The following is a 57671-nucleotide window of genomic DNA, read 5'->3' as shown; positions in this document are numbered from 1 at the left end:
ACTGGTTTCGATATGAAAAAGATTAATATCTGTAAGCATATTAATCTTTTTTTCAAGATAATAGCGGGAAAGATTATAAGAAATGGTTTGTATCAGGGCAATGGGCAAAATAGATAAAATCACGAACATGATCAATAACTTTACCCTTAGGCTATATCTTCGAAAATTTGCCGCTTCACGCACTTTGCGCCATATCATGCTACTTCTCCCCACATATAAAGATTCTGAATTTATTGTATCATAACAACCCCATTCCTCATCCAGAAGCAAGCGGTAATATTTCTCCTAATCCCATTTTGCTGGATATAACAAAGAAAGGCTTTATTCATGCTCATATAACCCCAGAGGTGTTCCGGATTACCGAGTGAATAAGCCTTCTTAATTTAAAAATACATTACAGCGCCGCTTTGTCCTTGAGAAAAACAGGGATGCTTGACAAAGGGGCGTCACAGTCTATCCATTGTCCGCCATCATATACAACGCCGGAATTATAATCCGTCCAAGCAGCTCCCTCCGGCAGATATACTTTTCTTTGCCGAACAGCTGCCTGCAAAACAGGCGCCACCAGAACATCCGGACCAAACATATATTGGTCATCAATATTCCAACACTCTTCATCAGCAGGAAAATCATAAAAAAGAGGCCGCATCACCGGAGTTCCCTTTTCATGAGCCGCTTTCATCAACTCTGAAATATACGGCCGCATATGTTCCCGCAAAAACATATACTTTTTGAATATTTCATAGGCTTCTTCGCCATAGCTCCATACTTCATTGCCCGCACCGCTATTACACAGGCCGCCGCCTTTTGTACCCAACGGCTCGGAATGCGGTTCCCGATCCCCGTGCAGACGAAAAACAGGACAAAAGGCGCCATACTGGAACCACCGGACAATGCATTCTCTAAAGCTTGGATCATTCGGATCGCCGCCATGGAAGCCCCCTATGTCGGTCGTCCACCACGGAATACCTGCCAAGCCCATATTAAGCCCGGCAATAAATTGATTCCGCAGCGATTCAAAACTGGAGTCGATATCACCGGACCATACCAGGGCCCCGTAGCGCTGACTTCCTGCCCAGGCACAGCGCAGCAAATTAATGACATTCTTCTGACCGGCCGCCGTCATCCCATCAAAAAATGTTTTGGCATGCATGACCGGATACAGATTGCCGATCTGCAGATTCGGTCCCAAATAATAGCGATACAAGTCATAGTCATATACGGAGTATTCCGGCTCGGCTTCGTCCAGCCAGAATATCCGGATCCCTTTGTCGTAATAATTCTTTTTCGCCTTCTGCCAAACAAAGTCACGTGCTCCCGGATTGGTAGGGTCATAAAATACAGTATTGCCCAAAAAATCCATCGTGGTTCGAATCCCCCGGTCGACCCTCACTAAATAGCCCTTTTGCAGCATTTCCTGATAATTTTCACTGCATTTGTCCACTGTCGGCCAAATGGAAACCATCAACTCGATTCCCATTTCTTTTAGCTCCGCAACCATTCCTTCCGGGTCCGGCCAATAATCCAAATCGAATTTCCATTCTCCTTGCAAAGGCCAATGGAAAAAGTCGGCCACAATGACTGAAATGGGTAAGTCTCTGTGTTTATATTCCCGCGCTACCGCCAAAAGTTCATCCTGTGTCTGATAGCGCAGCTTGCATTGCCAAAAACCCATGGCGTATTCCGGCATCATGGGTACGGTTCCGGTGGCCTTGGCATAAGCTTCTTCTATTTCAGCCGGTGTGTCTCCCGCTGTAATCCAGAAATCCAACTGTTTTGTTGACCTTGCTGTCCATTCGGTGCAATTCTTACCGAAGGTTACCTGTCCTATGGCCGGATTATTCCACAAAAACCCATAACCTAAGCTTGACAGGGCAAAGGGCACACTGGCCTGCGAGTTGCGGTGAGCTAACTCCAGTGTACAATTTTTAATATCCAAATAAGGCTGTTGATACTGGCCCATACCGAAGATTTTTTCATTCGGATCCGACTCAAACCGCACAGTAAGTTGATAGTCCCCGCCCAAAATCGGCTTAAATTCCCGTGCATCGATATTTAACGCACTGCAAAAGGCTTTAATGTCATTGCGATTACGGACGTATTCCTCTAAAATAACCTTGTCCTTGTGATTAAAAAAAGTAATTTTGCCGGCAGCAGTAACCTCAGCCCGTATCTTACCGTTTTGAATCTCTGCTTTTGCCTCTTCAATGACAATCCTGGCGTTACTCTTTGCTTGTGGAAGCAGTGCCCAATCTTCTGCCGGCATAGCCGCCAAATGGGTTGCTCTTACGCGCAGGCTGTTGTCTCCCCATGGCTCTATCCACAAAATTTCGCTGTCATACTGACGTATAAGCCGGTTCCCGCTAATCATAAATAAACGATTCATTCAGCCGCCCCCCTGAAAACCATTTTCGCTCCAACCACCGGGTATGATTTTATTTTACCGCCTAAATTTTCAAAATTATATTCCATAATCCTAAGAAAGGTGTACAATGATGCAATCATTTTTTTCTGAACCCATACTTTAAGAAAATAACCGAACTAGAAATTGCATTACGACAACAAATTTCCGGCTTTTCCGCTGGCCATATATACGATGATCTGCGATAGCGGAAGCCTAGATAATAAAAAGAACCCCAGTTAATGAATGCAACTCATTAACTGGGGTTCTGCTGTATTATTATGCATATTTTGTGGCGACAATGTAAAAAATTTGTGAAATATGTCTGTTATGCAATACCCTGCATAGTTTAATCTATCTGAAGTCTCCATTGATTAATACTCGCCGCTAACCGCCAAGTGTTTGAAAAACAGCAGCTTTTCCGTCTTAACAACCAGACACCGGTACAGCGCGGGCAGATCTTCATGATAGTACACGGTAATCCCGTCCACTGCAGTCTCGCGGTAACTGTGCGTTTTATCAGCCCCTATCCGTCCCAGCCGTGTGGACGGCACCTGGGCGTCCCCGACGCAGCAGCTGCCGGGGCGTTTGACAATCTCAATGGTCACGGCCTTGTCCTTATTCTTTTCCATTATATAATTGCGGGCATCCGGCTCCAAAATAATATCCATTTTAAAACTCCTCCCTTTATGGGCTCTGTCCCACTTTTTCGCAGTCTTTATAACGCCTTCAAAATGGCTTCCACCGTGGCTTTGGCATCACCAAAACACATATAGGTGTTCTCCCGGAAGAACAGCGGGTTCTGCACCCCGGCGTAGCCGGTATTCATCGAACGCTTAAATACGACGACGTTCTGCGCCTTCCATACTTCCAGCACCGGCATACCGGCAATCGGGCTGGACGGGTCTTCCGCCGCCGCCGGATTGACCGTATCGTTGGCCCCAATGACCAGTACCGTGTCGGTCTCCGGAAAATCCGCGTTGATTTCATCCAGCTCCAGTACAATGTCGTAGGGTACTTTGGCCTCCGCCAGCAGCACATTCATATGACCCGGCAGACGGCCGGCCACGGGATGAATCCCGAAACGCACCTGGATTCCCCGTTCCCGCAGTTTGCGGATAATATCGGCTACCGGGTACTGGGCCTGAGCTACGGCCATGCCATAGCCGGGAGTGATAATTACGGAGCCGGAATTTTTCAGCAAATCCGCCACATCTTCCGGACTCATTTCGCGGTACTCGCCCATTTCCTCTTCCTTCGCCGCACCGCCGCCGGTACCAAATCCGCCGGCAATAACCGAAATAAAGGAACGGTTCATGGCCTTGCACATGATGTAAGAGAGAATGGCGCCGGAAGAACCGACCAAAGCGCCGGTCACAATCAGCAGATCATTGGAGAGCATAAAGCCCGCCGCAGCGGCAGCCCAGCCGGAGTAGGAGTTCAGCATCGAAATGACCACCGGCATATCGGCGCCGCCGATGGAGGCTACCAGATGCCAGCCAAATGCCAGAGCAATGACCGTCATCAGCAGGATGGCGGCGAAGGACCCGCCAATCTGAATGAAATACACCAGCAGCAGGAAAGAGATCACCGCCGCCAGCAGATTCAGTTTATGCCGCAGCGGCAGCATCAGCGGCTTGGAGCTGATCAGCCCGTGCAGTTTGCCAAACGCTACAACCGAGCCAGTAAAGGTCACCGCCCCAATAAACACCCCCAGAAAGATTTCCGTCAGGTGAATGTTCAGCAGCGCGCCGCTCAGTTGAGCAGCAACGGTATGGGTAGCCAATCGGCTAAACGCAGCCTGGCCGGATAGCGGAAAGGCCAGTTGCTGAAAATATCCCGCCGGCAATACTTCGATAAAACTGTTGTAACCGACCAGCACCGCCGCCAGACCGACGAAGCTGTGCAAAATAGCCACCAGTTCCGGCATCTGGGTCATTTCTACCTTCAATGCCAGACGGGTGCCGACCGCCCCGCCAATCGCCATCGCAATCAAAATCAAGGCGACGCCGTGGACGCCCGGCATGGCGACCGTGGCAATCAGGGCAATGGCCATGCCGGTCATGCCATACCGGTTGCCGGCTTTGGCGCTTTCCTGCCGGGACAGTCCGGCCAGGCTTAAGATAAACAAGATCGCGGCAATAATATAAGCAGCCGTAACTAAACCTTGGGACATAGCCTTTCCCCCCTAACCTTTCGTAAACATCTTCAGCATGCGCTGCGTCACGGTGAACCCGCCGATGATATTGACGGTGGCAATCATAACGGCAATAAACGCCAGAACTTTTACCGGCATGGCCGTGCTGCCAATCTGCAGCAGAGCGCCGACTACGATAATGCCGGAGATGGCATTGGTGACCGACATCAGCGGCGTATGCAGGGAATGGGTGACATTCCATACGACGTAATAACCGACAACACAGGCCAGGACAAATACGGTAAAGTGCGATAGAAACTCCGGCGGCGATACATAGCCGACCCATCCGAACAGAGCCAGACCGGCAATACCCAGCCAGTACTTGAGGGAAGATGGCTTGGGTTTCTTTTCAGTTGCCGGCGCTACCGCCGCAGTGTTTTTCTGTGGCGCAGCGCTAACGCGAATCGGCGGCGGCGGAAAGGTTACTTCGCCGTTATGCACTACGCACAGGTTGCGCAGTACCGCATCCTCAAAGTCAAGGTGAATGCTGCCGTCTTTGGCTTTACTCAGCAGTTTCGTCAGGTTCACCAGGTTGGTGGCGTACAACTGGGAAGATTGCGCCGGCAGCCGGCCCGGCAGATCCGTATAGCCAATCACCTTGACACCGGAATCCGTCACCACCATGGTATCCTGCACCGTATATTCGCAATTGCCGCCCGTGGCCGCCGCCATGTCGACAATAACGGAACCCGCTTTCATGCTGTCCACCATGGCCTTCGTGACCAGCTTCGGCGCCGGTTTGCCCGGTATCAGTGCCGTCGTGATAATAATATCCACCTCTTTGGCCTGTTCGGCGAACAAGGCCATTTCGGCCTGAATGAATTCGTCCGACATCACCTTGGCATACCCGTCGGCGGAAGAACCGTCTTCGGTTCCAAAGTCCAGCTTCAGAAATTCGCCGCCCATGGACTCGATTTGCTCCGCTACTTCCAGCCGGGTATCGAAGGCCCGCACGATCGCCCCCAGGGAGCGAGCGGTGCCAATCGCCGCCAGCCCCGCGACCCCGGCGCCGATTACCAGTACTTTGGCCGGCGGCACTTTCCCGGCGGCGGTAATTTGGCCGTTAAAGAAGCGCCCGAAGGCATGCGCCGCTTCCACAACGGCGCGATAACCGCCGATATTGGCCATGGAAGACAACGCGTCCAGCGATTGCGCCCGGGAGATTCGCGGCACCATGTCCATAGCCAGCACATTAATCTTTTTGGCGGCCAGCTTGGTTACTAAATCCGGGTTCTGGGCCGGCCACAAAAAACTAACCAGCGTGGCCCCTTCCTTGACAGCGGCCATTTCCGCATCGTTCGGAGCGTTGACTTTATAGATGATATCCGATTGCCAAACCACATCCCCGGCGGCAATCCCGGCACCGGCGGCCGTATACGCCGCATCGGTAAAGCTGGCCGCTTCCCCGGCGCCGGTTTCAATAACAACCTCGAAGCCCAGTTTTTTCAATTGCCCCACCGTGTTCGGGGTGGCGGCCACCCGTGTTTCCCCGGCCAGGCTTTCTTTGGGAATCCCGATTCGCATATTCTCTACTCCTTTCAAAGGGATATTTACAAAAAAGGACCAATACTGAATTGGTCCTTTGGTGTTTAGCCGATTGGCTTACTCAATGCGGGTAACCTCATAACCGGCATCGGCTACCGCTGCTTTCATTTTTTCAGCACCTACCTCATGGGCCAATTCCACGATGGCAAATTTACCTGCCAGATCAACCTTGGCGGATTTTACGCCGCCTACCTCTTTTAATGCGGTCTCCACATGATTTGCACAATGGCCGCAGCTCATTCCCTCGATAAAAAGTTTTTTGGTCATTGAAATCTTCCTTTCCTGAATTACTGTACTTATTTTTCCTCGGTTCATCCTTTCATTATTCCAAGGATAAACCATCACTTTTTATTTTCTACGGTACCCCGGTACCGTATATTCATATTATAAAATCTTTACTGCCGTTTCGTCAAGACCTTCAATTGCAAAAAAAGACCGCTTTGGACGGTCTTTCGGTAATAGTAATTGGATTTTGGAAAAAGAAATAACAATCCCTGGTTCCTCTATGATTCCTTTGTAACTGCCGCAATCAATTCGTCCCAGCCTGCCCGGTCCAGCGTATCCCCCAGGCGTTCTTTATCTTTTGCATATTGCCGGTAGTAGTCGAGCAATAAACGAATGACCGACGGAATGCGTTCCGCCGGCACGCCGCTGGCAATAATCCGGCCTGCCCGGGCCTGACGCCCTGAATTGCCGCCGGCAACAACCGTAAATCCCTGGGCCGTGCCGAACAGGCCGATATCTTTCACAAAGACCTCAGCACAGCAGTTGGGACAGGCGCTAATGCCGATCCGAACCTTGCCGGGAGTATTCCGGCCAAAAAATTTCCTGTCAAGCAGCAGGCCCAGGGCGGTACTATCCTGCTGCGCCCTGGGGCAGTTCGGCTTGCCGGTACAGACCGTGATTCCCCGAACCGCTTTGGCGGTAAACGATTCCGGCACACTGCCAAGCTCAGCCGCTACTGCTTCCCGGTCAGCCAAGGCAAGACCCATGAGCGTGATGCCATTGCTTGTAAATTTCAGCGTGGTGCCGTATTTTTCGGCAGCCGCAGCAATTTGCCTAAGTTGCTCCGGTGTGGTTAATCCCCCGGGAATATGCGGTGTGAAGGAAAATGTATCCCGTTGATGCATTCAGTAAAAACCTTCTTTCAGCGATTGTCGACCTTGTCCATAAAATGCAGGTCATGTTCACGCAGTCTGTGCCAGGCAAGCTCCTGATACCTGGTATCCGGCTTGCCGTAGTTGCAATACGGATCGATCGAGATGCCGCCGCGGGGAAGGAATTTTCCCCACACTTCAATATAGCGGGGCTGCATGACTTTGATAAGATCCTTCATGATGATATTGACTACGTCTTCATGAAAATCCCCGTGATTACGAAAACTGAGCAAATACAATTTCAACGATTTGCTCTCGACCATCCTGATCTCGGGAATATAGCTGATATAAATCGTGGCAAAGTCCGGCTGGCCCGTAATCGGGCAAAGACTGGTAAATTCCGGGCAATTGAATTTCACCCAATAGTCATTATCCGGATGCTTATTGTCGAAGGTTTCCAGAACCTCCGGCGCATAGGAATAATTGTACTGCGTATTTTGATTGCCCAAAAGAGTAATTCCCGTTAATTCATCCTGGTTTCGCGGCATTTCCATTCTCCTTGTCCAACTTAGAATTCATAAATCATAATAGCATTTTATACCGAAAAATGCCAGCGCCTGTAAACAACAAGCTGCTGGCATTCAAGCAAAATAGGATTTATTCTAATGACCAAACAGCTTCATAATGTTGCCTAAAATTATGCCAACCACACCGAAATCGGCATCTCCAAACGTGGTACCGGCAAAACCCAGATTTCCCAGCACCGGCAGCAAGAGAGCGGGCAAAAAGCTGATCAGTAAGCCATTAGCGAAGGCTCCCAGTATAGCTCCCCGGCGGCCTCCCGTGGCGTTGCCAAAAACCCCGGCTGTTGCCCCGCAGAAGAAGTGCGGCACTAAACCGGGTACGATGACTTTCAGCCCCAGCGCCGGCAGGAAAAACATGGAGACAATCCCGGCCAGGAAACTGGAAAAGAAACCAATGATGACCGCATTCGGCGCAAAGGGAAATACGGACGGGCAGTCCAGGGCCGGCTTGGCATCGGGAACCACTTTATCGGCAATGCCCTGAAAGGCCGGCACAATCTCGGCAAGTAACATCCGCACCCCGGCTAATACGATATAAACCCCGGCGGCAAAAGTAATTGCCTGCATCAAGGAAAAAACGAGGAAATTCGTGCCGCCGCTCAACTTTTCAACAAAAGCGGGACCGGCGCATAAAGCTACCACAAAATATAATATCGTCATCGTCAAAGCCATGGCCACCGAGCTGTCCCGTAAAAACGCCAAACTCTGGGGAACATGGATATCTTCCGTGCTTTTGCTCCGGTCGCCGAATGTCTTGCCGACAAGGGCAGCCGTTAAATAGGCAATGGTGCCGAAGTGCCCCACCGCAAAATCGTCGGAATCCGTAATCTGCCGGGTAAATGGCTGCAACAAGGCCGGCATTACGACCATCAAAGTACCGAGAATGAGTGCGCCAACCGTAATTAAGGCTGCGCCGCTAACGCCGCCCGCCGACAGAATCGCGGCAATCATACAGGCCATAAACATCGTGTGATGGCCCGTAAGAAAAATATATTTTAGCGGGGTAATCCTGGCCAGGATAATGTTGAGCACCATGCCAAACACCATGATCATCGCCGTCTCCGCCCCGAAGGTTTTCTGGGCCAGCGCTACGATTGCCTCATTATTGGGGATAACCCCCTTGATCACAAACGCCGCTTCGAACATTTTGCCGAAGGAGTCCAGGGCGCCCACTAAAATGCCGGCGCCGCCGCCTAAAATGATAAAACCCATAATCGTTTTTAACGTGCCGGAAATGATATCGGTCAGTTTTTTCCGCTGCAATATAAGTCCGATAAAAGCAAACAGCCCAACCAGAAAGGCCGGTGACCCCAGGATGTCTTTCATAATCAAATCAAACATGCTATTCCCCCCTCAAATGATCCACTAAGGCTTGCCGCAATTCATCCTTATTTAATAAATTTCTCATACCCACCACGTTTCGTTTTCCATCCGCAAGATTGACCATCAGCTCATGGGATCCGATATATAAATCGGCCTTTTCCGTCTTGCTGGTAGCAAGGTCCGTATGGGATACTTCCGCCTCGATTCCCAGTTCTTTGAGAATTTTCTTGGCGGCAATTTCAACCATAAAGCTGCTGCCCAATCCATTGCCGCATACGATTAATACTTTTTTCACCGTTTTCACCTCCCTCTCAGTTAGAATACCGGGCGATTAAATCGACGATTTCCCCGACATCTGCCGCCTGGACCAGCTTGTCGACATTCTCTTCCTCCATCAGCAAACCGGACAATTGGGCCAACGCTTTCAAATGAGTCTCATTGTCGATGGCCGCCAAAATGATGAGGATCTGCACTCTTTCCTCGCCGGCCGCCGAAAAAGCAACGCCTTCTTTTAAAATCAGCAAGCTCATGCTCACCTGATTCACGCCGTCGTCCGGGCGCGCGTGCGGAATCGCCACCCGGGGGCTCATGACTACATAAGGGCCCAGTTTCTTGATATTATCAATCATGGCTTTTATGTACGCTTCCTTAATATAGCCGCATTGGAGCAACGGTCTGGCGGCTGTGGCAATGGCGTCTTCCCAATCCTTCACTTTATCCAGCATTTGTATCTTATCTTTGGTGATTAAATCGCTTAGCATCGGTCTAGTATCCCCCTGTGGTCTCAAGTCCGGTTTATAAAGATATTCCTTTAGTTCCTGCATTAGCTGATCCGGTTCCCGGATTACGGCATGGCGGCCGATAATTTCCAGCAAGCCATTTACCGATACCGCCTGCTTTTGGGGCAAGCGGAATAAGGCATTCACTTTTTTCAGCAGATTTTCCGTCTCCGTATCGCTTAAAATCGGGCTGACAACAAAAACCGGTTTCTTGCTGCCGCTTAACGGCAGCGTGGAAACAATAAAATCCGCTTCCTCTTCATATTGAAGAAATTCCCTCACACTCACGGTCCGCAAAATATCCACATTGGAAAATAATCCTTCCAACTGGCTTTGCAGGATCGAAGAAGTCCCTACCCCATTGGCGCAAACCAGCAGAACTTTTTTCCTGGCCGCCGGCCGGATCCCTTCCCGCCGCATCCAGGCACCAAAATGCATCGCCACGTAAGCCGCTTCATCGTCATTGACCGGCTGGCCGGCGCTTTCTTCCAGGTAATGAATCACTTTCTTAGTTAGAAGGAAAATGTCCCCGTATTTTTTGCAAATCGGCTCCTTTAACGGATTTTCCAGACATAATCCGTATTTGATCCGGTAGTAAGCCGGCTTCAAATGCATCAGCAGACTGTTTTCCAGACCCGCCCAGTCATAAAACTGAACACAGGCGTACCGCTGAAAATCATCAATCATCCTGCGGATAATATCCCGCCAGTGAGGGATTTCCTCTTGAAAAAGGTCTACATTGATGTAGTTCACCTTGGCGCTTAGAACATAAGTCGTTAGGTAGTCGACCTCTTCGGAAGGAATCTCGCTTTGAAAAACTTCCGTCAGTCTGGCGCAAATCTCTTCCGCCGCCCGGTGCTCCCGGGTCCGGCGCAGCATCATCTGTTCCGCCGGGGCAATCCGGACGCGCCCCCCTAATTGCAGACGTCGAAGGAACAGGATGATCTGTAAGTTGAATTGTTGTAATACCTCATCGGTAAACTGTACCCCCAAGCGGTCCTCGCAGCTAACAATCGCCTTTTTTATCTCCGCCAGATTCTGCTGGCTAAATAAGCTGACTTCCCCCTCATCGCTTCTTTCCACCTGAGCCATCCGGTCGATAAAATACTGCCAACCCTTGCCTTCAATTACCTGCGACATGTAAACATTCAGGGCTTTGCGCCGGTCCGTTTCGCTGCCCGCCATAATGTAGCCGGTCCGCTTGGAATAGGCCGTGTTTAGCTGGAATCGCCGCGTTACCTCTTCCCGCAGCCCTTTTAAGTCATTCATTGCCGTGTTGCGGCTGACCCGGATGGCATCGATTAAATCCTGCAGCGAAACATTGCGGCTGCGGGTCAGGATATGAATGGCCAGCCAGGCCTTCCGCTCCTTCGCAGAATATTCGTATTGCCACGGATTCACTTGCTGAAACAGTTTCGGCAGTTCCCGTTTCGTATTTTCCTCCAGATATAACCCGGCCGATTGAATATGGCGGATACCGGTCAGCTTGTGGTATTTCAGCCAGCCATTAATTCGTTTGATGTCGTAGTATAGGCTCCGTTTGGAAATGTTAAGTTTTTCCGCGATTTCTTCCGTAGGTACATAAGAAGCAGCATTCACGATATGCTGAAGAATGGCATTACTTCTTTTGTCCAGCATTGCCGCATAACCCCCACTAACTGCAGACAATTTTCATTTAGATTCCTGTTCTTCTGCTTTTTTAAGTATAGTACATGACCCTTGCTAAAAATAGTCCAAATGCTGTACACCCCGGAATGCAAAAACTGCACTCAAGACCCCTAGTGGTCTGTAAATCCTAATTCTATAGTGTTCTTACGAGCGGTTTTCCGCCTAGAGTTTACAGACCACTGGAAGAAGATTAGAATTTGGTTAAAAATGATAGATACCGGTTTTCAACAGTGAGAAAAAATGCTTTTATATAATTGGCAGCTTGTTATTGGTTGCAGCGGGATCTGTGGTGGCATAATGTGTTAATTTTGTTAGTTAGCTGTAACAAAACTGAAAAAATTAAAGGATACAATAAAGAAGCGAAAAAATAACGCCAATTTAAAAGCAGGTAGGTAGAATCACATGAACGAGAAAAAAAGGATTTTTTTATGGATTAGTTTCTTGATTATGCTAATTCAGTCGGGAATTTGTTTCGCGGCACAAGCGCCTTATGGGACTTTACAGGCCGGTGCAGGTGAGACGCTGATTCAAATTCCGCCGGAATTTTTCCCGGCGCAAGGTTTTGACGGAATACATGATCCGTTATACGTGAAGACATTATTGCTGGATAATGGAGTTAATAAAACGGCCGTTGTGTCCATTGATATGACATCTCTTGGCAACGTTAATCAACTGAAAAGTATCATACAAAAAACCGCCGGGATTCAGCCTGATAATATTTTCATTTATGCGGCGCATAACTTTTCCAGCCCCCATGTTTTTCCGGGAATGACGGAGAATGCGGCAGAGAATAAGAAAACAGCAATGTTTGCATCGGCTCTTGCTAAAGCGGTTGAAGCTGCCACCCAAAAGGCAGTAACCGGTATGCAACCGGCAAGCATTGGCTATGGAACAGGTATTTCCAATGTTAATATCAATCGGGATGAACTTACAGCCGGTGGCTGGTGGCACGGAAGCAATGAAACGGGATACTCTGATAAAGAACTTAGTGTAATGAAAATTGACAGTTTATCCGGAAAGCCATTGGCAATATTTATGAACTATAGTGTACAGTCTTCTATTATGGATGAATCTGTTTCCAATCAGGGAAAGAAACTGATTTCTACAGATCTTGCCGGCGCGGCAACGAAATACGTAGAGGATCAATATAAAGAGGATGGCACGGTAGCTTTCTTTGGAGTCGGCGCCGCCGGCGATCAGGCACCTATCTTTATGGCAAACCGTTATATGACAGATAACAAGGGTGTATCGATACGCACGGATATTCATGATGATGGTTACATATTGCTCGGCCTGATAGGGGAACGGCTGGGATATGACGCGATTAAGGTAAGCCGTAAAATTATAGACAAACAGACAAGCGTTGATTTAAGTGTCATCCATGACAGCGTGGTTTGTAAATCACAGAAAATGCCTATGTCCAAAACGGCTGATATGAAGCCGGTTAAACAATATACTTATCAAATCGACGGAGAGGTCAAAGTGCCTATTGATATTATGAAAATTGGTAATATCGCCCTTGTTGGTATTCAACCGGAATTGGCTTCGAAAATTGGCGCAGACATCAAGAAAGGATCACCTGTAAAAAACACTATGGTTTTGACAATGGTAAATGGTGCGGCTAAATATATGGCGGATAAGGACAGTTATGACAAGTTCACGTATGAAGCAAGAAATTCAAAGTATGCTAAAGGATCCGCAGAACTTGTAGAAAATAAAATCATATCCATGCTTACTCAATTAAATAGCCGGAGCAAAGCTAGTGAATAACAACTTTTGGTACCTGAGTGAATTGAAAGGTTGTGTGTAAAAATGGAAAAAATATCATCGGCATTTGTAATAGTAATGCTTATACTGGGAACAAGCTTGCCGGTATATGCCGCTGACGGTTTACAGAAAGAAGCTTCGCCGGATGCGAATAATAAGCATGTAAAGAGCGTTACAGCAATCACGGAAGTATTTGGGGATGGACAAAAAATAAGTGCTGTGGCCCTGGAATATGACCGTGCTATTAATACATCCAAACTAAAAACTTCCGATTTCACGGTAGAGGATAAAACCATCACCAAAATATATGCCAATACAATAGCGGCTAAGGCTTCTAAGGGGCTAAACGGGAACTATGTCATTCTTGAGCTTGCAACGCCTATGATATCGGCGGGGAATGGACAGGAACATCCTGGTAATGATGCTGCCCAAAAAGATCAGCAAATTATAAATTCCCAAAAGATGAGTGGCCCAACCTTAGGATCAAGGCCGGACAAACAACCGGACAGCCCTCCCCTGGTTGCAAAAGTGACCCAGGTTGGCAATATTACAACAATAGCCGGCGAAACTTACCGTGCAAATTCGAGTGTGATAACCAGCAGTAAAACGGTCAACTTGGTAGTCGACGATTTCAAGCAGTTTGTTTACACCGATCCGAACTATAATAATGAGAAGCTGATGTACAATTTGTATGTGCCGAAAAACTACGATCCCTCCAAGAAATATCCGTTGGTCTTGTTCATGCATGATGCCGGTGTTGTCGGTGATAATCCCACATTAACACTCACTCAAGGGTTAGGCGCAGTCATTTGGGCCACCGCAAAAAATGAATGCTTTGTACTTGCGCCGCAGTATACTACTGTGATTGCCGATGATAATTCAAAAACCACCGAACAAATGGATATCACCGTTGATCTGGTTAAGGAGTTGGAGAAGCGCTATAGTATTGATTCAAACCGGCTCTATAATACGGGACAGTCTATGGGCGGCATGACGTCGATTGCGATGGATATCAAGTATCCGGATATGTTTGCAGCCTCGTTGCTGGTTGCATGTCAGTGGGATGCCGCGAAGGCAGCCCCAATGGCAAAGAAAAATCTATGGATTGTTGTCTCAGAGGGAGATAACAAGGCTTATCCGGGAATGAATGCAATTACCAAAGTGTTAGAAACTCAAGGTGCAACGGTTAGTAAAGCAATTTGGTCTGCAGAAGCTAGTCCGCTGGAATTAGCAAAGAATGTGAAGGATATGCTTGAGAAGGGTTGTAACGTCAACTATACAGTATTCAAGAATGGCAATCACAGATATACCTGGCAATATGCCTATACAATTGACGGGATCCGGGATTGGCTATTTGCCCAGGTGAAAACACCAAAACCGTAATGAGAAAGAAGCCGGAAATACCTTTTAGTTCCAGGTATTTTCCGGCTTCTTTATTGCTTTCCTTAACTAATACTATAGCTTATAACATGGGATGGAATCTTCAGTAAAACGCAACATTGAAAAAAATTTAAACATTGGTTGCACAAAATCAGGAATAACCCAGCAAGGTAACCTGGAAGCCAAACAGGTACCGCTCCGGTTTCACACGGTACTCTGCGTGAACATTTTTTGTCCAGCCCGTATCGCCGCCCAGACCGGCATGAATACAATCCACGTTTACAAAAATCTCGTCGCGGGGAATTAAGCCGAAGGAATGGCTGGCTTGCTCATAGTCACTCACACTGTTTTTATGCACGTCAACATGCAAAGGGTTAAACCCCCGGACTTGGATGCCGCAGCCGGATTCATCCGTTAAACTAAACCATTTCACATCTTCCCTGCCGCCGCATTCCACCGGTACAATATAGGGAAAGTGCTGCTCCTCCACCGTACTGGCGTAGCGTCCAATATGGGCGCTATGTTTTCTGTCGGCGTAATTTTCATGCGGTCCGCGTCCATACCATTGGAAAATATGGCAGGCTTCCGTTACCCGGAAAGTCAGCCCGACGCGGGGGAGAACCGGCAGATCCGGACTGGCGTCCACATCATTATACACTTCCATCGTCCCATTCCCGTAGATAACGTAGCGCAGCTTGCTATGAAAGCCGGATTCCCTGCCTGGGGCAGCAAGAAATACATCCACCTCGATGTGAACACAATCGGCAGCTTGTCTAAATATCTTCACGTTTTTCACCTGCCGGGCCAGTTTGTTCAATCCGGCGTGATACCACTCAGCGGCAAAACCGCAATCGCCTGCTTCCACATCTAGGCTTTGCGCCCGGTCAATGCCGGTAGGCGCCCGGAAATAATTCTCCTGCATGCCCAAGTTTAGGATCTTCCGCCCGCCGCATTCGTAAGAAACCAGCAGGCCCTGCTCTTTGCAAAATAATACTCTGACGTTCTCGCCGCAGATTTCAACCTGCGTACCGGTTTCCTTCAGTTGAACCGGCGGCAGCGCTTCAGGTTGGCTAACTTGCAGTTGCGGCGCTCTCACCGGCAAAACAAACTGCTCGCTGTATACCGGATGCCCCTGTTCGGCCCAGGGTGTGTCCTGGTTGAGAATAAAAGAAATCGTTACGGCATATTCAGCGCCACCCTTGACGGGACCAACGCGATAAGGAATGGTAAATTCACCGTCCCGCCCCGCCGCGGCTTCCGGCGGCTTCCTTTGTCCGGCCTGAATGACAACTCCCTCTTCGATGAATTCCCAGGCGACCGTCAAATGCGAGAGATCGTTAACCAAATATTTATTATAAACAACAAATTGGCCCTTAGCTAAATCTTTTGCCGTTACCCGGAGCGGCGCCTGTATCTTTTTTATTTCCCACGCTCCCGGCTTGGGAGTAAGATCCGGCAGCATAACCCCATTAAGGCACATATCGGGTACCCTGTCTACCACCGGCTCGGCGAAATCGCCGCCGTAGGCCCAGTATATCTTATGATCATCAGTACGCTTGGTTATTGCCTTATCGCACCAATCCCAGACAAAACCTCCCTGAAAGCGCGGATATTTATCAACATATTCCCAATACTTATGGAAATTTCCCAGACTGTTGCTTTTGGAATAGGCGTATTCACACATAATAAAGGGCCGTTTATCGTTATAATCCGCCATCGCCGCGTCGATCCACGCTAACCCCGGATACATAGGACAGCGGATATCCGTAATATCCGCCCCCGGATCACCGCTTTCATACTGGACAAGCCGGTACGGGTCATAAGAGCGGACCCACGCCGCCATGGCGGCGTGATGCATGCCGGCGCCCGATTCATTGCCCAGCGACCAAAACAGAATGCTGGGATGATTCTTATCCCGCATGACCATACGGATTACGCGGTCCAGATAGGCTAAACTCCAGGTGGGGTCTTTCGATAATAAAGCCTGAACTCCATGGGTTTCCAAGTTCGTCTCATCCACCAGATATAGGCCCAGTTCATCACACAAGTCGTACCAGCGGGGATCGTTGGGATAGTGGCTGGTGCGGACGGCGTTGAAATTGAGCTTCTTCATGGCCGTTATCTCTTCGCGCATCCGGCGTTCCGTCAGCGTCCGCCCTGTCTCCGGGTGATGCTCATGCCGGTTTACGCCCCGGATGACCAGCCGCTTGCCATTTAGCGTTACTACTCCTGCCGCATTGATTTCAATCCGTCTAAATCCGACCCGGACGCTTTCAAAATCGGTTTCCTTCCCTTGCGGATCAACCAGCGTCATGACCAGGGTATATAAATAGGGATTTTCATCACTCCACTTCGCCGGGCTTTTTACCTTGGCCCGCAGTAATGCCGCCCCCGCCTCCAGTATAAAATCCGTTCTAAGATACATGGGGGTCCGGATGCAAATATCCCCCTTCATTTCCTCGATAAACGGCCGCCCGTCCTGGTCAAATAAGTTCGCCCTGACTTGATAACCGGCATAGCCATTCTTTTTATTCACATAGCAATAGACAATCAATTCCGCGTCCTGATATTGATCATCCAGCAGGGCGAGTACCTTAAAGTCTCTGATATGAACCGGCGGTTTGCTGTATAACACGACGGAACGCTGTATCCCCGATAAATGCCAATAATCCTGATCCTCCAGATAGGTTCCGTCACACCACCGCATAACCTGAAGGGCTAACGTATTCACGCCCTTTTTAACATAAGCGCTGATATTGAATTCCGCGCTCAATTTGCTGTCTTGGGAATAACCGACTTTTTTGCCGTTCACCCACAGATAGAAACAGGATTCAACCGCCTCAAAATTGATAAAAACATCCCGCTCCCGCCAGCCATCCGGTAAAGTAAACCGGGTGATATAACAGCCGGTCGGATTATCCGCCGGCACATAGGGGGGATTCAAATCCAGGAATATCGAAGTGTCCCGTTCCGCATCCCTTCCTCCGGGATAACTCCGGTAGGAATCGCCGGGGCTGTTCATGTCGAAAGGATACTTGATATTGGTATAGATGGGATAACTATATCCCTGCATCTCCCAATTGCCCGGCACTTTAATATCGTCCCACCCGGCTGCATCAAAGTGTTCTTCGTAAAAAGGCTCGGTGACGGACAGGGGATTCGCAAATAATTTAAATTTCCATATTCCGTCCAATGACAAGACGTATGGGGAGCACTGCCGGTTGCAGGACAAGGCCTCTGCCAGCGAACTGTAGGCCCCCAGCGGAACATGCATAGGTTCCCGGTTGATTTGCAAAACGTACTGGTTTTCCCAATCGTTATTATTAAACGGGAAGTTTTCTTTCACCACTCACTTCTCCCCTCTCTACTGCAGCAATTTGAATGAGTATTTTGCAGCAGGCTCCATCAGAGAACAAACGTGTTGAACGAATAAGGCCGCAACTCCGCAGAAAACGCTCTCTGGTTCCCTTTAAAAGTAAAGGTGCGGGAATACGCAACCCCGTTATTTACGACGAGGACGATTTCACCGTTAGGATTCTCAAAGGCTAAGGAAGCGCTGTTCCAATGTCCTTTGGTAAGGAGTCTGGCAGCCCCGGGAGCGACAAAATGAGAGAAATGTTTCATCAAATAAAATTCCGGATTATAAATAACCTTTTGGGTTTCCGCGTCAATCGTAATCAATGAATTTTGCGGCCACCCCCAGGTGCTAACGCCGCCGGGCTCCAGCACCATATTCCAGTAAATATAAGCATTCGCCCCATTGACCAGATAATGCCGGATCAAATCAAAAACATAGCGTGCATATTCCCAGGAGTTTTGTCCGTCGCCGCATTCATTTTCCGTTTGAATCAGCTTCAATTCCGGAAAACTGTCATGGGTTCTTTGAATCGCATATTTCCCGGCCCACTGGTATCCTACCCCCTTTATATACTTTCGCGCCTCTGGATCGAAAAGCACGTGATCCACATACGCATCATAACTTTGCAGGGTGATGGCTCCGGTTAGCGGATTCATAGCCATCGGCGTAGGGCCGTTTAACGTGCCAAACCATATTTCAGCCGCCATATTTTCCTTTTGGAACAACGGTCCGAGATAGTCCCGGATAAATACCCGGTATTGTTCACCGGTCCATAAACAGGAAGGAAACTTCTGATCGGCGAAGGGCTCGTTTTGAATGTGAATCTGCCGGATCCGTATCCCTTCCTGCTCATAGGCCTTTACAAACTTTTTAAAATACAGCGCGTACGCCTTCAATACTTCCGGTTCCATGCGCAGCTTCCCATAGTTGTAAACCCTGGGCTCTTTCATCCAGGTTGGCGGACTCCAGGGAGAAGCATACAGCGTTAAATCCGCCCTATATTCCAAAGCCTTTTTTATATAGGGCAGCAAATACAGCTTATCCCGGTCTATAGAGAACTTCTCCATCGCATAGTCGCCGTCGGTTTCGTTACAGCTGTACCAGTCCAAAGCGTAATCATTGGCGCCAATTGGCAGACGGCAGTAATTGAATTTGCAGCCTAGCTGCGGATGAAACAAATCGCGCAAGACCCGTTCTCTTGCCGCTGGTTCTATCCGGGAAAGGGCGATCCAGCCCAGCTCGTTGAAGCAGCCGCCAAAGCCGCCGATATTCTGCCCCCGCTCGCCGGTAAGCGCAAGTGTATCTTCGGAGGATGCAGCGGCCATTACTGCGTTATCGGTCCAGGCCGCATCCGGAGCAGTGCCAATCCAGCGTATATTTTCCAATGTCATATCCTTATCATCCCTTTCTGAAACAACTGAGTCCGGTTGCCGGATCAAACACGTGCATTTTGTTCATATCAAACACCATCGTAACCCGGTCCCCCTGCCGGTACTGATTGCGGGCGGCAATCCGCGATATGATTTCCTGGCCGCCGACTGTCAGATACAATATAACTTCCGGCCCCAACTGTTCCACCACATCCACTTTCGCCTCCACCCTTGCCTGCGGAAAAGTTTGCAGCATGATCGCTTCGTCCCGGATATCCTCCGGCCGGATTCCCAGTACAACCTTTCGGCCGCAATATTCCAGAAGCGCAGCGGCTTTCCCCCCGGGAATTAATACGTTAAAGCCGTTCCCCGCCATATATAAATCATTTTCTTCTTTTTGAATAACCGCCTCTAAGAAATTCATCGCCGGATTCCCGATAAAACCGGCTACAAACGAATTAACCGGCGAACTGTATAGATTCATCGGCGTATCGACCTGCTGAATCATGCCATCCTTCATGACGACAATCCGGTCGCCCAGCGTCATCGCTTCCGTCTGATCATGGGTAACGTAAATGGTGGTTGTTTTTAACTGCCGGTGCAAGCGCGAAATTTCGGCCCGCATACTGACTCTCAGCTTTGCGTCCAGGTTAGACAATGGTTCATCCATCAAAAACACCGCCGGCTTTCTGACAATCGCCCGCCCCATTGCCACCCGCTGCCGTTGGCCTCCTGACAACGCTTTGGGTTTCCGGTCAAGCAAATGCTCGATTTGTAAAACTTGCGCCGCTTCTTTTACCTTTTTATCAATTTCGTCCTTCGGCACTTTTTTCAGCTTCAGACTAAACGCCATATTTTCATATACACTCATATGCGGATACAGCGCATAATTTTGAAAAACCATCGCAATATCGCGTTCTTTGGGGGATAGTTGATTCACCCGCTTCTCGCCGATATACAGTTCCCCCGACGAAATTTCCTCTAAGCCGGCGATCATTCGCAGCGTAGTCGACTTGCCACAGCCGGACGGTCCGACAAACACGACCATTTCCCCGTCCTGGATCAATAAATTAAAATCTTTTACTGCATCGACATGATTCTCATAGCGTTTATAAATATTTTTCAGCACGACACTAGCCATAACCCAGTTCCCCTCCCGTATGATGTTTTATTACCCTTTTACCGCCCCTGACGTAATTCCCTTAATAATGTTCTTCTGGAACAGGCTGTAGAAAATGACCACCGGAATCAAGGTTAAGACTAACGCCGCCAAAATATTAGGCCATTCCACATTGTATTTGCCAAAAAACATATTGGAAGCGAGAATCAGGGTATAATTTTTCACATTCGAGATCATGACCAGGGGCAGTAAGAAATCATTCCAGATCCAAAGAACATCCAAAATGGCTATGGTTGCCGTAATGGGTTTTAACAAAGGAAATACAATATAGAAGAACATCTGAAACTGATTGCACCCATCCACCAACGCAGCTTCTTCCAATTCTTTCGGCAGCAGTTTGGCAAACCCGTAATAGAGAAAAATCGCCATATTCACACCCAAGCCGATATAAATGAGCGGCAATCCCCAGACCGACCCATTGAGATCGAAAAACTTCGCTATTTTTACCAGGGGAATCATGATGCTTTGGAAAGGAACCAGCATGGATGCCGTAAACAGGATATATAATAAACTGCTTACCCGTCCCCGCACCCGGGCTAGTTTGTATCCCGCCAGGGAGCCTGCCAGAATAATTCCCGCCACCGAGCCAACGGTAATCACCAACGTATTGAAGGTAACCCTGACAAAATCCATTTTTATAAAGGCTTGCCGGTAGTTTTCCAGCGTGATATGGGACGGAAACGAAAGCACGGAAGAATATAGCTCGCTCTGTGTTTTGAAGGAATTGACGACCGCCATATAAACCGGAAAAACCGTATAAAGAGCGGCGATAATCAATATAGCCGTCGTGGCCATGGATACCGCATTCTGTTTTACTTTCATGCCTCCACCTCCCGCTTTTTCATGATTCGCAATTGAATCAGGGTAATGAGTAATACAATGAAAAATAAAATAATCGCCTTGGCGTCGGCATAGCCGAATCGAAAATTATTGGAAAAAGCTTCGTCATAAATATTTAAACACATCACCTGCGTTGCCCGCCCCGGCCCGCCGCCGGTTAACGCATAGACCGTATCAAATATTTTAAAAGCGGAATTCAGGGTCAGAAACAAACAAATCGTAATCGCATTCATGATCATGGGCAGCGTTACATGAAAGAACACCCGGACCTTGCCGGCGCCGTCAATAATCGCCGCTTCTTTTAATTCCTGCGGCACTCCCTGCAGCGCTGCCATATAGATTAACATCATGTAGCCGGTTCCTGTCCATAGAGATACAATTAAAATCGAATAAAACGCGAGGCCGGGATCTCCCAGCCAGGATTGGTCTAACGCCGGCATGGCCGCCAGCTTGGCAACTTCCGGGAGAACTTTGAGAAAAATAAACGTCCACATAAAGGAGCCGATGATCATACTGAGCATATTCGGCAGAAAGAAGACGGTCCGGAACAAACTCTTGGTTTTGATTTTTGATTCAATCATCAGGGCCAATGCCAAAGCAAGCCCATTTTGCAAGACCAGCACTACCGCCGCATACTTAAAGGTAAAAAGAATGGAATGGATAAAATTGTGATCCGTCCATAATGCTTCCGTATAATTCCGCAGGCCAATGAAACGAAAAGCCGGATTGAGGCCGTCCCAATTCGTAAAACTGTAAACGATCCCGCCAATCATGGGCGCCACTAAAAAGAGACCGTAGAAAAACAATGCGGGCGCCACAAATAGGGTTAATGAAAACAGCTTATGATTTTGCAAAGTAATTCACCCCATTTTATTTTGCAGCTTGCTATCTTAGATTGCTTCACTTCGTTCGCAACGAAGTGGAGCGCGGCAATCCCGATTTTTGCCGATAACCGGGAGCTATCAATAAAATTCACTTTATTGATAGCTCCCCGTAACATTACTTGTTAATACGATTAGAAACCGCCCAGGCGTTGTCCAGGGCCTGCATCACGTCGTCTTTGGTTACCTGCTTTAAATAATAACTCTGTAACTCCTTGCCGCTTTCATCCTTAACGGCTTTCGGCATCTGCGGGTCCTGGACCACCTTTCCCTGTTTCACATATTCCATTGCTTCCTCAACCCAGGGATAGGTTTTAAAAGTATGAATTTTGGCTACCGGGTTGAATTTCAACGACTGATAAAACGTGTTGGAATCCTGGTCATCCAATATATAATTTAACAGCGCCTTGGCTACTTCTTTGTGCTTGCTGTATTTAGAAATAGCCAGAGAAGTCGAAGTCGTAAGATTAATCCGGGTCGCATTGGGGTCATCATTGACCGGCAGCGGCGCAACGCCAAATTCGAAATTTTTATTTGCTTTTAGTATACTTTCGGCAAACCAGGGGCCTTGAATCCACATGGCCGTATCGCCTTTGGCAAATTCGGCGCAGCCCATATCGCCGCCCATATCCATACCCTTTTCCGTACCATTGGCATTGACCAAATCAATGATATCAAACATGCCGGCAATTTCTTTAAACGAGCCTTTCCCCTGATTCATTTTGGCTATAAAATCTTTATTGCTTGTACTCGTGTAGCCGCCAACCGTGAGCGGCAAAAATAATTGAGGAATCCAGTTTTCTTTATAGGTAATCAAAAAGGGCGTTTTACCGGCGGCCTTGATTTTCTCGACATTCTGCCGCATTTCCGTTAACGTCATGGCCGGCTTGATTCCTAATTCGGCAAACATCTTTTTATTGTATAGATAGCCCCAGGCCACACTCTCTAACGGCACCGCCACCACTTTGTTGTCAATCGTTACCATCGGCTTGATTCCGTCCAGCAGCTTGGCGACAAACGGCTGATCGCTAAGATCCTCCAAATACCCGGCTTTATAATACATCGGAATATCATTCACGGCATGGACGGAGAAAATATCCAAATCCTCCTTGGCCGCCAGTCTGGTTTTCAAAATTTGGGACGACGTATTTTCATCGGGCATTTCTAAATCATAGGTAACCTTAACATGATGTTCCTGCTCGTACTTCTGCGCGAACTGATTAAAATATTTCTCATACTGTTCTCGAAACCGCGGCTGGTTAATGAATATTTTCAGATGAACTTCCTTCTCGCCACCGCCCGCCGCGCTGCTATCGCCTGAATTGCCGCACCCGGCAATGACGGAGACGAAAAACAACAAACAGAATACCATGGATAAGAACCTTTTAATTTGCACACAACATTCCCCCGTTTCGTTTTCGGTTTTAGCCGGTGTCTCCGGATTATTGATTAAAATTATAAGACCGCAGTGTAGGATTAAAAACCAATAGAACAAACCGCAATGTTTAAAATGCAAACCAATTCAGAATAGTGAGAATATATGAAAGACCGCTTACGGCGGTCTTTCGGCTTGTGGCGCAGGGCTCAGGGCGCGGAAAACCATTTCCAAGGCTACCTCATAATAAAAACGCCCCACAGTCAATATGACCTGCAGAGCGCCAAAAAAAGGGAAATAACGATTTAATTGTAAACTAGCGATTTATAATTATAAATCGCTAGAACAAACTATACTGTTAAAAATGCAAACTACTTCTGATTTCAAGCAGCTGCGGCTATATCTTTTCGGGATACTCTCTTAAAACCGGCAGCCGGATGGTTATTTTGGTCCCCCTGCCCGGTTCGCTTTGCAAAGACAGCCCATACTCCTCGCCAAATAAGGTCGTGATGCGTCGCTTCACATTATTGATACCGATTCCGGAGTGAGAGTCCGAATCACAATGCTCCCTAATTGCCTCATACGCTTCGGCGGTCATTCCTACCCCATCGTCTTCTACTTCAATGACGAGTACCGCTTCCCGCACCCGGGCGGATACTTTAATTGTGCAATTAGTAAGGGCCGGTTCAATTCCATGGCAAATCGCGTTCTCTACGATCGGCTGCACAATCAGTTTGGGAATAAACAGCCCCTGCAGTTCTTCCGGTATATGAATCACGGCGTCAAACTTATCTCCGTATCGATACTTCTGTATGTTTAAATAGCTTCTCAACCCTTTTAACTCTTCCTGTAAAGAAATAAAGTCCTTGCCGCTGATCGTCGCCCGCATTAAATCCCCCAGCGATTTTGCCATATCGCCGACCTCATCAGCCCCTTTCATGCGGGCCATCCAGTTGATTGTTTCCAGGGTGTTATATAAAAAATGGGGATTAATCTGCATCCGCAGGGATTTTAGCTCCGCATCCCGTTTGAGCAATTGCTCATCATAAAGCACCTGCATCAGATGATGAATGTTCTCTACCATATTGTTAAAGCTGGCGCCAAGCTGCCCCACTTCATCTTTCGAGCCTACCGGACAATGAACCGTCAGATTTCCCTGGCCGAATTGCGCCATAGCCATAGACAATTTACTGATAGGGCGGGAAATGCTGCGGGCAATCAATACCGCCAAAAAAACAGCCAGTATGGTTATTAGGATAGCCACCAGCACGATGGAATTACGCAGGTTGATGATTTCCCGCTGATAATGATTGGCCGGAATCACACTCACCAGACGCCAGCCGTTTTTCAGGGGAGGGCTGCAGGATATATATTGTAATTCCCCGTTTATATACCGTTTAGAAAAGCTATAATCCGGGGCGAGTTCAATTCCGTCCAGTTCCCTCGCTATTTTCCCCAGCATGGCTTTGTCTTTGTGGCTGCAGATTCTCTTATTGCCGTCAATAATAAAAATGGAACCATTTCCAACATATTGCGTTTTCTTGAGCAGATCCGAAAAGTAGGATTCCTGCAGATACACTACCATATAGGCCAGCGGTTTTTGCGTCCGCAGGCTGTTAATCGCCCGCGCAATCGGAATAACCTGCTCCTTGGGATCAGTGCCGTACCAAATCACGCCGCCCTTGCCGGCGTAAATTTTTCCCCGGTCCGCCTGCAGTAAATCATACTGCCTTCTATCTTTATTCAGTGCAAAATCTAACCCGTCTTTGCCGGTCACAATAAAGATGGAGCTAATGCCATCGTTAAATAGCACGTACGACGCCAAAATATTTTCCACCCGGCCTCGCGTGCGGGTAATTTCATATTCGGAAAGGGTTCTGCTATGCGCGTTGAAAAGAAGTTCCTGCATTTCCTGGTTGGCGATTATATCAAACGTAATGCCCGTCACCTTATCCATCTGCGCCTGAACATTGTTGGCAGTCTGATACAGGATATCATGGCTGTAACGCGCTGTCTTTTCTTCGATTAAAGCGCTGGATATGGTAAAACTCTGATAGGCAATCACAAAAACCGGCACTAGAATCAGCAGGCAGAAGAAAAATATCAGTTTCTTCCCGATTTTCAGATCCGCAAAACGGCTATTCAAACCTGCCGGCTTCATCGTTTACCACTGCCGGCGTCATCCATTCCGGCTATCAAACAGGTCAATTCCCCATTCATGCCGCTGCCAAGCGCTTTTTTATATTCCAGCGGCGTTACGCCGTACATCTTCTTAAAAACCTGGCTAAAATACCGCTGGTCGTCAATCCCTACACTTTCACTAATTTCAAAAATCCTCATCTGCGTCGTCCGCAATTTCCGGGCGGCATCCTTCAACCGTACGGCGGTAAGAATTTCAAGGAACGTATGATTGGTCTCCTTCTTAATAAGCCGGCTTAAATAGACCGGACTAAAATGCATCGATTCCGCAAGAGTGCTAAGCGAGATGTGCTGCGAATAATTCTCCTTGATATATTTCCAGATGCGCTGCATATTTGTCAACGTCATCTGTTCATCCATAGTAAACGGATCCGCTTGTTTCAGCAGCCGTCCCGCATTCAATTCCTGCTCCAGCAGCTGCAAGCGCCGGTCTCTCTGACGCCGCTCGCCGACCGCCAAGGCGGCTCTTTTTACACTGTCCATAATTTCATCCGGGTTGGTCGGTTTCAACAAATACTCAAATACGCCGTTGCTAATCGCGGCTTTTGCATATTGAAACTCGTTATAGCCGGTCAGTAAAATCACACTGGTATAACCGTCCAAATTCTTAACGAAACGCGCCAATTCGATGCCATCCATACCCGGCATACGGATGTCGGCCAGCACGACATCCACGCTTTCATTTTGTATGATTTCCCTTGCTTTAATCCCATTGTCCACAGCCCCAATCACCTGTACGCCGATCCGGTTCCAATCCAGAGAAATAATTCCCTGCCGAATAAAAAATTCATCATCAGCAACCAAAAGCTTCGTCATTTGTTCCTCCTTTGCAGCAATCCCCGCCTATCTCTTTTGCACCGTCTAACGAAACGCATTGTCTTTCAATAACTGCTGTAAAGCGGTCATCCTCGCCGCCGGATTTTCACCGGCCATAATAGCCTGAGCGGCATTATTGAATTCAACGCCTTCCCCAAATCCAAGCCTGCGGTCCACCCAGGGGGCAATCTGTTTCGCATTCTGCCGCAGCTTGCTGATTTCCCAAAACAAAGGAGTCACCTTTGCCGTATCCAGTTTTGTCCTGGTGGCGATTAAATACTGCGCGTCATAGGCATACCTTTCCTGAATCTCCGGGTCGGAGAACATTTTTATATAAGCCGCGGCCGCCTCCGCGTTCTGGCACTTCGAACTAATGGCAAAACACTGGTCCACATCGCCGATCAACACATTGGAATGGGCCGGATCAACCGGCGGCACTACAAATACGCCAATGTTTCCAGCAACCGGAACCGAAGCGGCGGATAAGGCATTCAAATCCCAAGAGCCCATAAAATACATCGCAGCCTTCTCCTGCGCAAACAAATTCCGTCCTTCGTCGGCGGTCATGCTCAAAAAACCCTTCGGAAAAGCCCGGAGATTTACCAGTTCCGCCAGCCTGTCGCCAGCCTCAATCAACTGCGGGTCGTTCCACGGTTTTGTTTTGGCCGCAACCTGATCATATAAATCCATGCCGCCAATGCCAAGGGCCATCTGCAGCATAAACTGGCCGGCAATCCACGCATCCTTCGCCGAAGCGGCGATTGGAACAATACCGGCTTCTCTAAGCTTGCGGCAAACTTCCTTGAATTCGGTAAACGTTTTCGGAACTTCAATTCCCTGTTCTTGAAAGATCCGGGTATTATAAAACATAACCGCAATGGCTTGTCCGTGCGGAATCGCGTAAATCCTGCCGTTAAAGGTAACCGGGGCAAATACGCCGTCATTGAACCGGCCTTTCCAAGCGGCATCCTGGTTAAGTAACGTACCGATTGCAAAAACCTTGCCTTCCTCAACAAACGGTTTAAGAAACCCTCCCGGCCAGGTAAAGAAGATATCCGGCGCGGCATCGGAAGCCATAAGAGCGGAAAGCTTGGTTTTATACTGTTCATTCTCATAGGTTTCAACTTGAACTTCAACATGATAGCGGTTCGTGGCATTAAACTTTTCCGTAATTTTCCGGATGATATCAACAATCGCCTTATCATTCGCCCCCGCTACAAACATAGCCTTCAAAACCTGCTTGCTTTTTGAAGGCACCGCCGGAGGTTTCGGATTGTCCGCAAGGCCGCAGCCCGCGCAAAGAAACGTACCCAATACCATAAGCAGCAAACCGGAAAATATCTTTTTCATGGATTGCTCCCCCTTATTAATCCCGCATTTCGCAGCCCGAATTTATGGGACAATACCATAATACAATAACTTGATTTCCCGTCCAAGATTTACTTCTCTCTTTTGCGACAATTCCGACTATTTAATTCATTTTTCCAGTAATTTCATTGTAAGCTTGGAATGCTGCATTAAAAATCAGCAAAATAAACCGGAATGTTTAAAATATAAACCGGTTTACCTCGCCTTTAACAAAGTCTCAAGCCGGGCTGCCATCCGTTCCGCCCCGCCCGTTGCCTTGACCACTACCAGGACCGTATCGTTCCCTGCCACCGAACCCAGTATTTCCGGGAAATGGGCCCTATCAATCCAGCGGGCTACCGCCCTGGCCATGCCCGGCAATACGTGAATCACGAGTAAGGCACCGCTGACGACAAGCGATAAAACCGCCTTCTGTATTACCCGCTGCTCCCTGGGCGTCAGGCCGGGGTCCTGCCGTCCCGGCACCGCATAGCGGTAGCCGCCGTCCGCCGCGGCCACCTTGCTCAGTCTCAGTTCCCACAAATCCCGCGACAGCGTGGCCTGGGTCACGTCCATCCCCTCCCGTCGCAGCGCCGCCAGCAATTCCTTTTGCGTCCCGATTCGCTGCCGCGCAATAATCTGTTCAATCAGGACCTGCCGTTTCGTTTTCATTCCGTTCCCTCCCCCATAAAAGATGAACCCGTCTAGGGACTAGGCGGGTCAGACTGTAGACAAAATTACTTTATTTAAGAAGACACCGTTATGCGCGAACGGAGCGAAGCAATCCCGTCTCTTCCTGCGTTCTGTATTAATAAAACAGGTTATAAAGTCTATATCACCTTACCTTATCCATCACCATAAAATATAGTAGGAAATTATAAGGAGGTACCCTTATGAAACGAAGTTGGGATGATCCCGAATTCATGGACTGGGAATTGGATGACGATAGACAAGAACAGCCGACGCAACAGCCGACGCCGGCTTGCAACCCGGACTGCAATCCATTTTGTCCTCCCTTTTGCAATCCAAACTGCAATCCATTTTGTGCTCCCTCTTGCGCGCCTTCCTGCGCTCCCTCTGTTACGCCGCCGGCTTGCTATCCTAACTGCCGGCCACGGCCGATTTTTTGCTACCCCCGCGGCTGCCAGCCACGGCCGATTTCTTGCTTTCCTCACGGCACAAATTGCCGCCCGCGCCCCCGGTACTAAAACAAATTTCGTTAGAAAATATAGAAACCAAAGCAACAGAAAGACCGCTGACGCGGTCTTTCTGCTTGATTCGTACTCAGGGCACAATCCGGGTGCCGCTTCGTCCCTCCAACGCTTCCTTCGCCTTAGCCAACGAGGCAATCAGCGCCTGCCGTCCCGGTTTGGACGCCACAAACTGCATCGCCGCTTTCACCTTCGGCAGCATGCTGCCGGGAGCAAACTGCCCCTCCGCAATATATTTTTCCGCTTCTTCCAGACTCATCTGCGCTAAATTTTTCTGGTCCGGCTTGCCGAAATGGACCGCTACCTGTTCCACGGCGGTTAAAATCACCAGCGCGTCGGCGTCCAGATCCGCCGCCAGCCGGGCCGCGGCCAAGTCCTTATCAATGACGGCGGCAACGCCTGCCAGCCTGCCGCCCTCTTCCACCACCGGAATGCCGCCGCCGCCCACGGTGACCACCACTTCCCCCGCGTCGACTAACTCCTTGATGCTCTCCAATTCCACAATCTGCTGCGGCTCCGGCGACGCCACCACCCGCCGGTAGCCCCGGCCCGCGTCGTTCACCATCACATAGCCCTGCTCTCGTTGCAGGACTTCGGCCTCTTCCTTAGTGTAAAACGGCCCGATCGGCTTGGTGGGGTTCTGAAACCCCGCGTCGTTCCGGTCCACCACCACCTGGGTCAACAGCGTAACTACCGGCTTTTCAATCCGTCTCCGCTTCAGTTCCTCCCGCAGGGCCTGCTGCAGGTGATAGCCGATCAAGCCCTGGCTCATGGCGCCGCAGACATCCAGCGGCATCGCCGGGGTCACGCTCCGGGCGTATTCATTCTGCAAGACCAGTCGTCCCACCTGGGGTCCGTTGCCGTGGACGAGGACGAGCTGGCTGCCGCCGGCAATCAGGTCCGCCAAATAGACCACGGTCTCCTTCACCACGGCGAGCTGCGCCGCCGCGGTAGCGGGCTGGCCATTCGCCTGTAAGGCATTGCCGCCTAAGGCCACAATCAGTTTCATATACGAACTCTCCTCTTCCTCATCATTCTAACTTAAGCCACCCGTCGCCAATAGGCCCAGGGCCACTGTCCCGGCCACGGCGAACAACAGGGCAATGGCTTTCTCATAACCGGCAAAGACTTGTTGCTGGTTTTCCCGTTTCACCTGCCGGAATACGAAGATTCCCACCGCGTACAGAATCGTTACCAGCAAAATATATTTCAGCCCTGCCGCGTAGATCAGCCAGGCCGCATAGACACTGGACAGGACCGCCGTCAAGAGGTCCTTGTTCCGCTCCGCCGGATTCTCGTCATAGGTCTCCCCCGTAGCCGCCAGTTTCCAGGCGTACAGGCCGCTGAACAGATAGGGAATCAGAATGGCCGAACTGGCGATGGAATACAGGGCCTGATAGGTGCTGCTGGAAACTAAGGTGAGCACCAATGCGATCTGCACCAGGGTGTTGGTCAGAAACAGCGAGTTGACGGGCGAGCCGTTCCGGTTTTCCTTGCGGAAAATTTTTGGCAGAATGCCGTCCCGGGCCGCCACGAAGGGAATCTCCGCCGCCAGGATGGACCAGCCCAACAGCGCCCCGAACAGGGAAACAACCAAGCCCGCGTTAATGACCACGGCCCCCCAGGGACCGACTACCGCTTCCAGGACATAGGCTGTGGACGGGGTGTCCAGTTGGGCTAATTTTGCCTGTTCCATGGCCCCCAAAGACAGGACCGATACCAACACATAAATGACTAACGTACCCACTAGCCCCATGACGGTGGCCTTGCCTACGTCCCGCCGGTCTTTCGCCCGGCCGGAAATGACCACCGCCCCTTCAATACCGATAAAGACCCAGAGAGTAACCAGCATGGTACTCTTGACCTGGTCCAGCACACTGCCCAAATCCGTGTTGGCTTGTCCCCAAAGATCAAAAGTAAAGGTTTTCAGGTTAAACGCAACAACCAGGACAAGCAGAAACAGAAAGATCGGCACTAATTTCGCAATGGTGGTCAAAACATTCACCAGCGCGGCTTCTTTCACGCCCCGCAGAATCAGCGCCTGCAAGGTCCAGACCAGGATCGAGGCGCAGACAATGGATACGGCGTTATTCCCCGTACCGAAGACGGGGAAGAAATAACCCAGCGCGCCGAAAAGCATAACTGCGTAGGATACATTGCCGAGCAGCGCGCTCAGCCAGTAGCCCCAGGCGGCGTTAAAACCAATGTAGTCGCCGAAGCCTGCCTTGGCGTAGCTGTACACGCCGCCGTTGAGTTCCGGTTTGCGAACGGCTAAATTCTGATAGACCAAGGCCAGGGTAATCATGCCGACGCCGGTGATCAACCAGCCGATAAGGATGGCTCCGGCGCCCGCGCCGCGGGCCATGTCGGCGGGCAGGGAAAAGACGCCGCCGCCGATCATGGACCCGGTCACGAGACCGATTAATGCGATAAGACCCAGCTTTTTATCGTCTGCCAAAGTAAATCCTCTCCCTTTAGCGTATTCTTAGTTTCCCAGGGTGGCTACCATGACGGCCTTAATCGTGTGCAGCCGGTTTTCCGCTTCGTCAAAGACGACCGAATGGGGTCCTTCGAAGACTTCGTCCGTCACTTCCATGGCCGTGAGACCAAACTTACGGTGGATCTCCTTGCCGATTTGGGTGTTCAGATCATGAAAAGCGGGCAAACAGTGTTCAAAAATAACGTTCTGGTTGTAGGTCATAGCCAGCATGCGGCTGTTGACTTGATAAAGCTGCAATAAGTTGATCCGCTGCTCCCAGACCGCGTCCGGCTCGCCCATGGACACCCAGACGTCCGTGTAGAGCACATCGGCATTCACGACACCCGCCGCAATGTCCGGGGTGATGGTGATTTTGGCCCCGCTCCCCTCTGCAAGCTGGCGGCACTGCTCTACCAGACGGTCCGAGGGAAACAATCCTTCCGGGGCCACGATCCGGAAGTCCATACCCAGCTTGGCCGCGCCGATCATTAAAGCGTTGGCCACGTTGTTGCGTCCGTCGCCGACATAGACAAAAACCATCTGGTTATAGGGTTTATGGAGGTGTTCCTGGGCCGTCAAGAAGTCGGCCAATACCTGAGTGGGATGATCGGCGTCGGTCAGGCCATTCCAGACCGGCACGCCCGAATAAGCTGCTAAATCCTCGACCACCTTTTGGTCAAAACCCCGGTATTCGATGCCGTCATAGATCCGGCCTAACACCCGGGCGGTATCGGCGATAGACTCCTTCTTCCCCATCTGGCTGCCCGTCGGCCCCAGGTAGGTAACGTGCGCGCCCTGATCGAGGGCCGCCACTTCGAAGGAACAGCGGGTCCGGGTGGAGTCCTTCTCAAACAGAATGACGATATTTTTCTTACTGAGCCTAGGCTGTTCCGTCCCGGCGTACTTGGCCCGCTTCAGTTCCGCCGCCAAATCTAATAAGTAATGAATTTCCTTAGCGGAAAAATCCATGAGCGTTAAAAAATTGCGGTTACGCAAGTTAAAAGCCATATTTTATCTCTCCTTCTCCCTTTCCAGATTTCAAACTCCAATCTCCACTTTCCAAAATCCAATATCCAAATTCTGCGTCACGCGTCGTCCCGCACTAAAGGCATGCTCATGCAGCGCGGACCGCCCCGGCCCCTAGACAGTTCTGACGAGGGAATAACATGGAGCCGGATGCCGTAGCTCTCCAGAATTTTATTGGTCACATGATTGCGGGAATAGACGACCACTTCCCCCGGCGCAATCGCCAAGGTGTTGGCCCCATCGTTCCACTGTTCCCGGGCGGCGTGGATGGGGTCGCCCTGGCCGCAGCGGATGAGCATTACTTTCCGGTCTAAATACCGTTCCAGAATGGTCTCCAGTTTTTGCTGCAGCGGTTCGATTTGGAGCCGCACCGCGCCGGTGCGGTCCCGCCAGGGCGTCATGGCATATACCGTCAGGGGCCCTTCGATGCCGGCATGAATGGTGAATTTGTCGTAGTCCACCATGGTAAACACCGTGTCCAGATGCATGAAGGCCCGGGACGCGGGAATGTGAAAGGCCAGCACCGTTTCAAAACTGACCTGGTCGGCAAACAGCCGCTGGCACACTTTCTCCACCGACGCCGCGTCGGTCCGCTGGGAAATGCCGATGGCCAATACTTTGTCATTTAAAATTAGCTCATCGCCGCCCTCTAAAGAGGTACTTTCTTCCCGCTGGAACCAGCAGGGAATATGGGCCCCCTGAAAGCGGGGATGATGGGCGAAAATAGTTTGGGCAAACAGCGTCTCCCGGTTGCGGGTTTGCGTCCGCATGTGGTTCAACGTGATCCCGTTGCCGATGGTGGCGAAGGGGTCCCGAGTAAAGTACAAGTTGGGCATGGGATCGCAGATAAAGGGATAGCCGTCGTGAACCCGGTCGGACAAGGTGCTGTTCGGATAGCTGGACAGCTCGTCCCGCCGGACTCCGGCCATCATTTGGGTGATTAGCGAGGGGTTATCGAAGCCGGTGAAATAGTCTGCTAAAGCACATCGCAGGCGGTCATTCTCAACCCCCGCCTCGGCGATAAACTGGCGAATGAATTCCACCTTGACACGGTCATCGGTCAGCGCCTCCGCGGCCAACTGTTCCAGGTACAGCACTTCCACCCCGTTCCCTTGCAAGACCGAAGCGAAGTAGTCGTGCTCGCTTTGGGCTACTTCCAGATAGGGTATGTCGTCGAATAAGAGCCGTGCCAACAGGTCCGGCGTTAAGTTTTCCACTTCCGGCCCGGGCCGGTGCAGCAGCACCGACCGCAGCCGGCCAATCTCCGAGGTAACATGCAGGCAGTCTTCCGCTGCCTCGGGTTTGCGTATTGCATTCTCCATAAGCGAATCATCCTTTCTTGGGAGTTACTCCCTCAATGGGCAAAGGACTAGTCCCACTTTTCGCAGTCCGCTAGCCTTTCGACAATGCTTCTCCCGGGAAAGATAAACTGAGCGAATTGAAAACAAAATAAAAACGCATTTTTTACTTTGCGGCTATCAATGGGGAGAAATATTGTCGCCATACGTTCAGAGTGCGAAATGTGGGAAAACGGTTTGGTTTGGGTCGTATTTACGTTTCTAATGAGATAGGCTATAATAAAGTTGTTTACAATTTCTTCCGTACGCCCTCTGTTTACGGCAAAAAGGGCGCACGAAACCAGCAGCATCAATGCTTGGCAGCTTGCAATGCTGCTTGCTTTTCCTCTCACCTCACTTTTATTGGTTTGTGGACAAGCAGATAAAAGATCAGCTCCTTTCCTACAAGGCAGTACCATTATGTCGGCAATGAATCACACCGATTTGAATTCCCTGGTTGCCTTGCTTGTTTAATGCGTTTATTACAAAAGCGAAACGGTCTGGACCCAAGGCTATTTCTTGTCCAAATTTTCCGCTCTAGTAATCCATTCTCATCGTGTTCTCTTCGGTCACTGCCCGAAGTTCGCGCTGGTCAACCCCAAACAGGTCTTCTAACGTATCCCATATTTCCGCCGAAGCACAGCGGCGGCCCAGTTCAATATTGTTGTAGCCTTGTTTGGATATGCCCAGCTGAAAGGCCACTTGTTCTTGCGTAAGTCCCCGCTTTGTGCGTTCTACATATAACCGCCACCGTTTCATTTAACCACCTTCTCCAAGTCCACAATTAGAAGACTTGCCTTGATTATTATTTTAGTCCACATTTTGAAGACAGTCAAGGGGGTATTTTATGTTTAGGAAAGAAATATTTTGTGAACGCTTACGTGCACTAAGATTGTCTCAAAACCTTACTTTAGAACAATTAGCTGAGGAATTGGGCTTAGTTAAACAAACCATCAACAATTGGGAAAAGGGAGTCCGCGCTCCCAGCCTTGAGGCCAGTATTGCCCTGGCTGAATACTTCAACGTGTCGTTGGATTATTTAGTCGGCTTATCTGACAAGCCAAAAAGAGTTTAATTTGTATAAGCAAAATACAAAGATACTTACATTTTTGAATATAAATAACGATAAAAATGATTGCCTTAAAAACAAATCTTCATGCCAAATAAGACAAAAATAAACAGCAACATCTCTACAAAACACGTGAGATATCGCTGTTTATTTCTTTTGCCCAGTATTTGTATGTTATAATAATATAAATATTTATAATTTTGGGCCAAATTTCAAGTAAAATGATATATCCTTCCTTACCTCAGTCAATTTTTATTTAAAAGGAGTTTTTAATATGTTTGACCTATTTACTGAAGAAATTGAGGTACAAATAAAAAATGGAATATCAAATTTATATTGGTACAAAGATGATTTAAAAAAAGCCTGGCTCAGATCTGGTGTAGATTTTAAATTTTGTGACTCCATTTTCTCACGTAAAAATAATGGTATAAAATTGACTAAGCGTGAACTAATGGATCATTTATATTTAGAAATACGTACTTTTGATTTCAACCGCAGATTAGAAATCTCACGAAATTTTGTAAGATTACTGATTGAACATAAAAATTTTGTACCTCAAGATCCTAAGCATAGAATAGAAATTGCAGAACGCTGTGCTTTAAAGTTAAAAGAAATAATTAACAATCAGCAAAAGGAAAAAGAAGAAAAAGAACAATTAAGAATAAAAGCTCAAATGGATAGAGAAAAAAATGGGCAATGTCAATTGGCAACTTTAAGAGGAAAATTCCTTGAGTGCTACAAACTAGAAGGTCAAAAAAGAGGATATGCATTTGAAAAAATATTTCCTGAATTAATGAGAATAAATGAAATTATAGTTGATGAATCATTTAAAATAGTAGGTGAACAGATTGATGGTGCAATCAAATTTGATGGGCATCATTATTTAGTCGAACTTAAATGGACCAATGAAAAAATAGATCAGAAAAATATTGCTAGTTTATATTTAAAAGTAGAAGGAAAACTGGAAGCAAGAGGTATATTCATTGCTATGAATGGTTATTCAAATGAAGTAATCCAATCTTTACCAAAGGGCAAAAACTTAAAGGTTTTATTGTTAGATGGCATCCATATTACAAATGTAATTTCAGGGTTGTATACTTTTAAAGAATTAATGGAATACGCTATTAGTCAAGCTAGTTTAAAAGGTGAAATTTATTGTTTACATGATCTACATCGCTAGAGAGGGCATTCTTATGAACGATAAAATCGATATTTTTTGGCCAGTCCCTGGTTTTAATATTACCACCATAACCGGCGAAACTTATACTCTCGGAAATGTTATTAATGAAGGCGGTTGTGCTTTTGTATTGGATGGGATTGATAGTTTTGGAAATCCAGTTGCACTTAAATTATTTAAACCAGCATTACGTTCTTTTGAAGATGTTAAAACCCAATGGGAGAATGAATGTAAACTTTTCGAGAAGCTTCGTCATCCAAATATAGTTGCTATCTATGATCATTTTATTTATGGTAATTTATTTTATATTGTATTAGAGCGTGCTAATGATAGTGTATACAATTTAGTAAATAAATTTGGTCCAATACCAGAACTAACTGTTATAGAAATGACAAGACAACTTCTATTTGCGATACATTTTATACATAAAAATAATATAGTTCACAGAGATATAACTATTTACAATATTCTTTACTTTCAAGAAGTTCCCTCAAGCAAATTAATATTCAAAATTTCTGATTTTGGAATAAGTAAAGATTTCTCGGAAATTTGTCCATGGCAACCGCATGTTTGTAGTACCAATATTGCTCATCCTACTTTTATACCACCGGAATTGCTGTTACCACAATATGGCTATACCTCAGAGCAATCTGACTTATATCACCTGGGGCTTGTACTCTTATATGCATTAACAGGAAATCTGCCAATAAATGAATTGATGAGTAAGGAGGAAATTACACAAGCAATTCTTAAAGGTAGACCCAGAATTGCAGCCGAAAAACTTAACTCACCTCTTGGATATTTTATTTCTATATTATTAAGAAGACGGCAAGAATATAGGTATTCATCTGCACTAGAAGCATGGACAGCCCTAAAAGCAAGTCCTGTCTAAACTTCATAGTATATCTAACACATCATATCCCCAAATTCTAAAACCACTAAGAGCAAACTATTGTCTTAGTTTTTTTCTTAAAATTATAATGATCAATAAAACAACAGACATCACAACTAGGATATTCAGGCAATCTTGACGGTAACCTAATACAACCCTGCATACCCTAATTTTAAACATTCACATAAAGAGAGAGAACCCTGCCGAAAATGCAAACTTTGGAGGGTTTCTCATTTTTAATACAATTCTGATTTGTCTTCAACTTTATCCATAATCTCCTTGGTGATTGTTTGAAGTCCATCCAAGTCCTTCCTATCGCTTGACGGGGTTGTCGACACACAGTTGTATTAACCCTATCCCCCTGACAGTCCCCTTCCGGACGCAAAAAATGATTTTACGTCAATACACAATACGCTCCTGCGGGGAAAACGAGAAAAATCAACGAGCCCCATCGCTATGGCCTTCTTGGTCTTTCATCTGCTCGTTGTGCTCAGACAGAAGCATTCTCGCCCACTTGACCATACACCGATCGACATAAACTACTCGAGCCATCTGCTGGTAAATAGGGATACTCAGTAAATCTATAGTATGTTCGTTCATTAATATCCACCTCCAAATACATAGCGCCAGAACAGACGTTCTATATAAACGTCGACAGACCTGTCAATATTCCCCAACTAGAATTGAAATAAAAAGCCGCCTAAGATGGTCATCAAAACCACCCTAGCCGACTTTTTCTTTCACACTCAATCTCCATACAATCAAGCAAGCTAACAATCACTTGTTCCCTACCAACTACTATTATTTTCTCTATCAAGGTAAAGAAAAAACGAGGATAGGAGTAAATGTTTCTGCAAAAAAGTTGATTCAGACCTAATCTATAAATAATTCTGGAATATTATATTTCACCTCTTTTGCCTCGCGCTGAATACTTTTACTTTGGCATGCCAAAAGACTATTTTTTAGAACATATTCGCCATTTATTTGAGCTACATATTCTCGATGAGTTTTTATATATGTAGATGCTTCTCTCGAAAAACCATTTCTTTGCAACATTATGGTCAGAGGATTTGTTGTCCCATATTCCACATACTCGTACCAGTCATTCTGGATCACGGACAACTTGTGGTGCTTTTTGTATTCGACTGAGAACTTTAAAAAATAGTTCGAAATTCTAAAGAGTATTACATCTTCAATCGCATTCAAAGTGGCTGAGATAACTATATTTTTATGTTCTGTTGAATCATTATAATTAACAAGTGCTCCATTTATTTCTACTCCCGAAGAGGGGTTTGCATTCTTATAATCGATGGCAGCTTTCATAATAAGGCTTAATCCGTTTCCTTGAATCCACTGGGCAAGGATAACAGCATACCATCTCAATTTGCCGTGCTGCCCAGATTTTTTACTTTTATGTCCAAGCGTAGAAGATTCATATACTTCCCATTTGTAAATCCCACATAATGTCTCAAGGAAAGCTAACAGTTCGTTATAATCAGGATTACCAGATACATTGAAACTGGGATATTTTAATCCTCTTGCGATTGCCGTACTGAGGTTATCCATTTGATCTACGGATACGTTAATGTCATCATCCGTTTTTGTTCTTGTACTGAATAATGCAGTAATTTTTTCTTCGTCTTGTTGGCTTAGTAAGTTCGCAAACTCTTTTTTGACAACGCTGTTATTATTACCTGAAACAATATCCCTCAAGAGGATTATCGCAAATCTCCGCATAAGTGAATACTCATCCGCCGATTGGTTCTTAGGATACTTAAGCAATTCTATTTTTCCAGCAAGCAAGCTTTCAATGATTTTCCGTTTTTGTGGTTTTGTCAATTCGGTTACTATTGAAAGCCTTTGCGCAGGAACATCCTTCTGTAATAATTCAATGTACCTTTCTTGCTCGATCTTATCGTCAGTTCTCACTAAAAATACATTACCATAAAGATTGAACTCAATCCGGCCAACACGACCGATAAGATTTCTAAAATCAACAGGAGTCATATTGGAAAGTCCATTCTTATAGCTTGTAATAAACAAATTGTCTGCTGGAAGATTTACTCCCTCTACCAAAGTGCTTGTACAAAATATCGTTTTAATCAAACCATGTTTAAATAAATCCTCTATCCGCATGCGAATGTCGGACGGGAGATACCCTATATGATACGCGACACCTCTGGACAGCACCTCCGCAAGATAGTAGTCACCGTGAATCTCATTTTTTATATCCCTTGCCAAAGCCAGCAGATCTGAATTTTGTACCTGGGGCAACAGTTTTGAATATTCAAGAGCAAAACTAACTGCTTTAGCCGTTGAACTGCAATACACGATATTTTGAGAATTTCCTCCTATCAGAAAAACAAGCTTACTTAGTGAGATACTTCTATTGAATTTGCCAATTTGCGAAAGTTGGTGACTACGGTCATTATATGAGTGTGCACAGTTCTCGATTAAGTCTACTAAGTATTTCATTTGGCTTACGGGCGTAAAAGCACTTGTCAATTTGCTTTCACTTGTTAATCGCGCACCCGGAATCAAATTTAGATAGATTTCTGGATTTGGAATATTAGGTGATAAAAAAACCATATGAGTTTTATGGTTCCTTTTTGAAAGCATATCTATCACCTTGTAATAAAATGGGCTTCGGCTATCTCTGCTGGAAATCTTATGCGCCTCGTCAATAAACAAATAATCAATCTTAAAGCCTGGTTTATCCAGTAACAAATACAGCAATCGCTCCGGCGTTAATGTCAAAACAAAATTATGCTGTTGCTGTAAAGACAAAGCGCCTGCCGAAGTAACAACGCGATAGTCGTGTTCTGCAAGCAGATCTTTCAAGTCTTCAATAATCTTACTTGAAACCTCATTGATGAGCGCCTTTGTGGGAATCAATATAGCAAAATTTTGTTGCGCTCCATCCAAAATCTGTTTTTTAATAAACATACGTATAACAAAAGATTTCCCCATTGATGTCGGGCCGGAATAGCTAAAATATTGGTCATTCAATTTATCATATACATTTTTTTGTGACCTAAAAAATTGCTGCGACGGCTCGGCCGGAATACGTAATAATTCTTTTGCGAAACCAGTATAAATTCGGTCGAGCATGTCCGCGCTCTCATATTCTGCGGCGCGCAAATCCAAACCACGAAAATTTCCTGTGTTCGTCAGCACCGAACCTATGCAATATTGAACATTAGAATCATCCGGGTATAGTGTGTGTAACAAGGCAGCAATTTCCTGCGCCCATATTTTATGTATTTCAGAGTTCTCGGTATTAATTGATTTTGAAAGAATGTCCGCAAAACGTATGGCATGGATGATGTTGATAGGTTTTGGCTTTGCCTTAGTGTTGTTAAATAGTAACAACGAATAGTTATATAGAATATTCCCGTATAACTCATTCAAATAGTTGTTATTATCAATATCGACAAAGAGTGCGTCACCCAATGTTCTGGCCACTTGTATCATTCCCCTTTCAATTTTTTGATGATAGCGGCTCTGTCATTGGAGGCATCGTCAAAAGGAATAACGTAGAAATAGAATGAGTAGCCAGACATTTTTGCATTTATAATTTTTTGCGCGATATGTGCAGCATTCGTTTGTATATCGTTAGCCATTTTATCTAATACTGCTTTCCGGTAATTAGCATTCGAATACCGGGAAGCATCTATCCCAATTGTATACCCAAGAAAAACTCCAAACGCTCTGTCAATACTTATGCTTAAATCTCGCTTCGAGGGGATAATCAAGCTTTTTATGTATTCGATTGTCGCTTCGTCAAACGATTCATTGAGAATATTGCTTTCTATTAGTCTTAACTCGTTGTCAGGTTTAGCATTTACTTTAGCAATGGAATCAAAAGCATCATCTATGGCATCCTTTAAACTGCCAATAATTTTGGACTCTCCAAAAACCAATTGATAGTAGGGTTCACCTGCTAAATCTTTATCGCACAGTAGATGAACACCATCGCTACCAAATACATATTGATTTTCGGATGTTTTGAGCTCGACTTTGCTGAGTAGCTTTGGAGCATTTAGTTTTTGCTCCAAAAAAAGGTATAAGAGAATTTCACCGAGTTCGCCGCCAGCTCCTTTGTCTTTTGGATTAGAGGCATTACGTAGGAGTTCTATTGCTTTAAGACCAATGGCTTCTTCTTCATCATCCAAACGAAATCTTTCTAGTGCAGCCCTCGAAAATACATACCGACCAATATTTTTTTGCAGAAATCTATGAAGAGCGGTGTGCGAAAATGCGTTGTTAGAGATATCCAAACAGAAAATGCGTAGACAATGCGGGTTCTTAAGATTCAGGCTGCATACGTGTTTCACTTCTATAAACACAGAGTCAAAACCACTCGGTATGCTCGTGCTTTTTAACAACGAATTATCCGACATTTTGCTTACCTCTCTCATATGCATTTTACTGCCAGTGGCCTTACCCCGGCTCAAGGGCGTGTCAGGGGGACGGGGTTGTCGACACTCCTTTATGCTTTTAAAACTATGCCTATTTTCCGAAGAACTATGACCATTTCCGTTTATCTAAAACGCCTATAACAACCTTTATTTCCCATAAAAAGCAAAACTCCTGCCAAATTCTACATATTTGGGCAGAAGTTTATTGATAGACAGGGGACGGGGTTGTCGACACACAGTTGTCATTAACCCCGCCCCCTGACACGCCTTTTTTTTACGAAGTCCATGGATTCGCCAAAATCAAAGATTTTGGCTTGCTCCAGGTTGTATCCTGTCTACTATTTCTATCTGATCTTCACCCTATTGCCTCCTACAATTGTCCCTCTGTAAGCTCCTTATAAGTAGGACAGGGGTTCGATGCGGCGATCCGTGACCTCGCAAGTCCGCCCATTTTTTTCGCTGTCGTTTAAGATTAGTCATGGGTCTCCGTATCGGGTATAACGGCGAAATCAGGGATCAATGGATATGTTCCCCCATACTCACTGCATGGAGTGATGAAAATGGCTGAGAAGAAAACACCGGCCCAATTAGCCGGTTATTTATCGATTATTCGCAATATCCGAACTGAATTGCGATAAGCTTTTTCGTTATCCACCTGAAACTGACTAAGAGTATGGAACTGTCGAAAAGTTAAAAGGCACTTCCCTTTACAGCTAGCGCCTACAACGATTTAATCTCCGATATGAAATAATTAATGAGCAATACCAAAACTATAGTTATCACCAGAATTGTTATCCCAGTTGGATGCAGAGTCTCTAAAAGCAATGTTTAGAGTGTCTGAGTATTGCACCATAAAATTTACTTCAAACCCATTGTCTGTTTTTTCCATTTTGTAGTCATGAGCCTTGTCCCACTTTTCTCCAAATCCGACATGTACCCATACTTCGTTGGCACCATTTTGCAGCAATAATCCATTATATAATACTTTTACGGAATCTTGCGCATGAGGTGCAAAAGGACTAATAACAAGTCCATTTGCTTTATACCTCTCGTTAATAAACATTGAAGCTCCTCCTATTATTGATGCTTAGCATATCTTACTTATATCATTTGATACTGGTGGATTTTTCCACAGCTAGAAAAGTGATTTAGTTCTCTTGTTTGCCCCCTTTCGGTGAAAATGAAGAAGAGACCCGCTTCGCCCCTCACAACTTCAAGCTACATTAGCCGCCATTTTTGACTAAAGGCTTGAACTCCCCGTAACCTTCTTCTGCCATTTTACTGACAGGTATGAACCTAAGTGCGGCGCTGTTCATGCAATACCGCAGCCCGCCCCGGTCTTTCGGGCCATCATTGAAGACATGCCCAAGATGGCTGTCGCCGTGATGACTGCGGACTTCGACCCGTTCCCTAAATAGGCTTCTGTCCGTCTTTGTGGTAATCGCGTCTGAAGTAACTGGTTTGGTGAAACTCGGCCAGCCGGTTCCTGAATCGTATTTGTCCCGAGAGCTGAATAGCGGCTCACCTGTCACAACATCGACATATAGGCCTTCTTCGTGGTTGTTCCAATATTCGTTAGCAAAGGGGGGTTCCGTCCCTTCGCATTGGGTAACTTTATACTGCGTACTCGTTAATTTCTTTTCTAATTCTTCTTGGCTCGGCTTGCTATAGGCTCCGGGAACGATTTTTTCGGGTTCATCGGTTCGGTGAATATGCTTTACGGACTCGTTTCCTTTAGCCATTGGGTCCTTGTCCAAGCTAGACAGGTCAATATGGCAATATCCGCTCGGATTTTTCTCGAGATATTTTTGGTGATATTCTTCAGCCACGTAATAGTTGCGAAGCGGCAACACTTCTGTGGCAATAACCGCGGAATGTTTTTTCTGCTCTTGGGCGATCACCTGATCGATTATTGCCTTATCTGCAGGGTCCTTGTAGTAGATGCCGCTGCGATACTGGAAACCACAGTCATTGCCTTGCCTGTTCACTGACGTCGGGTCAACCACTTTAAAAAAGTAGGTCAAGAGGTTGGCCAAGTCAATGCGCATGGGATCATATTGAACGTAGATCGTCTCGGCGTGACCAGTGTTGTGGTGACAAACCTGATAGTAGCTTGGATTTTCTGTATTTCCGTTGGCATAACCCACATTCGTATGGATAACCCCGTTAAGCTTATCCAGGTATGCCTCAAGTCCCCAGAAGCAGCCCCCCGCAAGCCATATTTCCCGATGGCCCTCACCAACCGGAGGTTGAAATTGCCTGTGGCTTGTCACGCCGATGTCTGTTGAATCATCTGTGCTCATAGCCTACCCCTTTCAGCAGCCGCTCCAGATTGCCATTGATAGTAATATAGTACCCCCCTCCAAAGATCCTAACCAGACTTTCCAGTGATAATTAAAATTACGTACAGCATGGCGACGCGGCTAAAACCTACGCCTCCGATCTGGTGGCCTTTCACCTGTGAGCCATGAACATGCTCTATGAGGGTCTTAAGCATAACTCCACCATCGAGATCGTACCAAGGACGGAAGGGTGTCAAGGGACGGGGTTATCGACATACAGGGTGTCACTAACCCCGTCAGACCGTGTGATAAATCCTTTTAAAAGTTCGCACATAGTTTTCTAGCTAACCTTTTCTAATCAAATCCGGCCAATTTTGGTCATCTACACAAAAAAGTGCCCGGACTTTAAAGTGTCAGGGGGCCGGGGTTATCGACACGCAGTTGTCATTAACCCCTCCCCTAACAATTTTTCACTGCTCAAAGTACTCTATTTTTCTTGTATAGGATATAAAGAATATCCCTTTATTTTAATCCGCTTAGTCCAGTTACCATATTTATCATAACCGCTATAAATAGTAACATCAGTTAAAAGCAAAGATGTTCCTTCATAGCGGTCTGTTTCAGTTAGACGTTCGTTTGAGTCAAACTTATTACATTCTTTTGATTTAATTACATAGTGAATTGGCTTATTACCGACAGCATCATCTTGTTAACGTGAAATTCCTTCCATCTTCGCTATATTCACGTATATCTTTGCCGATATATTTCCCAGTCGGACTATACGCATTTGTTTCAAATGCATTTCCATTAAGCGTTCTTCCTTGGATATTCAAGTGAGGCTTATTTTTTAAGCTTCCATACTTTTCAAAAATTCTAATTAGCGCAATTTGGAATAGAAAAGAAAAATAGATAATTTACTGGAATTATCTATACTCTGATCTTCGTTTAAATTCGGAATTACCTGCGGCGCATTTTCTCCACAGCAAAGGTTAAGAGCTAACTACCCTTTGCTTTTATTATATTGTCTACGGGGACGGGGTTGTCGACAAGCAGTTGTATTACCCCCATCCCTCTGACAGTTCCCCACGAATCAAACGGCTATCTTACACCAGAAGAATAACTTCAATTTGAAATACATTAATGACATCCACATCCGGACAACAAAAAACCATTTGCTCATAATCCTGACTTAGAGGGACTTCGCCTCCATAACGTAAAATTTCAACATATGGAAAAGCAACATGGGCCGCCATTGGGCATAGTTGCCCGCGTTCCGTATCATAATCAAATTTATCGCCAACTTTATGTCCATGATGGCATCCATGCTTTCCTTTTTGTTCAATCAGATGCAGGATAATTTTAGGGCGCCTCGCCAGAAAGTCCATCTCCGTTCTCCCACAGTACAGGAATCAACATCAATTAGTTAGCCTCTTTTAGCATTAGCATACTCTATAGCTTCCTTGCCTGTTATGTGTTCTACGTCAATTGCAATAATATAACTTTGCATACATCCGGCTATTTTTTCATTTCTGGTTTTCTCTGGTTGATCTCCTGAATATTTTTCAACTAAAACCTTAAAAGCTTTTGACCTTTCATCACCTTCTACAATTCTTGCTTTCCCAAAAATAATAACGCTACGAAAATTAGTAGTATATTTTTCACTTACTATCGTATCTTCATCTATTATCGAAAAAGATACTTTTGGGTTCTTGCTAATAGCGTCGATTTTATGTCCAACTTTTGCTGAATGAAAATAAATCTTTTCATTGAAATAAACATAACTAACTGGAACTGCATAAGGATAATCTTCATCACCTAAGCACGCCAAGATACCATTTGTGCATCTATCTACTACAGCTACAGTGTCTTCTATTGATAATAATTGCTTACCTCTTCTCATTTCTCTAAACATTAATCTTCCTCTCTTTTCTCATAATCATTAAATTTGCCACTATGCAAATTAGACCAATGGACATCGTTTAAAATATTATTTCTCACCTTCAACCTAAAGGCTCTTTATATTTTCACTATTAGATTAAGCACACTCAAAATATGTCTGATAACGCTAATTCATAATCAATATTTTTTTAGCTAAGTCAATCCCAGATTTAGTTTTATAGTTTTTCTCAATAGTATTTTTTAGTTTTTCTTGACTAGCTTCTTTATCAAATTTTTTAAGTGCTTCTAATAAATCGGCTTCCCAGATTATTTGAAAATCAACCCCATCGATTTTGCTAGGCGTATGATGATTGCCTATTATATAACAGATTCTTTCCATTTCATCATCACTTAAGCATTCACCTACCAGTATCTCTTTTGCAGCAGCAGGTCCTTCTTTTTCTTGATAAGGGCCAGAAGTCGAACCATATTTCACTTTCGCATTAATCATTCCTATATCATGAAGTATAGCAATTACTGATATAAGATAGCTTTCTCTTCCTATGATTCCTTCTCCATTCATTATAATTTCAGCATTTTCTAAGACATTAAGTGCATGATCTATTTCGGATGGAATAGTTTTTTCAAACGCTGACTTCATTTTGCTAATTATAGTTTCTTTATTCATGTAGAATACCTCCGTCTAATATTCAGCCGTTACGGGCTGATGTAGTTTCACCTATTGGGTGAATTGGGCAAAAACATTGGATTGCCTGAACCTTTTAAGGATATTCATAGGTTTCATGTAGAGTTTAAATTATATATTCGTATTTTACAGTTCCACCATTTAAAGCCAGTCGTTAGAAGCTCTGCCAGTATAATTAAAACTATATATATTTCGAGATTTAGCATATAATATAATTGACTCCATTTCAAGGGACAATTATTTAAAAATCGATGGATACAGTCAAGAGGGAAAATATATGCTGCTACTAGATAAAAATTCAAAAACACCATTATACACGCAGATCTACAGTCAATTAAAAGATAAAATAGTATCTGGGGAAATGGAAGAAGGTACCATGCTTCCATCTACAAGAATACTTGCAAAAACAATGCTCGTTGGCAGAAATACTGTTGAAAGTGCATATCAACAGCTTTGTTCAGAAGGGTATGTTAAAAATAAGATCGGTAGTGGCTATAAAGTACAGAGTATAGGAACGGGAACCGATAATCGCTCACATATTAATCGACATGACTTTAAAGAACCCACTTCTTCTGAGCAAATTCATGAACAAGGCATTTCTAAATTGCCAAAGTATAATTTTCAATATGGCCGGTTGGATATCGCAAACTTTCCGCTTCGTATATGGCGCAGATTGCTGAATCAAGTATTATTATCTGATGAAACTGCCTGCCTAACCGCATATAATGATAGAAACGGCGACTGGGATCTTAGGATTCAAATTCTAAAATATCTAAACGAATCAAGAGGCGTAGTATGCAAGCCGGAACAAATAATCATTGGTTCTGGCGCTATGTCATGCTTAGGTTTAATTTGCCAGTTGCTGATGCCTCACATAAATCTAGCTGCAGTAGAAGACCCCTGCTATGATAGTGTCAGAGAAATTTTTTCAAACCATGGCTACCATGTTGCTCCTATCTCACTGCAAGAAGACGGAGTAAACTTAGATCAGCTTGAGCTTTCACAGGCAAAAGTTTTATACACCACTCCCTCACATCAGTTTCCAACCGGTATTGTAATGCCTATTAATAAAAGGCTTAATCTTATAGAGTGGGCAGAAAAAAATAATGCTTATATTATCGAGGATGATTACGATAGTGAATTACGTTATAATTGCAGACCAATACCATCTATTCACTCACTTGATAAAAAAGGTCGCGTGATCTATTTAAATAGTTTTTCAAAAACATTTGCACCCAGTTTGAGAATGGGATTTCTCGTTTTACCAGAAGTCTTATTAGAAAACTATCAGTCCAATTTCTCAAAATATAATTGCTCTGTATCTTGGCTGGAACAGAGAGCCATGTACAAATTTATACAACAAGGACACTGGAACAGACATCTTAATAAAATCTGTCTTTCAAGTAAAAAGAAACATGACACACTTATCAGTAGCATTAATGAATTAATGAAAGATCGCGTAATAATATATGGAAAGAATGCCGGCTTACACATATTATTGAAAGTTAACAATGGAATGACAGAAAAAGAATTAATAGAATCAGCGAAAAAAGTTAATGTAAAAGTATACTCTGTATCCGAATATTGGCTTAACTTACAAAGCTATTCAAACAACATGGTCCTAATAGGATTTAGCAGTTTATCAGAGGAAGAAATTATATCAGGAATTAGACTATTATCCTCTGTTTGGTTTAGGTCTGCGGATAATTGTGAGAGGCAGTAATAAGGAATCATTATATAAAAAATGTCCACCGTAAACTTATAGGTAAACGGTGGATTTATTAATATTAATTTAAGGCTATGTTTTAAAATAGTATAGTATTGAAAAATATATATTTTTTTAGGGAGCCAAAACGACTTTCTTATGGTTAAGTCAGGTGGTAAGATTCACGTATAAAAATACCCGCCGATAGACGGGAACAGAGTGTGTTTCGATTGATGGCTTTTTATTTGGGTAAAAATAGCGGCCTTACCTTTTCCGGCGTTCCATTATGACATCGTAAAACATTTTCTTTTCATTAAGAACGTGTCAAGGGGACGAACGTGTCAAGGGGACGGGGTTGTCGACACACAGTTGTCATTAAACCCGCTCCTTACTCAGTTATGACGCTCACTTACTATTTGTTTAGCAAATCTGTACCATATGAGTTATCAATAGCACAAAGCCAGGCATTGTGCGAATCTTTTTTAAATACATAGGTTGATCTTCTTTCCATGGAATATTTTGAATCTTTTATATCGGCTTTAAGGAAGGCTTGTGAAATAACCAACGCGGTATCTCCGGTTTCCAAAATAACCATTTCCCCTTGTGCCGGGACAAGACTATTATTGAAATATTTCGCAATGGCAATAAATGCTTTTTTGATTTCTTCTTTACCTCGTGCAATCATCCCAGGTCTTACAACCAAAATTGCATCATCTGTATAATAATTCATAAGCGTATCAAAATCTTCTTGTTGTATTGCGAGGTCACATTTTTGGATTAATTCTCTTAATTCATGCTCCATAATAAAGACCATTCCTTTCTGCGTGTCAATAGCGCCTGAAAAATGACCCTTTTTCGCGTTCGAAAATTGACCCCTCTGGTAGTCATTAGGTATCGAAGGTGACTGTTAACGAATCACCTCCCTCTGGCTTTATGTCCTGGCTCCTTTTAAGGAGTCCTGCTCGCTGCTTTTCTTTTGGACGTGCCAAGGGGACGGGGTTGTCGACACACAGTTGTCATTAACCCCGCCCCACTCAATTATGACGCTCACTTACTATTTGTTTAGCAAATCTGTACCATATGAGTTATCAATAGCACAAAGCCAGGCATTGTGCGAATCTTTTTTAAACACATAGGTTGATCTTCTTTCCATGGAATATTTTGAATCTTTTATATCGGCTTTAAGGAAGGCTTGTGAAATAACCAACGCAGTATCTCCGGTTTCCAAAATAACCATTTCCCCTTGTGCCGGGACAAGGCTATTATTGAAATATTTCGCAATGGCAATAAATGCTTTTTTGATTTCTTCTTTACCTCGTGCAATCATCCCAGGTCTTACAACCAAAATTGCATCATCTGTATAATAATTCATAAGCGTATCAAAATCTTCTTGTTGTATTGCGAGGTCACATTTTTGGATTAATTCTCTTAATTCATGCTCCATAATAAAGACCATTCCTTTCTGCGAAAGGCACCAACAAGAAATGAAACGAGGCGGCACCAGTCGCTTTAGATTTAAATTACCGTCAGCATATGCTAACATTCACTCTGTGGGACGGTACACTACATTAATGTCGGGGGGACGAGGTTGGTGACACCCCTTTACGCTTTTAAAACTATACCTATTTTCCGAAAAACTATGACCATTTCCGTTTATCTAAAACGCCTAACAACCTTTATTTCCCATAAAAAACAAAACTCCTGCCAAATTCTACATATTAGGGCAGAAGTTTTATTCATTCTTCTCTAAGAACATTATAACAAACAGGAAACACGTTTCATCGCTTCTTCCCTTGGGCTTCGCCAGCAAAACGCACAAACATCCGCTAAGGATTAATATTATAACGGTTTATGTAATTGGTTTAATTTTAATGCAAGTTCACGAGCTTTACTCAAAGCCTCGATATCCTCTTCAGCAGATATATCATTTGTATGAAGAGTGCTGGCAATCCCAATTAAATGCGTATTCATATGCCTCAAAATAATCTTTGCGCTTTCGATTGCACGTTCTTCTAAATTCCTTGAATCACCGCCAGCCGAAATAACAAGTATACCATTTTTCAATTTGAGATTATATTCATTGTTTTTTCGTATTTGTCTTGCAACATAAAATAGCTGCAATCTGCTAGCAAAGTTCAGCAGCTGACCTGTAAGTTCAGAAAAATATATAGGCGATACTAATATTATATTATCAACTTCATTTAAAAGCTTATACACCTCTTGCATACCATCATCTATACAGCATCCGGTGTTATTCCAGCAATATCTACAATCCAGACAGGGACTTATATCATCATAGTAAGTGTGAATAATCCGCACTTTTCCATTAAGATATTTTATTATTTCATTAACTAAAGTCATTGCATGTCCATCTTTTCTGGGAGAACCATTAATAATTAGTGTTTTCACGTATACTTCTCCTTCATGGGCCTTGCCAACATGGGTACCAGGGGGGGGTCAGAGACAGAGTTTGTGACACCCCCTTACGCTTTTAAAACTATACCTATTCCGAAAAACCATGACTGCTTCTCTACCGGCCATCGCTCTTATCTTCTAACCATCTATAATATTTTTGCGTAAATCTTTACTATATCTTCTTCTTGCCACTGCAAAGATTTATAGAAGTTCTCAGCCTCTGTATTTTCTTTTAAAACAAATAATGCGCATTTTTTTATACTTACTTTTCGCAATTGCTCAAGTGATATTTGCACTAGGGTTTTTCCAATTTCCATTCTTCTAAACTTGTTATCAACTGCTAAATGATGAATAAATCCTCTTCGTCCATCATGCCCGCACATTACAGCGCCAATAATTTTCCCATCGTATTTTGCAACAAAACTACAGCCTTGGTTTCTTTCTAAATATGCAGCAATTCCTTCAATAGAGTCTTCTCCATTACTATGCAGATGAATTCCAGGGATATTTAGCCATAAATTTAAGACTTCTTGGCAATCTTCTTTACGGAAAGAATAGTAAGTTACATTTATCAATTCAAAACCTCCAAACAGCGTGTCACGGGGACGAGGTTGTCGACACATAGTTGTTATTAACCACGTCCCCCTAGCAGTTCCTAATCATAATTATCTAGTTTAACGGCTGCTACTTTATTCATCAAAATACCTCAAATAAATAAATTAAAATTGTCAATGAAATATTAAGTTGTTATTTAATTTCATATCGACGCAATTCGCAATTTTTAATAAAAATATCATGAAATTCGTTATTAGAGAGGTCATGAAAGTAAGATTCAATTACTCTTCCGATTGTCCCTCCATGACTGATTATAATTACAGTTTTGCCAGCATATTTTTCGCGTATATCGTCAATTGCTGAATATATTCTGTGAACAACATCAAAAATGGATTCTCCACCTTCCATACGCATAGCAAATTGACTTTTGGCTATAAGAAATTCAGTATCTTTCTGACTTTTCCCCTCGAAAATCCCGTGATTGCGCTCCCGCAGACGTTCGTCAATGACGATCTCAACACCAAGCCTATCAGCAACGTACTTCGCGGTTTGGATAGCTCTTTTCATTGAGGAACAAACAATCAAATCAACCCCTTTTCCAATCATACTTTCAGCAAGTCGATATGATTGATTAATACCTTTGGCATTAAGAGAAAAGCTGTCATTATTTCCGCAAATCACTGGTGTTTTATTCGTATCCGTTTCAGCGTGACGTGCTGAATATATAATCATTAGATATCTCCTCAATAAATTCCCATTATTTCATGGCGTGTCAGGAACGGGGTTAGTGACACCTCTTTACGCTTTTAAAACTATACCTTTTCCGAAGAACTATGACCATTTTTTTCAGTCACCGCCTCTGCCCAAACCGCGGATTCTTTCTCGATAAGAGCAGTATTTTTGTATTTAGCTAAAGAACCTTTTGCTTTTTTTGTTTTTTCAATTTGGCTCACAGTTGTATTATTGTCATCCAAGGAAAAAACAAGTACTTCGACTTTTCTATTTTTTAAAGCTTCAGGAATATCAATAATTCCAGCTAAGACGTCACTATTAACAATTTTTCTTACAAATGGCATAGCGTCCATTCCTTTCCCTACTATGGCAGGCTTACTGATAAATCCATTCATCAATCCGCCGTACCATACTATAAGTATAGGCAGTGAAATGTTTCAATTGCCTGAAAGGTTTGGTTGTATTGGAGCAGGCGGCGAAGTTCGAACTTGCAATCTATGGTTTGGAATTCAGCTAGAAAGTTTTTATTATGCCGAATCATTTTTATTAATCAATCCACTCCTTATAACTTTCCCAATCCCCATCGACTCTTTTTTGCGCCTTAATTAATTTATTCGTAGCCTTTGGCGGTAAAAATTCTACCGCCTCTTTATAATTTTCCAAAGACTGTTCCCTTTCTCCGCTTAGTTCAAGAGCCTGTGCAAGAGCAAACAGAAGGTATCCATTACGCGGATACTGCTCTTTTTCCGCAATAAAATCAGCTACAGCTTTAGTATATTGCTGCTCCTTCACGAACAAGAGCCCTCTGTAAAAATAAGTATATCTATAATTAGGGTTCATATTAATAATTTTTGTGAGGTCTTCTATTGCTAAATCAACTTTTTGTTGCCTTAAGTAAGCTATTGACCGATCTTCATAATACTTTTCAACCGGGTTTAGTTCAATTGCCTTTGTAAAGTCGGCAATCGCACGGTCATAATCTTTTTGCTGCAAGAAAGCCAATCCACGGTTAGCCAATGCATACTGGAATAAAGGGTTGAGTTCCAAAACCTGGCTATAATCCGAAATTGCTAAATCATTTTTGTTTGAGAACAGATAACAATCCCCCCGGTTCATATAGATTGCAATCGCCTTCCCTTTAGGTGCGCTTTCAATAAGCTTCGAATATTCATTTATTGCTAAATCATATTTACCTTGCATCTTATAGACTCCCGCCCGATCAAGGCTTGCTTGTAACTCATCCGGCTTAATGTCTAATATTTTATCATAATCATTAATGGCCAAATCAAACCTTCTTAGCTTGATAAGTACACTGGCCCGCAAGTAATAAGAGTCGATCACATCGGGTTTCAGTTCAATCATTTTATCTAAGTCTTCAAGAGCTTTCTGATCATTATATTTTTCGTCGTATAACCGAGCTCGTTTTAAATATGCCACATAATAGTTGGGATTAAGCCTTATTGCTTGACTATATGCGTCGATTGCTTCGGTATAGAAATAGTTCTTATCCTTATATAATTCGTCCCCTCGTTTAACCCATTCTTCCGCCGTCTGTGGCACTGGTAGCGGAACATAGGGTACATCACAGCTTTCTATTAATTTTTCCAAAGCTTCCGCAGTTGAGATTGCATCAGGGCGATAGCGAATTACGCCGTTTTTATCTATGATGATAATTGAGGGAAACGCCCTGCTGTATTGGAGATAGACCCCATTTTTGTCTATTAGAGCAGGGACTGTACTTTGATGTCGGTCAAGTATTTTTCTGGCCATTTTGTGATTACTAAAGTTTACTGTATAAAAATTGGCCTTATCATTCATATCTTCATATGCTTTTTGTAATATATTGAGTTCTTTGCCTAAAGTTTGGTCTAAATTAAAATCCGCCCAGAACAGCAAAACCGTAGGCTTACTATTATATTTCACTAAAAAATCCTGTCCGTCCATTGTACCAAAGATTTCTTGCTTGATAACTGTACCATTATTCATGAATGGAGGCGGAGGTGGCGGAACCGGTCGTTTCAATGGGGCAAACCTTAGTGATGGTAAATCGTGCTTTCCTTCCTTTAGAAGTTTATCAAGGAATGCATTTAAAGAATCCATTTCAATAGCCATTTCGCTATTATAGACCACAACTCCATCTTTATCTGTAATAAAAAGTGCTGGAACTGCATTGTTATATTTACGAACAAAGCTTATCTTATCATCAAGAAGAATTGGCATATCAAAATTCTGTTGTTTTATGATCTTTTGCATACGTTCTTTGCCTTGATGCGCTAAAAGATAAAAGTTAATGTCATTTTTATGGCTATTGTAAAAACTCTGCCATTCAATCATCTTTTCAACATTGCTTTCAAGTCCCAAAGACACGAGTATAGTGGGCTTTCCCTTAAAATCAATATGAACAATTTCACCATCTAAATTGGGCAAATTTAGATCTTTCGCAATTTCTCCAGGTCTTACCATAGCCGAATCATTAACATTTGGTACAGCTTCCCCGGGAGACATGGCATAAGATAGTTTCTGTCCAAGAATCATAATGATCGCTAATACAAATAGACATAGATATTTTCTTAATAGCGAAAAAAAATTCATAAACATTCCCCTTACCATTTACTTTGTATTGTAATCTACTGATTATTTCTCCCCTTCCCATAAATTACCTCTTTGAAGTGTCTATCACTGAAGAATTGATTTTACCAGCTTTGCCAAATGGCATTATCAACCGCCGGATAATAATGCTATTATATTATTAGGATAAGAATCCCGGCCTACCATCCAATAACTCTTTTCCGGAGGAAAATGGGAATGGGAAAACAATTTCCATTTTTTCTGTAGAAGTCAGCTTCTCTAAAGGGGGTCTCACCAGCAAAACGCGGATTTCGTACGCTAGGTAATTTTTTATAGGAGAAAAGCCGTTTCCCCGTCGCTATGAGGAAACGGCTCTATTTTTTATGACCGATAAAAGCCGGACTTATTTGTATTATACCATTTTAAAACAGCAGCTTCCGGCTTCGCTTTCAGCAACAATAAGATTTCTTTAGCAAACTCCAATGTAGCCGTGCCATTGGCAGTGACCACATTGGAATCGCAGACAGCTTGTTCCTCTACAAAGTGCTGATTGCCTCTATAATGAGGAGCTGTTCTTGCATGAATTCAGGAGTATTGCCCGAATGTCTGATTTGATCCAAGTAGCCGTTTTCTGCCATGAAGTTGGCGGCATTGCAGATTGCACCTACTGGAATACCTTTTTTAATTGCATAATCCACCACAGGCAACACAGCGTTGTTCAGTTGTTTCATCCATGCGTAGCCTCCAATTAAAATCAGCATACCAAAGTCGGCAGGAAAATCGGCCACTGAATAATCGGGAAGAACCCGAAAACCACCCATTGAGGTTTTTGGTTCTAGGTCAAGGCTTAACGTCTTTATCGCGTACCCTGTTTCGGGTGCGTTAAGTTCTGAACTGACATAGAACGTGTCAGGGGGACGGGGTTGTCGACACACAGTTGTCATTAACCCCGCCCCTTATTCAGTTATGACGCTCACTTACTATTTGTTTAGCAAATCTGTACCATATGAGTTATCAATAGCACAAAGCCAGGCATTGTGCGAATCTTTTTTAAATACATAGGTTGATCTTCTTTCCATGGAATATTTTGAATCTTTTATATCGGCTTTAAGGAAGGCTTGTGAAATAACCAACGCAGTATCTCCGGTTTCCAAAATAACCATTTCCCCTTGTGCCGGGACAAGGCTATTATTGAAATATTTCGCAATGGCAATAAATGCTTTTTTGATTTCTTCTTTACCTCGTGCAATCATCCCAGGTCTTACAACCAAAATTGCATCATCTGTATAATAATTCATAAGCGTATCAAAATCTTCTTGTTGTATTGCGAGGTCACATTTTTGGATTAATTCTCTTAATTCATGCTCCATAATAAAGACCATTCCTTTCTGCGAAAGGCACCAACAAGAAATGAAACGAGGCGGCACCAGTCGCTTTAGATTTAAATTACCGTCAGCGTGGTGCTAACATTCACTCTGTGGGACGGTACACTACATTAATGTCGGGGGGACGAGGTTGGTGACACCCCTTTACGCCTTTAAAACTATACCTATTTTCCAAAAAAACTATGACCATTTCCGTTTATCTAAAACGCCTATAACAACCTTTATTTCCCATAAAAAACAAAACTCCTGCCAAATTCTACATATTCGGGCAGAAGTTTATTACTCATGCGTATTTTGGATGCATCCGGACGCCTTGTCGGAGAAATAAAGTAACTGGAAAGAAGCAAAAAACGTCCCCTTGCCTCTTCTTTTATCAACTTTGAAGAATCCGAATATATCCCTCTACCAATTTCTGAAAGGTCATTTTTAACTCAAGCGAAAAGTGTCTGTCCCCGCGTTTCCCGGTCATATAAATTGCCTTCCTAAATGATTGCACTGCAATTAACTATATAGTATTTCCTTTATAGCAATAACGGCTTGCTTTGAATCTTTGGCCTTTATACCTACCATTTTCATAGAAATCTGCCTTTTTACAAGCTCATCGTTAATCATTTTTATAAATACTCCCTGCCCCAAATGTTCTCTATCATTTGACCAGGTTGTTTCTACCCCACAAGTCGGTGAGCAATTTATCCCCACAAGCCCTACTATTTGAAACCCATGCTTTCGATACTCATCAATCTGATAAATAATATTGCTTACTATTTGATGACATAACTCTTGAGCAATCTCTTCGTTCATCCGAAGAGCTACCCTAGTATCTTCTGACTCGATAGTTGTATTTTCTCCATGAATTGCTTCTCTATCAAGACCGAGATATAAAAATTCAGGACATGGTAATTGTACCAGTCCAACATCTGATTCAAGAAAAACCTTCATTACTTCACGTATGATTCCAGGATAATAAGCACACGCATCAATCTTAGCATTTGATTTAAGATACAGTGTGCTACAAATATGACCTTTTTACTTCTTTTATCAGTAAACATCAGGTCCTCCTTTAACCTTTCAGGGGGATTGGGGTTGTCGACACACAGTTGTCATTCACCCCGTCCCCCTAACAATTTTCCTGGTTTGTCAGGAAAACGGGGTTATCGACATTTCCCGCTTTTATAGCGTCCCTATTTGCGAAATTCGGTCCCCTTAATACAAAGGGGTAGCTTTGTTGCGTAGTTTTACTTTATACAATAACTCATATGAATCCGAACCAAAGGTAACGAATCGTAACTCGCACCCGGCTACCCATCATTTTTCATACACGTAAATCTTTCGTTTTTCGCTCTTCCAAAACCAGGGCCGATAAAACCCCGCTTTATAAGCTCTTTACGTAGAAACATCATTATGAATCCATGGCTTACTAAAAGAACATTCCTATCTTCTTTTAGAATTAATTCTTCCAGAATGTACTTTACTCTTTTTTCAAACAATAGCTTGCTTTCAATTTGTGATTTATGTGATAGCATCCAGGCCATTCTTCCTAAAATTAGCCACAATGGAACCGGCAGTTTAATGTTTCTATCCGTAGGCGGACATATAACAAGCTCCCTTAATGCTTTTGTTTCAACAACTTGGCCACTGTATATTTTTTGTGCCGTTTTTAATGCGCGAGGCAGATCGCTGGAATAGCATTTTTCCCATATAATCGCGCTAGGCTCAATGTTGCCTT

General features: G+C 44.9%; 51 protein-coding genes (1 of these 51 running past the window's edge). 7 read left to right on the top strand and 44 right to left on the bottom strand.

Annotated features, from left to right (window positions below; genetic code table 11):
* The 11 genes from LUCIF_RS04640 to LUCIF_RS04590 all read right to left on the bottom strand — a co-directional run.
* On the bottom strand, positions 1-270 hold the beginning of the coding sequence (locus LUCIF_RS04640) for a cache domain-containing sensor histidine kinase (protein WP_207856986.1). The gene continues 1647 nt to the left of window position 1, outside the view; the window shows 270 of its 1917 coding nt (coding positions 1-270); the start codon lies at positions 268-270; its stop codon lies off the left edge, out of view.
* Between the two features lie 124 nt (positions 271-394).
* Positions 395-2386 (bottom strand): glycoside hydrolase family 31 protein, encoded by a 1992-nt coding sequence (locus LUCIF_RS04635; protein WP_122626708.1) that lies wholly within the window; start codon positions 2384-2386, stop codon positions 395-397.
* Between the two features lie 389 nt (positions 2387-2775).
* Entirely contained in the window at positions 2776-3072 is a 297-nt protein-coding gene (locus LUCIF_RS04630) for a CC/Se motif family (seleno)protein (protein ID WP_122626707.1), read from the bottom strand.
* 47 nt (positions 3073-3119) lie between these two features.
* A complete protein-coding gene (pntB, locus tag LUCIF_RS04625; RefSeq protein WP_122626706.1) occupies positions 3120-4577 on the bottom strand; it encodes a Re/Si-specific NAD(P)(+) transhydrogenase subunit beta in 1458 nt (485 codons plus the stop codon).
* 12 nt (positions 4578-4589) lie between these two features.
* Positions 4590-6122 carry a Re/Si-specific NAD(P)(+) transhydrogenase subunit alpha gene (locus LUCIF_RS04620; protein ID WP_122626705.1) on the bottom strand — a complete coding sequence of 511 codons (1533 nt, stop codon included), beginning with the start codon at positions 6120-6122 and terminating at the stop codon, positions 4590-4592.
* 78 nt (positions 6123-6200) lie between these two features.
* The gene (locus LUCIF_RS04615; RefSeq protein ID WP_122626704.1) at positions 6201-6410 is read right to left on the bottom strand and encodes a heavy-metal-associated domain-containing protein; all 210 of its coding nucleotides are present in this window, start codon (positions 6408-6410) and stop codon (positions 6201-6203) included.
* Positions 6411-6646: 236 nt separating this feature from the next.
* On the bottom strand, positions 6647-7273 hold the full coding sequence (locus LUCIF_RS04610; protein ID WP_122626703.1) for a ferredoxin-like domain-containing protein: 627 nt from the start codon (positions 7271-7273) through the stop codon (positions 6647-6649).
* Positions 7274-7290: 17 nt separating this feature from the next.
* Positions 7291-7788: a preQ(1) synthase gene (gene queF, locus LUCIF_RS04605; protein ID WP_122626702.1), complete on the bottom strand. Its 498-nt coding sequence runs from the start codon at positions 7786-7788 to the stop codon at positions 7291-7293.
* A 114-nt stretch (positions 7789-7902) separates the two neighbouring features.
* Positions 7903-9165, bottom strand: coding sequence for a PTS ascorbate transporter subunit IIC (ulaA, locus tag LUCIF_RS04600; protein WP_122626701.1), 1263 nt, complete (start codon positions 9163-9165; stop codon positions 7903-7905).
* Between the two features lies 1 nt (position 9166).
* Positions 9167-9442 carry a PTS sugar transporter subunit IIB gene (locus LUCIF_RS04595; protein WP_122626700.1) on the bottom strand — a complete coding sequence of 92 codons (276 nt, stop codon included), beginning with the start codon at positions 9440-9442 and terminating at the stop codon, positions 9167-9169.
* Between the two features lie 16 nt (positions 9443-9458).
* Positions 9459-11564 carry a BglG family transcription antiterminator gene (locus tag LUCIF_RS04590; protein WP_122626699.1) on the bottom strand — a complete coding sequence of 702 codons (2106 nt, stop codon included), beginning with the start codon at positions 11562-11564 and terminating at the stop codon, positions 9459-9461.
* Between the two features lie 477 nt (positions 11565-12041).
* Between LUCIF_RS04590 and LUCIF_RS04585 the strand changes: the two genes are divergently transcribed.
* Positions 12042-13364, top strand: a complete 1323-nt coding sequence (locus LUCIF_RS04585) for a hypothetical protein (RefSeq protein ID WP_165865887.1) — start codon at positions 12042-12044, stop codon at positions 13362-13364.
* 42 nt (positions 13365-13406) lie between these two features.
* Positions 13407-14744, top strand: coding sequence for an alpha/beta hydrolase-fold protein (locus LUCIF_RS04580; RefSeq protein WP_207856982.1), 1338 nt, complete (start codon positions 13407-13409; stop codon positions 14742-14744).
* A gap of 148 nt (positions 14745-14892) precedes the next feature.
* On the opposite strand, the gene LUCIF_RS04575 is transcribed toward LUCIF_RS04580, so the two are convergent.
* The 10 genes from LUCIF_RS04575 to argR all read right to left on the bottom strand — a co-directional run bounded on the left by LUCIF_RS04575 (position 14893) and on the right by argR (position 28779).
* Entirely contained in the window at positions 14893-18090 is a 3198-nt protein-coding gene (locus LUCIF_RS04575; RefSeq protein ID WP_122626697.1) for a glycoside hydrolase family 2 TIM barrel-domain containing protein, read from the bottom strand.
* A gap of 56 nt (positions 18091-18146) precedes the next feature.
* Positions 18147-19490 (bottom strand): glycoside hydrolase family 30 protein, encoded by a 1344-nt coding sequence (locus LUCIF_RS04570; RefSeq protein WP_122626696.1) that lies wholly within the window; start codon positions 19488-19490, stop codon positions 18147-18149.
* Between the two features lie 7 nt (positions 19491-19497).
* Positions 19498-20610 (bottom strand): ABC transporter ATP-binding protein, encoded by a 1113-nt coding sequence (locus LUCIF_RS04565; RefSeq protein WP_122626695.1) that lies wholly within the window; start codon positions 20608-20610, stop codon positions 19498-19500.
* A gap of 30 nt (positions 20611-20640) precedes the next feature.
* Entirely contained in the window at positions 20641-21471 is an 831-nt protein-coding gene (locus tag LUCIF_RS04560; protein WP_122626694.1) for a carbohydrate ABC transporter permease, read from the bottom strand.
* Positions 21468-22343 carry a carbohydrate ABC transporter permease gene (locus LUCIF_RS04555; protein ID WP_207856980.1) on the bottom strand — a complete coding sequence of 292 codons (876 nt, stop codon included), beginning with the start codon at positions 22341-22343 and terminating at the stop codon, positions 21468-21470. Before LUCIF_RS04555 ends, LUCIF_RS04560 begins: the two co-directional genes overlap by 4 nt.
* A 145-nt stretch (positions 22344-22488) precedes the next feature.
* Complete coding sequence (locus tag LUCIF_RS04550) at positions 22489-23766, bottom strand: ABC transporter substrate-binding protein (RefSeq protein WP_207856973.1); 1278 nt, start codon at positions 23764-23766, stop codon at positions 22489-22491.
* Between the two features lie 376 nt (positions 23767-24142).
* The gene (locus LUCIF_RS04545; protein WP_122626692.1) at positions 24143-25906 is read right to left on the bottom strand and encodes a cache domain-containing sensor histidine kinase; all 1764 of its coding nucleotides are present in this window, start codon (positions 25904-25906) and stop codon (positions 24143-24145) included.
* Complete coding sequence (locus tag LUCIF_RS04540; RefSeq protein WP_122626691.1) at positions 25903-26760, bottom strand: response regulator transcription factor; 858 nt, start codon at positions 26758-26760, stop codon at positions 25903-25905. Before LUCIF_RS04540 ends, LUCIF_RS04545 begins: the two co-directional genes overlap by 4 nt.
* A gap of 45 nt (positions 26761-26805) precedes the next feature.
* Positions 26806-28110: an ABC transporter substrate-binding protein gene (locus LUCIF_RS04535; RefSeq protein WP_122626690.1), complete on the bottom strand. Its 1305-nt coding sequence runs from the start codon at positions 28108-28110 to the stop codon at positions 26806-26808.
* A 213-nt stretch (positions 28111-28323) separates the two neighbouring features.
* Complete coding sequence (argR, locus tag LUCIF_RS04530; RefSeq protein ID WP_122626689.1) at positions 28324-28779, bottom strand: arginine repressor; 456 nt, start codon at positions 28777-28779, stop codon at positions 28324-28326.
* Positions 28780-29000: 221 nt separating this feature from the next.
* Here argR and LUCIF_RS25800 point away from each other — a divergent pair, with 221 nt between their 5' ends.
* Positions 29001-29315, top strand: coding sequence for a hypothetical protein (locus LUCIF_RS25800; protein ID WP_126720574.1), 315 nt, complete (start codon positions 29001-29003; stop codon positions 29313-29315).
* Positions 29316-29391: 76 nt separating this feature from the next.
* Here LUCIF_RS25800 and arcC read toward each other — a convergent pair whose 3' ends face one another.
* The 5 genes from arcC to LUCIF_RS04500 form a co-directional block, all read right to left on the bottom strand.
* Positions 29392-30327 carry a carbamate kinase gene (gene arcC, locus LUCIF_RS04525; RefSeq protein ID WP_122626688.1) on the bottom strand — a complete coding sequence of 312 codons (936 nt, stop codon included), beginning with the start codon at positions 30325-30327 and terminating at the stop codon, positions 29392-29394.
* A 27-nt stretch (positions 30328-30354) separates the two neighbouring features.
* Positions 30355-31776 carry an arginine-ornithine antiporter gene (gene arcD, locus LUCIF_RS04520; protein ID WP_122626687.1) on the bottom strand — a complete coding sequence of 474 codons (1422 nt, stop codon included), beginning with the start codon at positions 31774-31776 and terminating at the stop codon, positions 30355-30357.
* 27 nt (positions 31777-31803) lie between these two features.
* On the bottom strand, positions 31804-32805 hold the full coding sequence (gene argF / locus LUCIF_RS04515) for an ornithine carbamoyltransferase (protein ID WP_122626686.1): 1002 nt from the start codon (positions 32803-32805) through the stop codon (positions 31804-31806).
* 77 nt (positions 32806-32882) lie between these two features.
* Entirely contained in the window at positions 32883-34145 is a 1263-nt protein-coding gene (arcA, locus tag LUCIF_RS04510; protein WP_122626685.1) for an arginine deiminase, read from the bottom strand.
* A gap of 552 nt (positions 34146-34697) precedes the next feature.
* The gene (locus LUCIF_RS04500; RefSeq protein WP_122626683.1) at positions 34698-34919 is read right to left on the bottom strand and encodes a helix-turn-helix domain-containing protein; all 222 of its coding nucleotides are present in this window, start codon (positions 34917-34919) and stop codon (positions 34698-34700) included.
* Between the two features lie 88 nt (positions 34920-35007).
* Here LUCIF_RS04500 and LUCIF_RS04495 point away from each other — a divergent pair, with 88 nt between their 5' ends.
* The 3 genes from LUCIF_RS04495 to LUCIF_RS04485 all read left to right on the top strand — a co-directional run bounded on the left by LUCIF_RS04495 (position 35008) and on the right by LUCIF_RS04485 (position 37298).
* Positions 35008-35235: a helix-turn-helix domain-containing protein gene (locus LUCIF_RS04495; RefSeq protein ID WP_122626682.1), complete on the top strand. Its 228-nt coding sequence runs from the start codon at positions 35008-35010 to the stop codon at positions 35233-35235.
* 268 nt (positions 35236-35503) lie between these two features.
* Positions 35504-36409: a restriction endonuclease gene (locus LUCIF_RS04490; RefSeq protein ID WP_122626681.1), complete on the top strand. Its 906-nt coding sequence runs from the start codon at positions 35504-35506 to the stop codon at positions 36407-36409.
* A gap of 13 nt (positions 36410-36422) precedes the next feature.
* Positions 36423-37298 carry a serine/threonine-protein kinase gene (locus tag LUCIF_RS04485; protein WP_165865886.1) on the top strand — a complete coding sequence of 292 codons (876 nt, stop codon included), beginning with the start codon at positions 36423-36425 and terminating at the stop codon, positions 37296-37298.
* A gap of 873 nt (positions 37299-38171) precedes the next feature.
* On the opposite strand, the gene LUCIF_RS04475 is transcribed toward LUCIF_RS04485, so the two are convergent.
* From LUCIF_RS04475 to LUCIF_RS04445, 7 genes are all read right to left on the bottom strand, one after another.
* Positions 38172-40763 (bottom strand): DEAD/DEAH box helicase, encoded by a 2592-nt coding sequence (locus tag LUCIF_RS04475; protein ID WP_207856971.1) that lies wholly within the window; start codon positions 40761-40763, stop codon positions 38172-38174.
* Between the two features lie 5 nt (positions 40764-40768).
* A complete protein-coding gene (locus LUCIF_RS04470) occupies positions 40769-41701 on the bottom strand; it encodes a HamA C-terminal domain-containing protein (RefSeq protein WP_165865885.1) in 933 nt (310 codons plus the stop codon).
* Positions 41702-42470: 769 nt separating this feature from the next.
* Positions 42471-42782, bottom strand: a complete 312-nt coding sequence (locus tag LUCIF_RS04465; protein ID WP_122626677.1) for a carbohydrate-binding protein — start codon at positions 42780-42782, stop codon at positions 42471-42473.
* 160 nt (positions 42783-42942) lie between these two features.
* Positions 42943-44022 carry a peptide-methionine (R)-S-oxide reductase MsrB gene (msrB, locus tag LUCIF_RS04460; RefSeq protein ID WP_122626676.1) on the bottom strand — a complete coding sequence of 360 codons (1080 nt, stop codon included), beginning with the start codon at positions 44020-44022 and terminating at the stop codon, positions 42943-42945.
* 1082 nt (positions 44023-45104) lie between these two features.
* The gene (locus LUCIF_RS04455; RefSeq protein WP_122626675.1) at positions 45105-45386 is read right to left on the bottom strand and encodes a TIGR04076 family protein; all 282 of its coding nucleotides are present in this window, start codon (positions 45384-45386) and stop codon (positions 45105-45107) included.
* A 38-nt stretch (positions 45387-45424) separates the two neighbouring features.
* A complete protein-coding gene (locus LUCIF_RS04450) occupies positions 45425-45913 on the bottom strand; it encodes a pyridoxamine 5'-phosphate oxidase family protein (protein WP_122626674.1) in 489 nt (162 codons plus the stop codon).
* A gap of 153 nt (positions 45914-46066) precedes the next feature.
* The gene (locus LUCIF_RS04445) at positions 46067-46567 is read right to left on the bottom strand and encodes an HD domain-containing protein (protein WP_122626673.1); all 501 of its coding nucleotides are present in this window, start codon (positions 46565-46567) and stop codon (positions 46067-46069) included.
* Between the two features lie 295 nt (positions 46568-46862).
* Here LUCIF_RS04445 and pdxR point away from each other — a divergent pair, with 295 nt between their 5' ends.
* Entirely contained in the window at positions 46863-48308 is a 1446-nt protein-coding gene (gene pdxR, locus LUCIF_RS04440; protein ID WP_122626672.1) for a MocR-like pyridoxine biosynthesis transcription factor PdxR, read from the top strand.
* Between the two features lie 394 nt (positions 48309-48702).
* Here pdxR and LUCIF_RS04435 read toward each other — a convergent pair whose 3' ends face one another.
* The 11 genes from LUCIF_RS04435 to LUCIF_RS04385 form a co-directional block, all read right to left on the bottom strand.
* Entirely contained in the window at positions 48703-49092 is a 390-nt protein-coding gene (locus LUCIF_RS04435; RefSeq protein WP_122626667.1) for a YybH family protein, read from the bottom strand.
* Between the two features lie 252 nt (positions 49093-49344).
* Entirely contained in the window at positions 49345-49734 is a 390-nt protein-coding gene (locus tag LUCIF_RS04430; RefSeq protein WP_122626667.1) for a YybH family protein, read from the bottom strand.
* A 395-nt stretch (positions 49735-50129) separates the two neighbouring features.
* Positions 50130-50699: a flavodoxin family protein gene (locus LUCIF_RS04425; protein WP_122626671.1), complete on the bottom strand. Its 570-nt coding sequence runs from the start codon at positions 50697-50699 to the stop codon at positions 50130-50132.
* 152 nt (positions 50700-50851) lie between these two features.
* Entirely contained in the window at positions 50852-51280 is a 429-nt protein-coding gene (locus LUCIF_RS04420) for a GNAT family N-acetyltransferase (protein ID WP_165865884.1), read from the bottom strand.
* Between the two features lie 172 nt (positions 51281-51452).
* The gene (locus LUCIF_RS04415) at positions 51453-51992 is read right to left on the bottom strand and encodes a histidine phosphatase family protein (RefSeq protein WP_122626669.1); all 540 of its coding nucleotides are present in this window, start codon (positions 51990-51992) and stop codon (positions 51453-51455) included.
* An 80-nt stretch (positions 51993-52072) separates the two neighbouring features.
* Complete coding sequence (locus LUCIF_RS04410) at positions 52073-52387, bottom strand: hypothetical protein (RefSeq protein WP_207856969.1); 315 nt, start codon at positions 52385-52387, stop codon at positions 52073-52075.
* A 151-nt stretch (positions 52388-52538) separates the two neighbouring features.
* Positions 52539-54584, bottom strand: coding sequence for a tetratricopeptide repeat protein (locus LUCIF_RS04405; protein ID WP_165865883.1), 2046 nt, complete (start codon positions 54582-54584; stop codon positions 52539-52541).
* Between the two features lie 512 nt (positions 54585-55096).
* On the bottom strand, positions 55097-55504 hold the full coding sequence (locus tag LUCIF_RS04400; RefSeq protein WP_207856967.1) for a DJ-1/PfpI family protein: 408 nt from the start codon (positions 55502-55504) through the stop codon (positions 55097-55099).
* Between the two features lie 36 nt (positions 55505-55540).
* Entirely contained in the window at positions 55541-55930 is a 390-nt protein-coding gene (locus LUCIF_RS04395; RefSeq protein ID WP_122626667.1) for a YybH family protein, read from the bottom strand.
* A 516-nt stretch (positions 55931-56446) separates the two neighbouring features.
* Positions 56447-56950 carry a CD3072 family TudS-related putative desulfidase gene (locus LUCIF_RS04390; RefSeq protein ID WP_370744767.1) on the bottom strand — a complete coding sequence of 168 codons (504 nt, stop codon included), beginning with the start codon at positions 56948-56950 and terminating at the stop codon, positions 56447-56449.
* A gap of 293 nt (positions 56951-57243) precedes the next feature.
* The coding region (locus LUCIF_RS04385) for a histidine phosphatase family protein (RefSeq protein ID WP_122626665.1) at positions 57244-57671 on the bottom strand (428 nt) is incomplete at its 5' end.

Source organism: Allolucifera butyrica (assembly GCF_900476375.1).
GTDB classification, from domain to species: Bacteria; Bacillota; Negativicutes; order Sporomusales; family UPPP01; genus Lucifera; species Lucifera butyrica.
The sequence above is the reverse complement of the archived record's forward strand: the minus strand, read 5'-3'. Positions and strand labels throughout refer to the sequence as shown.

Coding starts and splice junctions, on each gene's coding strand:
- LUCIF_RS04485 (WP_165865886.1), top strand. CDS start 36,423: ATGAACGATAAAATCGATATTTTTTGGCCAGTCCCTGGTTTTAATATT.
- LUCIF_RS04590 (WP_122626699.1), bottom strand. CDS start 11,564: ATGCTGGACAAAAGAAGTAATGCCATTCTTCAGCATATCGTGAATGCT.
- LUCIF_RS04445 (WP_122626673.1), bottom strand. CDS start 46,567: ATGAATAAAGAAACTATAATTAGCAAAATGAAGTCAGCGTTTGAAAAA.
- LUCIF_RS04430 (WP_122626667.1), bottom strand. CDS start 49,734: ATGGAGCATGAATTAAGAGAATTAATCCAAAAATGTGACCTCGCAATA.
- LUCIF_RS04580 (WP_207856982.1), top strand. CDS start 13,407: ATGGAAAAAATATCATCGGCATTTGTAATAGTAATGCTTATACTGGGA.
- arcA (WP_122626685.1), bottom strand. CDS start 34,145: ATGGAGAATGCAATACGCAAACCCGAGGCAGCGGAAGACTGCCTGCAT.
- LUCIF_RS04535 (WP_122626690.1), bottom strand. CDS start 28,110: ATGAAAAAGATATTTTCCGGTTTGCTGCTTATGGTATTGGGTACGTTT.
- LUCIF_RS04565 (WP_122626695.1), bottom strand. CDS start 20,610: ATGGCTAGTGTCGTGCTGAAAAATATTTATAAACGCTATGAGAATCAT.
- LUCIF_RS04470 (WP_165865885.1), bottom strand. CDS start 41,701: ATGTCGGATAATTCGTTGTTAAAAAGCACGAGCATACCGAGTGGTTTT.
- LUCIF_RS04400 (WP_207856967.1), bottom strand. CDS start 55,504: ATGACAACTGTGTGTCGACAACCCCGTCCCCCTGACACGTTCTATGTC.
- LUCIF_RS04435 (WP_122626667.1), bottom strand. CDS start 49,092: ATGGAGCATGAATTAAGAGAATTAATCCAAAAATGTGACCTCGCAATA.
- LUCIF_RS25800 (WP_126720574.1), top strand. CDS start 29,001: ATGAAACGAAGTTGGGATGATCCCGAATTCATGGACTGGGAATTGGAT.
- argF (WP_122626686.1), bottom strand. CDS start 32,805: ATGGCTTTTAACTTGCGTAACCGCAATTTTTTAACGCTCATGGATTTT.
- LUCIF_RS04620 (WP_122626705.1), bottom strand. CDS start 6,122: ATGCGAATCGGGATTCCCAAAGAAAGCCTGGCCGGGGAAACACGGGTG.
- LUCIF_RS04570 (WP_122626696.1), bottom strand. CDS start 19,490: ATGACATTGGAAAATATACGCTGGATTGGCACTGCTCCGGATGCGGCC.
- LUCIF_RS04615 (WP_122626704.1), bottom strand. CDS start 6,410: ATGACCAAAAAACTTTTTATCGAGGGAATGAGCTGCGGCCATTGTGCA.
- LUCIF_RS04560 (WP_122626694.1), bottom strand. CDS start 21,471: ATGAAAGTAAAACAGAATGCGGTATCCATGGCCACGACGGCTATATTG.
- LUCIF_RS04500 (WP_122626683.1), bottom strand. CDS start 34,919: ATGAAACGGTGGCGGTTATATGTAGAACGCACAAAGCGGGGACTTACG.
- pdxR (WP_122626672.1), top strand. CDS start 46,863: ATGCTGCTACTAGATAAAAATTCAAAAACACCATTATACACGCAGATC.
- argR (WP_122626689.1), bottom strand. CDS start 28,779: ATGAAAACGAAACGGCAGGTCCTGATTGAACAGATTATTGCGCGGCAG.
- LUCIF_RS04405 (WP_165865883.1), bottom strand. CDS start 54,584: ATGAATTTTTTTTCGCTATTAAGAAAATATCTATGTCTATTTGTATTA.
- queF (WP_122626702.1), bottom strand. CDS start 7,788: ATGCCGCGAAACCAGGATGAATTAACGGGAATTACTCTTTTGGGCAAT.
- LUCIF_RS04490 (WP_122626681.1), top strand. CDS start 35,504: ATGTTTGACCTATTTACTGAAGAAATTGAGGTACAAATAAAAAATGGA.
- pntB (WP_122626706.1), bottom strand. CDS start 4,577: ATGTCCCAAGGTTTAGTTACGGCTGCTTATATTATTGCCGCGATCTTG.
- LUCIF_RS04545 (WP_122626692.1), bottom strand. CDS start 25,906: ATGAAGCCGGCAGGTTTGAATAGCCGTTTTGCGGATCTGAAAATCGGG.
- LUCIF_RS04455 (WP_122626675.1), bottom strand. CDS start 45,386: ATGGACTTTCTGGCGAGGCGCCCTAAAATTATCCTGCATCTGATTGAA.
- LUCIF_RS04465 (WP_122626677.1), bottom strand. CDS start 42,782: ATGTTTATTAACGAGAGGTATAAAGCAAATGGACTTGTTATTAGTCCT.
- LUCIF_RS04415 (WP_122626669.1), bottom strand. CDS start 51,992: ATGATTATATATTCAGCACGTCACGCTGAAACGGATACGAATAAAACA.
- msrB (WP_122626676.1), bottom strand. CDS start 44,022: ATGAGCACAGATGATTCAACAGACATCGGCGTGACAAGCCACAGGCAA.
- LUCIF_RS04540 (WP_122626691.1), bottom strand. CDS start 26,760: ATGACGAAGCTTTTGGTTGCTGATGATGAATTTTTTATTCGGCAGGGA.
- LUCIF_RS04395 (WP_122626667.1), bottom strand. CDS start 55,930: ATGGAGCATGAATTAAGAGAATTAATCCAAAAATGTGACCTCGCAATA.
- LUCIF_RS04610 (WP_122626703.1), bottom strand. CDS start 7,273: ATGCATCAACGGGATACATTTTCCTTCACACCGCATATTCCCGGGGGA.
- arcC (WP_122626688.1), bottom strand. CDS start 30,327: ATGAAACTGATTGTGGCCTTAGGCGGCAATGCCTTACAGGCGAATGGC.
- ulaA (WP_122626701.1), bottom strand. CDS start 9,165: ATGTTTGATTTGATTATGAAAGACATCCTGGGGTCACCGGCCTTTCTG.
- LUCIF_RS04410 (WP_207856969.1), bottom strand. CDS start 52,387: ATGAATGGATTTATCAGTAAGCCTGCCATAGTAGGGAAAGGAATGGAC.
- LUCIF_RS04495 (WP_122626682.1), top strand. CDS start 35,008: ATGTTTAGGAAAGAAATATTTTGTGAACGCTTACGTGCACTAAGATTG.
- LUCIF_RS04585 (WP_165865887.1), top strand. CDS start 12,042: ATGCTAATTCAGTCGGGAATTTGTTTCGCGGCACAAGCGCCTTATGGG.
- LUCIF_RS04635 (WP_122626708.1), bottom strand. CDS start 2,386: ATGAATCGTTTATTTATGATTAGCGGGAACCGGCTTATACGTCAGTAT.
- LUCIF_RS04630 (WP_122626707.1), bottom strand. CDS start 3,072: ATGGATATTATTTTGGAGCCGGATGCCCGCAATTATATAATGGAAAAG.
- LUCIF_RS04450 (WP_122626674.1), bottom strand. CDS start 45,913: ATGTTTAGAGAAATGAGAAGAGGTAAGCAATTATTATCAATAGAAGAC.